The organism is Helicobacter cetorum MIT 99-5656, from assembly GCF_000259275.1.
Taxonomy (GTDB): domain Bacteria; phylum Campylobacterota; class Campylobacteria; order Campylobacterales; family Helicobacteraceae; genus Helicobacter; species Helicobacter cetorum.
The window spans coordinates 1,440,608-1,498,278 of sequence record NC_017735.1; the positions used below are offsets into that span (position 1 = coordinate 1,440,608).

Annotated in this window: 52 protein-coding genes, 1 tRNA gene and 1 pseudogene (2 of these 54 running past the window's edge); 20 read left to right on the forward strand and 34 right to left on the reverse strand. The window is 35.8% G+C overall.

Annotated features, from left to right (window positions below; translation table 11 throughout):
* From galU to HCD_RS06825, 8 genes are all read right to left on the reverse strand, one after another.
* Positions 1–579: the 5' portion of a UTP--glucose-1-phosphate uridylyltransferase GalU gene (gene galU / locus HCD_RS06790; RefSeq protein ID WP_014659833.1), read on the reverse strand. 243 nt of this gene lie to the left of the window's left edge; 579 of the gene's 822 nt are visible here — the first part of the coding sequence; it begins with the start codon at positions 577–579; its stop codon lies off the left edge, out of view.
* A complete protein-coding gene (locus HCD_RS06795) occupies positions 576–2,258 on the reverse strand; it encodes a lytic transglycosylase domain-containing protein (protein WP_014659834.1) in 1,683 nt (560 codons plus the stop codon). The genes galU and HCD_RS06795 overlap by 4 nt, the downstream gene beginning before the upstream one ends.
* Positions 2,259–2,270: 12 nt before the next feature.
* A complete protein-coding gene (locus HCD_RS06800; RefSeq protein ID WP_014659835.1) occupies positions 2,271–2,564 on the reverse strand; it encodes a YggT family protein in 294 nt (97 codons plus the stop codon).
* The gene (gene gltX / locus HCD_RS06805; RefSeq protein WP_014659836.1) at positions 2,561–3,880 is read right to left on the reverse strand and encodes a glutamate--tRNA ligase; all 1,320 of its coding nucleotides are present in this window, start codon (positions 3,878–3,880) and stop codon (positions 2,561–2,563) included. The genes HCD_RS06800 and gltX overlap by 4 nt, the downstream gene beginning before the upstream one ends.
* Positions 3,881–3,943: 63 nt before the next feature.
* On the reverse strand, positions 3,944–4,960 hold the full coding sequence (tilS, locus tag HCD_RS06810; protein WP_014659837.1) for a tRNA lysidine(34) synthetase TilS: 1,017 nt from the start codon (positions 4,958–4,960) through the stop codon (positions 3,944–3,946).
* Positions 4,961–4,975: 15 nt separating this feature from the next.
* Positions 4,976–6,295, reverse strand: coding sequence for a 30S ribosomal protein S12 methylthiotransferase RimO (gene rimO / locus HCD_RS06815; RefSeq protein ID WP_014659838.1), 1,320 nt, complete (start codon positions 6,293–6,295; stop codon positions 4,976–4,978).
* A gap of 1 nt (position 6,296) precedes the next feature.
* Positions 6,297–6,758, reverse strand: a complete 462-nt coding sequence (locus HCD_RS06820; RefSeq protein WP_014659839.1) for a phosphoribosyltransferase — start codon at positions 6,756–6,758, stop codon at positions 6,297–6,299.
* 8 nt (positions 6,759–6,766) lie between these two features.
* Complete coding sequence (locus HCD_RS06825) at positions 6,767–7,876, reverse strand: pyridoxal-phosphate-dependent aminotransferase family protein (protein WP_014659840.1); 1,110 nt, start codon at positions 7,874–7,876, stop codon at positions 6,767–6,769.
* 162 nt (positions 7,877–8,038) lie between these two features.
* Between HCD_RS06825 and HCD_RS06830 the strand changes: the two genes are divergently transcribed.
* The 6 genes from HCD_RS06830 (at position 8,039) to HCD_RS06855 (ending at position 13,336) form a co-directional block, all read left to right on the forward strand.
* Positions 8,039–8,515, forward strand: coding sequence for a phosphatidylglycerophosphatase A family protein (locus HCD_RS06830; RefSeq protein WP_014659841.1), 477 nt, complete (start codon positions 8,039–8,041; stop codon positions 8,513–8,515).
* 77 nt (positions 8,516–8,592) lie between these two features.
* Positions 8,593–9,654: a D-alanine--D-alanine ligase gene (locus HCD_RS06835; protein WP_014659842.1), complete on the forward strand. Its 1,062-nt coding sequence runs from the start codon at positions 8,593–8,595 to the stop codon at positions 9,652–9,654.
* Positions 9,654–10,379: a lipase EstV gene (gene estV, locus HCD_RS06840; RefSeq protein WP_014659843.1), complete on the forward strand. Its 726-nt coding sequence runs from the start codon at positions 9,654–9,656 to the stop codon at positions 10,377–10,379. Before HCD_RS06835 ends, estV begins: the two co-directional genes overlap by 1 nt.
* The gene (locus tag HCD_RS06845; RefSeq protein ID WP_014659844.1) at positions 10,366–11,847 is read left to right on the forward strand and encodes a Mur ligase family protein; all 1,482 of its coding nucleotides are present in this window, start codon (positions 10,366–10,368) and stop codon (positions 11,845–11,847) included. The genes estV and HCD_RS06845 overlap by 14 nt, the downstream gene beginning before the upstream one ends.
* 3 nt (positions 11,848–11,850) lie before the next feature.
* Positions 11,851–12,336: an HIT family protein gene (locus HCD_RS06850; protein ID WP_014659845.1), complete on the forward strand. Its 486-nt coding sequence runs from the start codon at positions 11,851–11,853 to the stop codon at positions 12,334–12,336.
* Between the two features lie 70 nt (positions 12,337–12,406).
* Positions 12,407–13,336, forward strand: coding sequence for a ribose-phosphate pyrophosphokinase (locus HCD_RS06855; protein WP_014659846.1), 930 nt, complete (start codon positions 12,407–12,409; stop codon positions 13,334–13,336).
* A gap of 21 nt (positions 13,337–13,357) precedes the next feature.
* On the opposite strand, the gene HCD_RS06860 is transcribed toward HCD_RS06855, so the two are convergent.
* Both HCD_RS06860 and HCD_RS08990 read right to left on the reverse strand, forming a co-directional pair.
* Positions 13,358–13,434: transfer RNA gene (locus HCD_RS06860), tRNA-Ile, on the reverse strand.
* Positions 13,396–14,541, reverse strand: coding sequence for an FtsW/RodA/SpoVE family cell cycle protein (locus tag HCD_RS08990; RefSeq protein WP_014659847.1), 1,146 nt, complete (start codon positions 14,539–14,541; stop codon positions 13,396–13,398). The genes HCD_RS06860 and HCD_RS08990 overlap by 39 nt, the downstream gene beginning before the upstream one ends.
* Positions 14,542–14,631: 90 nt before the next feature.
* Between HCD_RS08990 and HCD_RS06865 the strand changes: the two genes are divergently transcribed.
* The 6 genes from HCD_RS06865 to HCD_RS06890 are packed head-to-tail and all read left to right on the forward strand — an operon-like array spanning position 14,632 to position 20,676.
* On the forward strand, positions 14,632–15,612 hold the full coding sequence (locus HCD_RS06865; protein ID WP_014659848.1) for an RluA family pseudouridine synthase: 981 nt from the start codon (positions 14,632–14,634) through the stop codon (positions 15,610–15,612).
* On the forward strand, positions 15,575–16,822 hold the full coding sequence (locus HCD_RS06870; RefSeq protein ID WP_041594840.1) for a fibronectin type III domain-containing protein: 1,248 nt from the start codon (positions 15,575–15,577) through the stop codon (positions 16,820–16,822). The genes HCD_RS06865 and HCD_RS06870 overlap by 38 nt, the downstream gene beginning before the upstream one ends.
* Positions 16,823–16,832: 10 nt before the next feature.
* Positions 16,833–18,020 carry a tRNA (guanosine(46)-N7)-methyltransferase TrmB gene (trmB, locus tag HCD_RS06875; protein ID WP_014659850.1) on the forward strand — a complete coding sequence of 396 codons (1,188 nt, stop codon included), beginning with the start codon at positions 16,833–16,835 and terminating at the stop codon, positions 18,018–18,020.
* Positions 18,017–18,688, forward strand: a complete 672-nt coding sequence (locus HCD_RS06880) for an ABC transporter ATP-binding protein (RefSeq protein WP_014659851.1) — start codon at positions 18,017–18,019, stop codon at positions 18,686–18,688. Before trmB ends, HCD_RS06880 begins: the two co-directional genes overlap by 4 nt.
* Positions 18,675–19,481 (forward strand): FtsX-like permease family protein, encoded by an 807-nt coding sequence (locus tag HCD_RS06885; protein WP_014659852.1) that lies wholly within the window; start codon positions 18,675–18,677, stop codon positions 19,479–19,481. Before HCD_RS06880 ends, HCD_RS06885 begins: the two co-directional genes overlap by 14 nt.
* Positions 19,474–20,676, forward strand: a complete 1,203-nt coding sequence (locus HCD_RS06890; protein ID WP_014659853.1) for a murein hydrolase activator EnvC family protein — start codon at positions 19,474–19,476, stop codon at positions 20,674–20,676. The genes HCD_RS06885 and HCD_RS06890 overlap by 8 nt, the downstream gene beginning before the upstream one ends.
* 9 nt (positions 20,677–20,685) lie before the next feature.
* Here the strand turns inward: HCD_RS06890 and HCD_RS06895 are convergent, their stop codons facing one another.
* The 11 genes from HCD_RS06895 to HCD_RS06940 all read right to left on the reverse strand — a co-directional run bounded on the left by HCD_RS06895 (position 20,686) and on the right by HCD_RS06940 (position 30,649).
* Positions 20,686–22,002: an MATE family efflux transporter gene (locus HCD_RS06895; RefSeq protein ID WP_014659854.1), complete on the reverse strand. Its 1,317-nt coding sequence runs from the start codon at positions 22,000–22,002 to the stop codon at positions 20,686–20,688.
* Between the two features lie 5 nt (positions 22,003–22,007).
* The gene (locus tag HCD_RS06900) at positions 22,008–23,321 is read right to left on the reverse strand and encodes a Na+/H+ antiporter family protein (protein WP_014659855.1); all 1,314 of its coding nucleotides are present in this window, start codon (positions 23,319–23,321) and stop codon (positions 22,008–22,010) included.
* Between the two features lie 94 nt (positions 23,322–23,415).
* Positions 23,416–24,297 (reverse strand): carbon-nitrogen hydrolase, encoded by an 882-nt coding sequence (locus HCD_RS06905; protein WP_014659856.1) that lies wholly within the window; start codon positions 24,295–24,297, stop codon positions 23,416–23,418.
* 3 nt (positions 24,298–24,300) lie between these two features.
* Positions 24,301–24,441: a hypothetical protein gene (locus tag HCD_RS09435; protein ID WP_144005862.1), complete on the reverse strand. Its 141-nt coding sequence runs from the start codon at positions 24,439–24,441 to the stop codon at positions 24,301–24,303.
* A 2-nt stretch (positions 24,442–24,443) separates the two neighbouring features.
* On the reverse strand, positions 24,444–25,121 hold the full coding sequence (locus HCD_RS06910) for a tRNA threonylcarbamoyladenosine dehydratase (protein ID WP_014659857.1): 678 nt from the start codon (positions 25,119–25,121) through the stop codon (positions 24,444–24,446).
* Positions 25,122–25,172: 51 nt separating this feature from the next.
* Positions 25,173–25,418, reverse strand: a complete 246-nt coding sequence (locus HCD_RS06915; RefSeq protein WP_014659858.1) for a hypothetical protein — start codon at positions 25,416–25,418, stop codon at positions 25,173–25,175.
* The gene (gene fliS, locus HCD_RS06920) at positions 25,405–25,785 is read right to left on the reverse strand and encodes a flagellar export chaperone FliS (protein ID WP_014659859.1); all 381 of its coding nucleotides are present in this window, start codon (positions 25,783–25,785) and stop codon (positions 25,405–25,407) included. The genes HCD_RS06915 and fliS overlap by 14 nt, the downstream gene beginning before the upstream one ends.
* A 61-nt stretch (positions 25,786–25,846) precedes the next feature.
* Positions 25,847–27,904, reverse strand: coding sequence for a flagellar filament capping protein FliD (fliD, locus tag HCD_RS06925; protein ID WP_014659860.1), 2,058 nt, complete (start codon positions 27,902–27,904; stop codon positions 25,847–25,849).
* 30 nt (positions 27,905–27,934) lie between these two features.
* Positions 27,935–28,294, reverse strand: coding sequence for a FlaG family protein (locus HCD_RS06930; protein WP_014659861.1), 360 nt, complete (start codon positions 28,292–28,294; stop codon positions 27,935–27,937).
* A 203-nt stretch (positions 28,295–28,497) separates the two neighbouring features.
* Positions 28,498–30,009 carry a ribonuclease Y gene (gene rny, locus HCD_RS06935; protein WP_014659862.1) on the reverse strand — a complete coding sequence of 504 codons (1,512 nt, stop codon included), beginning with the start codon at positions 30,007–30,009 and terminating at the stop codon, positions 28,498–28,500.
* Entirely contained in the window at positions 29,987–30,649 is a 663-nt protein-coding gene (locus HCD_RS06940) for a 5-formyltetrahydrofolate cyclo-ligase (protein WP_050854966.1), read from the reverse strand. The genes rny and HCD_RS06940 overlap by 23 nt, the downstream gene beginning before the upstream one ends.
* A gap of 93 nt (positions 30,650–30,742) precedes the next feature.
* Here HCD_RS06940 and HCD_RS06945 point away from each other — a divergent pair, with 93 nt between their 5' ends.
* Complete coding sequence (locus HCD_RS06945) at positions 30,743–31,300, forward strand: hypothetical protein (RefSeq protein WP_014659864.1); 558 nt, start codon at positions 30,743–30,745, stop codon at positions 31,298–31,300.
* Positions 31,301–31,306: 6 nt separating this feature from the next.
* A complete protein-coding gene (gene ftsY, locus HCD_RS06950; RefSeq protein ID WP_014659865.1) occupies positions 31,307–32,194 on the forward strand; it encodes a signal recognition particle-docking protein FtsY in 888 nt (295 codons plus the stop codon).
* Between the two features lie 80 nt (positions 32,195–32,274).
* On the opposite strand, the pseudogene HCD_RS06955 reads toward ftsY, so the two are convergent.
* Positions 32,275–35,592 (reverse strand): annotated as a pseudogene (locus HCD_RS06955) (AAA family ATPase).
* A gap of 26 nt (positions 35,593–35,618) precedes the next feature.
* Positions 35,619–36,584 (reverse strand): GTP 3',8-cyclase MoaA, encoded by a 966-nt coding sequence (moaA, locus tag HCD_RS06960; protein ID WP_014659866.1) that lies wholly within the window; start codon positions 36,582–36,584, stop codon positions 35,619–35,621.
* 97 nt (positions 36,585–36,681) lie between these two features.
* On the opposite strand from moaA, the gene mobA reads away from it, so the two are divergent.
* Both mobA and flhB read left to right on the forward strand, forming a co-directional pair.
* On the forward strand, positions 36,682–37,287 hold the full coding sequence (gene mobA / locus HCD_RS06965; protein ID WP_014659867.1) for a molybdenum cofactor guanylyltransferase MobA: 606 nt from the start codon (positions 36,682–36,684) through the stop codon (positions 37,285–37,287).
* Positions 37,280–38,356: a flagellar biosynthesis protein FlhB gene (gene flhB, locus HCD_RS06970; RefSeq protein WP_014659868.1), complete on the forward strand. Its 1,077-nt coding sequence runs from the start codon at positions 37,280–37,282 to the stop codon at positions 38,354–38,356. Before mobA ends, flhB begins: the two co-directional genes overlap by 8 nt.
* 86 nt (positions 38,357–38,442) lie before the next feature.
* Here the strand turns inward: flhB and acnB are convergent, their stop codons facing one another.
* The gene (acnB, locus tag HCD_RS06975; protein WP_014659869.1) at positions 38,443–41,004 is read right to left on the reverse strand and encodes a bifunctional aconitate hydratase 2/2-methylisocitrate dehydratase; all 2,562 of its coding nucleotides are present in this window, start codon (positions 41,002–41,004) and stop codon (positions 38,443–38,445) included.
* Between the two features lie 128 nt (positions 41,005–41,132).
* Here acnB and HCD_RS06980 point away from each other — a divergent pair, with 128 nt between their 5' ends.
* Positions 41,133–41,822 (forward strand): MqnA/MqnD/SBP family protein, encoded by a 690-nt coding sequence (locus HCD_RS06980; RefSeq protein ID WP_014659870.1) that lies wholly within the window; start codon positions 41,133–41,135, stop codon positions 41,820–41,822.
* Positions 41,823–41,855: 33 nt separating this feature from the next.
* On the opposite strand, the gene HCD_RS06985 is transcribed toward HCD_RS06980, so the two are convergent.
* From HCD_RS06985 to HCD_RS07030, 10 genes are all read right to left on the reverse strand, one after another.
* On the reverse strand, positions 41,856–44,129 hold the full coding sequence (locus HCD_RS06985; protein ID WP_014659871.1) for an outer membrane protein: 2,274 nt from the start codon (positions 44,127–44,129) through the stop codon (positions 41,856–41,858).
* Between the two features lie 161 nt (positions 44,130–44,290).
* Positions 44,291–44,488 (reverse strand): hypothetical protein, encoded by a 198-nt coding sequence (locus tag HCD_RS06990; RefSeq protein ID WP_014659872.1) that lies wholly within the window; start codon positions 44,486–44,488, stop codon positions 44,291–44,293.
* Positions 44,489–44,624: 136 nt separating this feature from the next.
* Positions 44,625–45,359: a hypothetical protein gene (locus tag HCD_RS06995; RefSeq protein ID WP_014659873.1), complete on the reverse strand. Its 735-nt coding sequence runs from the start codon at positions 45,357–45,359 to the stop codon at positions 44,625–44,627.
* Between the two features lie 7 nt (positions 45,360–45,366).
* The gene (locus HCD_RS07000) at positions 45,367–46,668 is read right to left on the reverse strand and encodes an N-acetylmuramoyl-L-alanine amidase family protein (RefSeq protein ID WP_014659874.1); all 1,302 of its coding nucleotides are present in this window, start codon (positions 46,666–46,668) and stop codon (positions 45,367–45,369) included.
* 6 nt (positions 46,669–46,674) lie between these two features.
* Positions 46,675–47,766 carry a decanoate oxidase/trans-2-decenoyl-[acyl-carrier protein] isomerase FabX gene (gene fabX, locus HCD_RS07005; protein WP_014659875.1) on the reverse strand — a complete coding sequence of 364 codons (1,092 nt, stop codon included), beginning with the start codon at positions 47,764–47,766 and terminating at the stop codon, positions 46,675–46,677.
* A gap of 17 nt (positions 47,767–47,783) precedes the next feature.
* A complete protein-coding gene (gene tyrS / locus HCD_RS07010) occupies positions 47,784–48,992 on the reverse strand; it encodes a tyrosine--tRNA ligase (RefSeq protein WP_014659876.1) in 1,209 nt (402 codons plus the stop codon).
* A 35-nt stretch (positions 48,993–49,027) separates the two neighbouring features.
* Complete coding sequence (locus tag HCD_RS07015) at positions 49,028–51,343, reverse strand: RelA/SpoT family protein (protein ID WP_014659877.1); 2,316 nt, start codon at positions 51,341–51,343, stop codon at positions 49,028–49,030.
* The gene (locus HCD_RS07020; RefSeq protein WP_014659878.1) at positions 51,330–51,554 is read right to left on the reverse strand and encodes a DNA-directed RNA polymerase subunit omega; all 225 of its coding nucleotides are present in this window, start codon (positions 51,552–51,554) and stop codon (positions 51,330–51,332) included. Before HCD_RS07020 ends, HCD_RS07015 begins: the two co-directional genes overlap by 14 nt.
* A gap of 45 nt (positions 51,555–51,599) precedes the next feature.
* Entirely contained in the window at positions 51,600–52,322 is a 723-nt protein-coding gene (pyrH, locus tag HCD_RS07025) for a UMP kinase (RefSeq protein ID WP_014659879.1), read from the reverse strand.
* A 56-nt stretch (positions 52,323–52,378) separates the two neighbouring features.
* Positions 52,379–53,698 (reverse strand): adenosylmethionine--8-amino-7-oxononanoate transaminase, encoded by a 1,320-nt coding sequence (locus HCD_RS07030; RefSeq protein WP_014659880.1) that lies wholly within the window; start codon positions 53,696–53,698, stop codon positions 52,379–52,381.
* A gap of 129 nt (positions 53,699–53,827) precedes the next feature.
* Here HCD_RS07030 and HCD_RS07035 point away from each other — a divergent pair, with 129 nt between their 5' ends.
* From HCD_RS07035 to ftsZ, 3 genes are all read left to right on the forward strand, one after another.
* Positions 53,828–55,297 carry a peptidylprolyl isomerase gene (locus tag HCD_RS07035; RefSeq protein WP_014659881.1) on the forward strand — a complete coding sequence of 490 codons (1,470 nt, stop codon included), beginning with the start codon at positions 53,828–53,830 and terminating at the stop codon, positions 55,295–55,297.
* 14 nt (positions 55,298–55,311) lie between these two features.
* The gene (gene ftsA / locus HCD_RS07040) at positions 55,312–56,805 is read left to right on the forward strand and encodes a cell division protein FtsA (RefSeq protein ID WP_014659882.1); all 1,494 of its coding nucleotides are present in this window, start codon (positions 55,312–55,314) and stop codon (positions 56,803–56,805) included.
* A gap of 228 nt (positions 56,806–57,033) precedes the next feature.
* A protein-coding gene (gene ftsZ, locus HCD_RS07045) for a cell division protein FtsZ (RefSeq protein WP_014659883.1) crosses the window boundary here: on the forward strand, positions 57,034–57,671 show its 5' portion. 520 nt of this gene lie beyond the right edge of the window; the window shows 638 of its 1,158 coding nt (coding positions 1–638); it begins with the start codon at positions 57,034–57,036; its stop codon lies off the right edge, out of view.

The window sequence follows — 57,671 nt, forward strand, 5'->3', positions numbered from 1 at the left end:
ACTAGGTTTTTCAACCATATCTTTAATCTCATACACCCCATCTTCTAATAATTCGCCCTTAATCACGCCGTATTTTGAGACTTCTTCTAACGCCACTTCTTCAATGGCAACAATGGGGCATTGATATTTTTGATACAAGGTCGTCATTTGCTTTAAGACACTTGGATGTTCGTTGCTTGTGCATAAATCATCAGCCAAAATCACCGCAAAAGGCTCATTGCCTATAAGGGCTTCTCCGGTTAATATCGCATGCCCTAGACCCTTCATTTGTTTTTGTCGCACATAGGAAAAACAGCATTTTTCTATGATATTGCGGATGCTTTTTAAGGCGTTCTCTTTGCTTGTGCCTTGAATTTGATGCTCTATTTCATAACTCGTATCAAAATAATTTTCTAGGCTTCGCTTGTTTCTGCCTGTAACAATCGCCATGACTTCACAGCCTGCTTGCATAGCTTCTTCCACAGCATATTGCATTAAAGGTTTATCTACAATAGGCAACATCTCTTTAGGAATGGTTTTAGTAATCGGTAAAAAGCGTGTGCCATAGCCAGCGGCAGGGAAAAGACATTTTTTAATCATTTTTTATCCTTTAAGTTAAGAGTTTGTTGTAAAAATGCATCAACAGGAATAAAATTTCCAAAAATTTCTTGATAAATCAAGTAATTTGCCATGACCTTAAAGCCATACAAGCGAGTCTCGCTATAAGGCACAAGCTCCATACTAAGCCATGGCTCAAAGCGATTCTTCTCTTTAAATCGTTTGGAGCTTTCTAACCACCTTCGCAAAAACCCAGGCCCAGCATTATAAGCATAGGCTACAAAAAGGGGGTGGTTAAATTCTTTTTTCAAATGGTTTAAATAGTAATTGCCAAATTTAAGAGCGATATTTGGGTTAAACATGTCGTTTAAATCAATGTTTTCTAGACCTAGGTTTTTAGCAAAAGGCTCTACATTAAAGGGCATAATTTGCATAAGCCCTAAAGCAAAAGAGCGAGAGATTAAAGCAGGGAGCAAGAAACTTTCTTGCCTAGCAATCGCATAAGCCATCGCTTTTTCATCGTTATTTTGCCACGCAATAATGCCTTCATAGGGGGAAAGATAGTAATAGAGCCTGTCTTTATTGCGTTCTCTCAAAAGATAGGTGAGTTCTGGGGCACTTTTTTCATAATGCAGAGATTTAAGCGTGTTGTTAAAAGCCGCTTCATCTTGTAAGCTCAGGGCTTTTTCTTTAAAATTTTGCCACAAAAAGGGGTCGCTTGTGTTAAAGGGGGGATTTTTCTTGCTTAAATTTTGAATGCTTGAAATGATACGATAATTAGGTGCGATTTCCAGCTTGTGGCTCGCATAAATGCTGTAGAGATTTAAAGCATCGCTTTTTGAGAGACGCTCCAAAGTTTTTTTCTTTTTAGAAACCAAGTATTGCCAAAAAATAGCCCTGTCTCTCAAAAAAACATCATCTTTAGTAGCGGCTTCAGAGCGTTCAAAATACTTGAGTGCTTTAGAAGGTTTTTTTCGTAAAATTTCATTGATGCCTAAAATAAAAAAGGTTTGTGCGTTGCTATGAGTAGCGTTACTCTTAGCTAGAGCATCTTTGAAATGGTTTAATTTAGGGTCTAGGATAACTTGATAAATTAAGCGATTAAACGCTGGATAATTTTCATCTAAAAGGCGGTTTAACTCTTTAATAGAAATGGGCTCTTCAAAGATTTGAAGCTTTTTTTCATAGCTTAAGTGGTTAAATAATGCACTAAAAACCTGTGCATTAGCCTTAAACATAGAAACGCTAATGTTTCTACTTTGCAAAAGAGTTAGTTCTTCATAAAGAATGGGGTAGGATTCTTTGATTTTTTCCTGTAAAGGTTTGAGCGTTTTAAGAGAGATTTTATCAAAATCCTTGATTTTTGATTTTAAAGCTATGGCAATACAGCTTGCTTGGAGGGTGTTTATTTCTTCTAGTGCGTTTTCTAAAGTGATTTGTTTGCAATGAATATCTTCAGGCATTTTGACATTAGGGTTTTTCTCTAAATTTTCTAAGCCTTTTTCATGCATGGCCTTTTGTAAGGCACTATTTTTATTTTGGGTTAATTCATAGGCTTTTTTGGCGTTTTCTAAACTTGTCTTTTTATCGCTAATGTAACGCCATAAATAGTAGTCTCTAGCAATTCCAGCAGGCTTTTTTTCTAAATCTTTCAAGCTCAACTCTGTTTTAGAAAAACTAATGCCAAGCATACCAATAAAAAACAAGACAAGAAAACGCATAATATTATTTCTTTAGAGATTTTTTGCGAGCATAAAGAGCCATTGAATGAAAGTCAAATCTAGAAATTTCAAAACAATAATCACCACTAAGGGAGCAAAATCTAGTCCATTATACACGAGTTTGAATTTAGAACGCAAGAAATAAAACACCGGCTCACACAAGCGAGCAAGAATTTGCACGACAGGATTATTAGGGTTAGGTTGCACAAAGCTTAGAAGTGAATAAATAATGATTACCCACATATACAGCGTAATGAGTGAGCTTAGAATGACGGCTACAGCATTAATGAGAGTGGAAAATATCATGCTTTTAGCCTTAAGATTTCTTTATAATGGCTTTGAATATAAGGAAAAATCAAAGGCAATTCAATGCCATGTGAGTTTCCGGTTAAAAGAATGCGTAAGGGTTTGAAAAAGTCCTTACCCTTAAGCTCGCTTAAATTCATGCTATCTTTTTTGAAACTTTCAAAATCGCTGTAGGCTTGAAAATCCATGGTTTTAAGGGCGTTAAAAAGCACTAAGCAACGCTCTTTAAAGTCTTCGTTTTCATAAGTTCTAACAATATCTTTTGGCTCTAAAAACAACGAAATTTTTTCTTTTAATTCTAAAAGAGTGTCGCTCTCTTCTACAAATAATCTTAAAAGCCCTAAAAGACTAATATCCTTTATTTGAGTAAGCTCTAGTAATTTTTCATCATCTAAAAGTTTCAAATGCTCGTGGTTTAAATGCTTTAAGTATTTCAAATTAAAATGCGCCGGTGAGTTAGAAAGACTTTCTAAATTAAACCAAACAATTGCTTCTTCTAAAGTAAAAACTTCCTTAGGCACTTTGTTACCGATAGTGATGAGATAATTAACAATCGCAGTGGGTAAAAACCCCTGTTTTAAGAGCCATTTCACACTTGATGCTTCATCTCTCTTACTCATCTTTTTACCACTTATCTCATCTAAGATAATGGGTAAATGAGCGTAAGTAATAGGATTAGTTGAACCTAAAGCTTGTTGAATTAAAATTTGTTTAGGGGTATTACTCACATGGTCTTCGCCCCTAATAATAAAACTAATTTCATAGAGCAAATCATCGCACGCACAAGCGAAGTTATAAGTAGGACTCTTATCTTTTCTTAAAAGCACAAAAGAATCTAATTCATAAGGCTCAAATTTCACTTCTTTTTTAATCACATCATTAAAAGACATGGCATTTTGCGGAGCTTTTAAACGCACAACAGGGTTATTATGCTTACCTTTTTCCAAAGTCGCCCACTCATCTAAATACCTAAAAGGGCGTTTTTCATTCTTGGCTTTTTCTTTTTCTTTTTCCAAAAATTCCGTGCTTGCATAACACAAAAACGCCTTATTTTCTTTAAGCAATTTTTCTGCCATATCTCTATGATAATTTAAATTATGGCTTTGATAAATAAGCTTGTCAAAGCATATTCCCATAAGCTTTAAAATCTCTAAAATCTCTTGGTCTTTTCCTTCAATGTTTCGCTCTTTGTCTGTGTCTTCAATGCGGATTAAAAAGGGTTTGTTCTGCTGTTTAGCCACAATATAATTAAAAATGGCTGCTCTTAAATTCCCTATGTGCATATCTCCTGTAGGCGAAGGCGCAAAACGAAGCATAAAAACCCTTTATTAAATAAAATGATGTGTAATTATACTCTAAGAATACTTAATCAAACTTGTTTAAGTGTTTTCTAAACTCTCTTTAAAACCCATTAAAAAGTCATGCACGCCAAGGGTTTGTTTTAAAAACTCTGCATATAAAATGGGGCGTAAGCGTTTAGGAATGCTTAATTTTCTAGCCTTATCTTTAAAGTCTTTTGGCATGCTTAAAATTTTAGGCCCTTTATGGGCGATAAAAACAAGCTCATTATTACTTTCAATGATAAATTTTTGAGCGATTTCTAAGCTAAAAAAAGAGCGTTTGACTTCTTCTTTTTGAGAAAAACTGAGTAAATACCCCTTTTGTTTTAAGATTTTATCTAAGGTAAAAAGGGCATTTTGTGAGTGCTTGAAAAAAGTAATCGCATGAATTTGTGAAATTTGAGTAAGGGGGTAAAGCTGTTCTTTTTCTTTGTCCAAGAATTTAAAACTTTTGATGATACCCTTAGAATAATTTTGCATTAAAGAATTAGCGTAATTTTTTCTAAAAAAATTGCGTTTGAATTTTAAAGAAGTGTTAGTGCTATCTTCAAAAAAAATCAAATCTTTAGCAAGGGTTTTAATTTTGTCTTTAGGGGTGTAGAGTAAGGGGCGCGTAATGCTGTATTGCGCTCTTTTTTCATGCACTTGAAAGCTTAAAAGCGTATTAAGTCCAGCCCCCTTGCTTAGTTGCATTAAAAACCATTCTAGCCTATCATTTAGGTGGTGCGCTAAAATCAAATGTTTGTAGGAATGCTCTTTAATAAGCTTTTCAAAAAAATCATAACGCACTTTTCTGGCTTGCATTTCAAAATTATGCGTGATTTTAGAAGCGTAATGAATGTGGCATTTTTTATGGTGTGTTTGAGCTAATTTTTGAGCGTATTGAATAATCTCAAGGCGTTTTTCTTGCGTGTTATAATCCACTAAAGCGATGTCAAAATCAATATCTTCTTTGACTAAGAGATGAAACAAGAAACTAGAATCAATCCCGCCAGAAAAGCCTAGTAAATTCTTGCTCTCTCTTAAAGGTTCTAAATAGGTTTTAAAATCTTGCACTTTTTTAAGCTATTTTTAAAAGGAACTTAAAACCTTAGCCATTAAAATATTGTCTTTAAATTCACTAGGCATAATCGTATAATGCCCAGGTTTTAAAGGGGTATCTAGCTCGCTATCATTAATTAAGATTTCGCCATCTACTTCAGGCACCCATCTCAAATCCCTTGCTTTGTAAAAATACTCACCTTCCTTGCCTTCAACTAATGCCTTGATAGGTTTATTCAATAACGCCTTAAAGGAATTATGTTGGTGCTTTAAAGCGATTTTATTTAGGGCTTTAATGCGAGCGTTTATAATTTTTTTAGGCACTTGCTCTAAAGAATAGGCATGCGTATTTTCTTCAGCACTAAAAGCAAAGATATTTAATCTGTCAAATTTAAAATCATCTAAAAATGCGCTTAATTCTTCAAATTCGCTCTCAGTTTCTTCTGGGTGCCCTACAATAATGGTGCTTCTTATAAAGCTCTCTTTAACCTGTTTCATCGCGTTTAAAAGTTTTAGATGGTGTGCTTTATTAGAGTTACGACGCATTTTTTTAAGCATAGAATCGCTGATATGCTGTATAGGCATGTCAAAATAATTTTGAAAAATAGGCGAATTTGCAATCGTTTCAATAAGCTCTATGGTAGTGCTAGATGGATAGAGATATAAAATGCGTGCACTTTTTAAGGCTTGTTGCTTATCAATAGCTTGGATAAGCTCTATTAACCCATCTTTTTGCCCCTTATCATACAAAAATGAGCTAGAATCTTGAGCGATAAAGGTCATATCACTATAGCCTTTGAGAGCTAAATCTTCTACTTCTTTTAGAATGGAGTCTAATTCTCTGCTATGCAATTTCCCCTTAAAGCTAGGAATAGCACAAAAAGAGCATTTTTGATTACAGCCTTCAGAGATTTTAATGTAAGCATGCACGCTAGAGCCAGTGATAATGCGCGCGTTATAATGCTCGCTCAAAAACACTTGTTCGCTAAATTGATTTTGTTTTTTAGCAATCAAAACATCAATTTTGTCATAATCGCCCACACCGGTAAAAATATCCACTTCAGGAATCAACTCTTTGATTTCATCTTTATAGCGTTCGCTCAAACACCCACTTGCAATTAAAATGGCATCATCTTTTTTATCTTTAGCGGCATTTAAAATCGTTTGAATACTCTCTTGTTTAGCGCTTTCAATAAAGCCACAAGTATTAATCACAATCACATCAGCGTTTTTAGTATCATTAGTGAGCGTGTAGTTATAGAGCTTGCCTAACATCACTTCTGAATCCACTAGGTTTTTAGAACAACCTAATGAAATCAAACAAAGCTGTTTGTTTTCTTTTGTTTGCATGTTAAAGACTTTTTAAATTTCTTAAATCCACTTCCCAAAAGAAGTCAATCCACTCAGGAGCGTCTTTTAAAAACGCATTAGCCTTATACTTGGCACTTGGTTTTTGAAACAAACTCGCACTATAAAACTTTTTCTTAGGATGCTTATCTTGCAGGACTTTAAGCACCGCTTCTAAGGAATTACCGCTATCTACAATTTCATCTACCACTAAGATTTTATTTAAATGCTCTTTGATAGTAGGAATATTTTCAATTTTTAGGGCATTTTGTTGATTCGTGGTGTCATAAGAAATCGCATTAATGCCATAAACTTCTCTCAAATCCCAATACAAACTCAAAAAATGTGTTAAAGTCATGCCCCCTCGCATAACGCAGACAATGGCCTCTGGAATACCACAATTTTGTTCTATCTCTTTAGCTAATTTTAAGCTATCATTTAAAAAAGTCTCGTAAGAATAATGCATTTTAATCCTTAAATTTCATAGTATTGTTTTAAAAAGGTTGTGTTAGCTATGCCATTAAAAGCCCTTAAATTTAGGTCATTTAGGGCTAATTCTAGGGCGTTTAAAGCATAGCAAGTTTCATAAAGCGGAATGATTCCCATATGATTGATACGAATAAGCGTATCTTTATAAACATCTTGCCCACCAGCAAATTGCACCTTGTATTTTTCTTTTAAAATTTTTCGCAATTCTTTAGCATGCTCATTAAAAATCGTTGTCATGCTTAGGCTGGGATTTTTTGGAAAAATCTTTAAATCTAAAGCTTTTATAACCATTTGAGTAGCTAGGGCGACTTTTTTTGTCTCTTTATAAAGAATCTCAAAGCCCCCTAAATTTTTAACTAATTCAAAATAACGCTCTAAACCTAAGGTGTGTAAAATCGGAGCGGTATAACTGGTGGTATTATTTCTTTGGTTTTTTAATTCGCTCTTTAGATTGAAATAAAATCCTATATTACGCTCTTCTATGCGCTCAATGGCTTTTTGACTTAGAGCGATTAAACTCATGCCAGGGGGTAGCATGAACGCCTTTTGACTCCCCCCTATGAGCGCGTCAATATGCGTTATATCTAGTCGTTCAACCCCAAGAGCCGTAATGGCATCAACAATGATAAAAATATCTTTATTGTATTCTTTGATTTTTAAAGCGATGTTTTCAACATTATGGCGTAACCCCCCACTAGACTCGCATGCTTGAATGCAAAAAGTGTCAATCTTAGGATTAGCTTTAAGAGTGTCTAATACTTCATCTACTTTGGCTGGAGTGTCCCATTCATAAACTAATTCGTGAGCCTTTATAGAATGAGCTTTTGCAATTTTGCCAAACCTTTCGCCAAATTTACCAGCATTGACAAAAAGTAATTCTTGCTTGCATAATGAAAGCACACTCGCTTCCATCGCACCTGTTCCGCTACTATTTAGAAGTAAATTTTCTTCTAAACCTATCATTTTTTTTAAATTTTCTCGCACATTTTGAAAAATATTTTCAAAATCCTTGGTGCGATGGTGTGGCATTTTTTGAGAAAAGCTTGTGCGCATTTCTTCTCTAATTGCCACAGGACCTGGGGTAAAAAGCAACATTTTAAGTTTAACCTTCTATTGTGAGTAAATTAAAAAGCTATCATACTAAAGACCGCTTAAAAGAAGCCTTATTTTTGACCAAAATATTTGTTTTTAACCCTAATAAAATGGTAAAATACCCGCAATTTAAGGTAGTTTTAAAGAATATTTAAAGGTAAAATATTGAATAAGTATGGGTTTCGTGCGTGTTTTTTAACCCTTTTTTTTGTGGGCTATTCTAAAAAAGCTCCAGGAACTCTAGGAAGCTTGGTGGCTTTGTTTTTAGGTTTACCTATTTTAGTTTTTTCAGCTAACACTTTGTTTTTAAGTGCGATTTTCATAGGACTTGTTGCTATCACTCAAATAGATAAAGAAGAACAAGAAAGTAAAATTCATGACAGCTCCTACATTGTAATAGATGAATTAGTGGGCATGTGGCTTGCTATGGCTATAAGTGGCTTATCATTAGTGGGTGTTATTTTAAGTTTTATCTTTTTTAGAATTTATGATATTCTTAAACCTACACTCATCGGTAAAATAGACAAGGAGATTAAAGGGGGCTTAGGAGTTGTGGGAGATGATGCAATGGCTGGGGTGTTAGCTGGGTTAAGCGTGCTAGTCATCGTAAAAATTTTAGGATTTTTTAACATCAACCTTTAATTTTAAGGAATTTAAAAGCCTTTTTAGGTAATTCAAGCTACACTTTTATGGAGAATCATACTTACAAGGGAGTTTTTTTGGAATTTTGTATTTTATTTGGTGGGGCAAGTTTTGAGCATGAAATCAGCATAGTGAGTGCGATTGCACTTAAAGAAGTGTTAGGCAATAAGATTAAACATTTTATTTTTTTAGATGAAAATCATCATTTCTATCTTATTGAAGAAGCTAACATGCATTCCAAATATTTCGTCCGCATTAAAGAAAAAAAGCTATCTCCTTTAACTCTTACTCAAAAAGGCTTACTCAAAAATACCCTTTTAGGGAGTAAAGTTATAGAACTACCCTTAGTTATCAATCTTGTGCATGGAAATGATGGCGAAGATGGAAAACTAGCGAGCTTATTAGAGTTTTATCGCATCGCTTTTATAGGCCCTAGAATTGAAGCAAGCGTGTTGAGTTATAACAAGCATTTAACCAAGCTTTATGCAAAAAGTTTGGGTATAAAGACCTTAGATTATGTGCTTTTGAATGAAAACCACCACGCTAATGCCCTAGATTTTATCAAACCCAAAATCAGTTTTCCTTTGATTGTTAAACCTAGCAACGCTGGGAGTTCATTAGGAGTGAGTGTTGTTAGAGAAGAAAGCGAATTAGCTTACGCTCTAGATGGTGCGTTTGAATATTCTAAAGAAGTTCTAGTAGAACCTTTCATCAATGGGGTTAAAGAATATAATTTGGCGGGCTGTAAAGTTAAAGAAAAAAATCAAGAACATTTTTGTTTGTCCTATGTTGAAGAGCCTAGCAAACAGGATTTTTTGGATTTTGAGCAAAAATATTTGGATTTTTCACGCACCAAAGCCCCTAAGGCTACAATCTCTAATGCTTTAGGAGAGCGCTTAAAAGAGAGTTTTAAAAAGCTCTACAACGATTTGTTTAATGGCTCAATCATTCGTTGTGATTTTTTTGTCATAGATGATGAAGTGTATATCAACGAGATTAACCCCATTCCAGGTAGTTTGGCAAATTATTTGTTTGATGATTTTAAAAAGGTGCTAGAATGCTTAGCTCAGTCATTACCCAAAACCCCTAAAATCCATACCAACAACTCTTATTTATTGCAAATCCAAAAGAATAAGTAATGGCTAAGCGTAGTATCACTTACTTAGAAAGCAAGTTTGAGATTTCCTACACTTTTGTGGATAATCATAGTCCGTTAAACGCCTTGTTTTTGCATGGTTGGGGGAGTTCTAAAGAGATTATGCAAAAGGCGTTTCAACATTGCTTTTTGAATTACAATCATTTGTATGTGGATTTACCCGGTTTTAATCAAAGCCCTAATGATGAAAAAGTGTTAGGAAGCAAGGATTATGCTAATATCATTAACCTATTATTGAATAGCTTGAATAAAAAAGTATCTCTGGCCTTTGGGCATAGTTTTGGAGGGAAAGTGGCGTTGCTATGCGAAAACAAACGCCTTGTTTTATTGAGTAGTGCAGGCATCTTAGAGCCTAAGCCCTTAAAAGTGCGTTGTAAAATTGCTCTAACTAAAATCTTTAAAAAATTAGGACTGAATTTGGGGTTTTTGAAAAGCAAGGACGCTATAGGATTAAATCAAGTGATGTATGAAACTTTTAAAAAAGTGGTTTGCGAAGATTTCAGCGAACATTTTAAGCGCTGCAATAAAGAAGTTTTATTGTTTTGGGGAAAAGATGATAAAGCTACGCCCTTAAGCTCAGCTAAACGCATGCAAGCGTTGATTAAGGGGAGTCAGTTATTTGTTTTAGAAGGAGAGCATTTCTTTTTTGTAAAGCAAGCTAAAGAAATTGAAAATTTAATGGAGAATTATTATAGTGCAACATCTTAATTGGCTAGATTTAGCGTTTCGCTCCTTATTTGTAATGGGGCTTGGTTACTATGCTATGACCTTATTACAATGGTATCATTATAGCATTATGCGAGTCATCACAAAGCACCACAAAATGCGTTGGCATGGGATTTATTTCCTACTGCCTTTAGGGGCGTTTGCATGGGGGTATGCTTTTTATATACCGCTTGTTTTTTATCTCTTTTGTGGCGTAATCCAAATGCCTATGCTTATTGTTTGGGCAAGACACAATGACAAACCCTTGGTGTTTACCCCACGAGTGAAGCGCTTCTTTTTCTTTCTGTTGTTGTTTTTAACTTTGCATGAAATTTTGAGCGAAGTTTTTGTCTCTTTAGAAGGCGTTTTGCTTGTTGTGGCTTACTTGTGCTTATTACTCCTAGCTTTAAGCACATCTTTAGTGTTTGAAAGAGTTCTGTCTAAACAATACTTACAAATCGCTAAGGACAAAATCTCTTCTTTAAAAAATCTAAAAATTATTGCCATTACCGGAAGCTTTGGAAAAACTAGTGTGAAGAATTTCTTATATCAAATTTTACAATCCAAATATAATGTGCATGCAAGTCCTAGAAGCGTGAACACCCTTTTAGGCATTACCAATGATATTAACCAGAATTTAGACAGCATTAGTGAAATCTATATCGCTGAAGCAGGGGCAAGAAACAAAGGCGATATTGCTGAAATCACTCAATTAATTGAACCGCATGTTGGCGTGATTACAGAAGTGGGCGAACAGCATTTGGAATACTTTAAAACTTTAGAAAGTATTTGTGAGACTAAGGCGGAGTTGCTCTATTCAAAACGCCTAGAAAAGGCCTTTTGCTATTCCACACAAGAAATCAAGCCCTATGCTCCCAAAAATGGCTCGTTAATTGATTATTCTAACCTAGTAAAAAACATTCAATCCACGCTCAAAGGCACTTCATTTGAAATGCTTTTAGATGGCGTTTGGGAATATTTTGAAACTAAGGTTTTAGGAAAGTTTAACGCTTATAATATCGCTTTGGCTATTTTAGTCGCCAGACACTTGGGGCTAAATACAGAAAGGATTAAGCGGTTAGTTAGTGCTCTAAATCCAGTCGCTCATCGTTTGCAGCTTTTAGAAGTGAATCAAAAAATCATTATTGATGATGGCTTTAATGGGAATTTAAAGGGCATGTTAGAAGGCATTCGTTTAGCGAGTTTATATGAAGGGCGTAAAATCATTGTAACCCCCGGATTAGTAGAGAGCAATGTAGAAAGCAACGAAACTCTAGCTGATGAAATGGATAAGGTTTTTGATATTATCATCATTACCGGTGAATTAAACTCCAAAGTCATTGCTTCTAAAATCCAAAAAGCCCAAAAAATCTTACTCAAAGATAAGGCACAATTAGAAAATATCTTACAAGCCACTACGCTTAAAGGCGATTTGATTTTATTTGCTAATGATGCCCCTAATTACATTTAAACCATGCAATATTTATATGCCCCTTGGCGAGAACATTATTTGAGAGAAAAAGCTAAAAGTTGTGTGTTTTGTGAGATTTCTCAAAACCCCACAAAAGACCTGGAAAATAAGGTGCTTTATAGAGATAATGAGCTATTTATTGTGATGAATGCCTACCCTTATAATCCGGGGCATTTATTAATCATTCCGCATGCTCATAAGGCTAGTGTTGAAAATTTAGAGATTAAAACTTGGCTTAGTATGAATAGCCTTGTGCCTAAAGTTTTAAAAGCATTGTATAGTTATGGGGCTCAAGGGATTAATATAGGCTTGAATCTAGGTCAGAGTGCGGGAGCTGGGATACCAGAGCATTTACACATGCACTTAGTGCCTAGATTTTTAGGGGATAGCAATTTTATGAGTGTTGTAGCTCAAACTAGAGTGCATGGACTGAATTTTGATAAAATTTTTCTTGCATTAAAACCCCTATTAGAAAGGGAGCTTCATTGAAAATCAGTGTTTTAAGTCCTAGTGTGTTACAATTTATTTTAATTCGTTTTAGGGAGTCAAAGTGATGAAGATGCGTGGTTTTAAGATTTTTTCAGGGAGTGCTCACCCTGTATTTGGCAAAGAAGTGGCAAAACATTTAGGCATTCCTTTATCAAAAGCAGTGATAGGAAAGTTTAGTGATGGCGAAATCAATATCCAAATTAGTGAATCCGTGCGTGGGAAAGATGTGTTTATTATCCAGCCTACTTGTGTGCCTGTCAATGATAATTTAATGGAATTATTAGTCATGGTAGATGCCTTAAGGCGTAGCTCAGCTAATTCTATCACAGCAGTAGTGCCTTATTTTGGCTATGCTAGACAAGATAGAAAGGCAGCTCCAAGAGTGCCTATCACAGCTAAAATGGTCGCTAATTTGATGCAAAAAGTAGGGATTGAAAGAATTATCACAATGGATTTGCATGCCGGACAGATTCAGGGCTTTTTTGATGTGCCCGTAGATAATTTATATGGCTCTATTGTTTTTAGAGACTATATCCGCTCCAAAGCATTAAAAAACCCTGTAATTGCAAGCCCTGATGTAGGCGGAGTAACAAGGGCTAGATATTTTGCTAATCAAATGGGTATGGATTTAATCATTGTGGATAAACGCCGTGAAAAAGCTAATGAAAGCGAAGTGATGAATATTATAGGTTCAGCACAAGGGCGAGATGTGATTTTGGTAGATGATATGATTGATACTGCAGGCACGATGTGTAAAGCCGCTCTTGCGTTAAAAAATCAGGGGGCAACTTCTGTTATGGCTTTAGGCACGCATGCGGTGTTGAGTGGGTCGGCTTTAAAGCGTATTAGAGAAAGCACCTTAGATGAAGTGGTGGTGAGCAACTCCATTCCTTTGACTCAAAAATGCGATAAAATCACTACTCTGAGCGTAGCTCCGTTATTTGCTGAAGTGATTAGAAGGATTTATCATAATGAAAGCGTTCAATCGCTCTTCACTTAAAAGGGAGAGTGGGTTTTGAAATGGTGGATTCTGTAGGATTTGAACCTACGACCAATCGGTTATGAGCCGAGTGCTCTGACCAGCTGAGCTAAGAATCCAAATTTTCCAAAAGATGGTTTGCTATTGTATCCAAAAACATAGCGAAAAGCAAGCAAATTTTCTAGTATGCCAAGCATTATCATAAAAGTGATAAAGCTACTTCCGCCATAACTAAATAGGGGCAAGGGAATACCTACCACTGGGGCTAATCCTAAGGTCATAGCGATATTCACACTTGAATAAGTAAAGATTAAAATAGAGATTCCAAGGGCTACAATTTTTAAAAACCAATCGCTATTGCTCTCAAACATATAAAAAAATAAATGTAAAGTTAAGCCTATATAAATAGCAAAAAGTAACATTGCTCCTAAAAACCCAAAACGCTCCACATAGTAGGCAAAAATAAAATCGCTTGTTGCGATAGGTAGGAATTTGAATTTTGTTTGAGTGGAATCTTCTTTAGATTTTCCTAAAAATCCGCCCGAGCCTATGGCAATAATGGATTGCTTGACATGGTAATTAGGCTTTTCAGAAAGGAAGTCTGCGATACGCTTTTTTTGATAATCATGCAAAAAATGATAAGCAATAGGCGAAGCCACTACAAGAGCGATTAAAAGGGGGAGCCACACCCTAAGCCTTAAGCCCACAATCAATAAAATACCAAAACCCATCATCAGCACAATAAGGGCTGTGCCTAAGTCTGGCTGTTTGAGAATTAAAACAGCGGGTAAGCAAATGTAAAAACTGAGTTTCAAAAACATGCCCCAATCATAACCCTTAAAAGGGGGTGGGTTTAAATGGATTAAATGAGCTAGCAATAAAAGAATAGCGATTTTTACAGGCTCACTGGGCTGTAAAGTGATAGAAGTAAAAGGGATAGAGAGCCATCGCTTTGCCCCAAGCTTGCTAGAACCAATAAAATCTACTAACACTAATAAAATAATGCATGCCCAATAAAATACAAAAAGTAATCTATCTAGCTTTCTAAAGGGGATAAAAAACACTATCCCAAAGAGCATAAACCCTAACATATAGTATAAGCCTTGCTTCAAGCTCAAGGCTACGCTACTCTCAAAAATCAACAAAAAAGAAACAACAAGTAAAGGGACTATAAACACAAAGGGCAAAAAATCAAAATGCGTCCAAATCCTTTTATCTAATGCCATGAGTGGTTAAATTTTGCCTTTCTTAAACATATTGTTTTGTAAGTGTGATTCAAGTAAAATCTAATTTTACCTTAAAATAGAGTGGATTGAATGACAAAAGCATGGGTTGTGCCTACAAATACCAGACGCATTGACGAATTTTTAGCCAAAGAATTGCAAATATCTAAAAATCAAGTTTTGAGTTTGATAAAAGAAGGGCTTGTGTTTTGTCAAGAAAAAGGGGTAAAAAAAGGGGGGTTAGCCTTAAAAGAAGGGGATAAAATCGTGCTTTTAGCCCCAAAAATCACACCAAAACCCTTAAAGAGAGAGATTGAGCTAGACATAGAAGTGGTTTATGAAGATGAAGATTTATTGGTGTTAAATAAGCCCCCTAACTTAGTAGTCCATAAAGCACCAAGTGTGAAAGAACCTACTTTAGTAGATTGGCTACAAGCTCAAAATTACCAGCTTTCTAATCTGGGTTCAAAAGAACGCTATGGAATCGTGCATAGATTAGATAAAGACACAAGCGGAGCCATTGTAATAGCCAAAAATAATTTCACCCATGCTCATTTAAGCGAGCAACTCAAAAGAAAAATTATGGGTCGTTACTATATTGCTTTGCTTTCAACACCCTTAAAACGCAAGGAAGAAAAGATTTGTGTAGAATGTTACTTAACTAGAAATCCTAATAACCGCCTGAAAATGATGGCAACACAAAAAGAACAAGGGCGTTATTCTAAAAGTGAATTTGTGAATTTACTCACAGCTCAAAATGACCTTAGCTTAATAGGAGCAAAGTTATACACCGGACGCACACACCAAATCAGAGTGCATTTAGAATACCTTAATAGGCACATTGTAGGCGATAGTGTTTATGGGCTTAACCACACGCTTTTTAAAGAAACTACAAGAATGATGCTCCACGCCTATTTGATAGAGTTTGAACACCCTAGAAGCAAGCAAAAATACCGCTTTAAAGTTTCCCTATTAAAGGATATGTTAGAATACCTAGAAAGATTTTTTGAAAAGGAAAGTTTAAATGAAGTCTTGGATGAAGAGAAAATACTTCACGCTTTTGATACAAAGTAGTGTGGTATTTGCAATTTTCATAGGGTGTTCTTCTACCAAGAATCATACTTTTTCAGCCCTGAACCACAAAGAGAGCATAGACACTCAGCTACCGGTAGTGCGTTCTATTAAAACGATTAATGATGTGAGTTCTGTGGGTTTTGAATGGGCTAGTATCACCAAAGCTTATGAAATTGATGGGTTTATTTTATACCGCTTAAGAAAGGATGCTAAACCTAAAAAAATAGCCACCATTAAAAACCCTTACGCCACCCACTATTATGATGAGGGTTTAGAAACTGAAAGTTCTTATACTTATCAACTAGCCACTTATAAAGGTGATAAAATCTCTAATCTCTCAGAACCAGTTCATGTAAAAACTTCTTTTATCAATCCTGTAGAAAGCGTGTTTGCAAGCCAAGCATATCCCAAAGGTGTGAAAGTTTTTTGGAGTCCGCATCCTAATCCTAGCGTTTCAAAATACATTATTCAAAGGCAAGATAAAAACGGCAAGTTTTCTAACATAGGAATTGTGAGAAATCGCTTGTTTGTAGAATTTTTTGATGAACATTTAGAAGATGGACAAAAATACCGCTACCAAGTTATTGCAGAAAATTTTATGGGCGATAAGTCTAAACCCAGCATGGTAGTGGAAGGAAAGACCAAGAATTTACCCCCAGAAATTACTAATATTAGAGTGAGTCAAAACCTAACACGACAAATTGAATTGAGCTGGGATAAATCGCCCCAAACTGATGTTGTGGCTTATCGCATTTATGCATCTAACGCTCGCAAGGATAAATACAAACTCATCGCCCAAACCACAAACACCTCTTATGTGGATAAAATAGAAAGAGACAATATCACACGCTTTTATAAAGTTGTCGCCATAGATAAAACGCATATTGAAGGGGTATTACCCAAAGAACCAGCTATCGGTGAAACTGCCGATAGACCTAAAGCCCCTGTCATTATTAAGGGGCTTATTCAAGACTCTTCAGCTCTCATTCAATGGGAAAATAATCCAAACTCCAAGATAGTTGCTTATGCGGTATATCGTTTTGAAGGCAATTCTAAAACCCCTTTGCGTTTTGGAAACATCACGCAAAATCAATTCGTAGATAAAGACATGAATATAGGCACAGCCTATCGCTATCAAGTCGTTAGTGTAACTAAAGATGGTTTAGAATCGCACCCTAGCAAAGAAGTGCGCCTGTTTATGGAACGCTAAAAGAGTTCAAATGCCCCATTTTTTAGCGCAATTAAATCCAAAGTCTTTAGAGTACCCCCTAATAAGTGGGGATTTTTGTTTTTATAGAGAGTTTTCAAGCTTAAAGCACCCTACTAAGAGCTATGTGTATGCGAGCTTTAAAAACCAAGTTTTTTTGTTGCAAAAAATCAAGCGATTGCATGACTACTTGATTAAAGGTGAAAAGGCAACGCCCCTAAATAGAGAAGATTTAAAAAAAGCCCTTAGGACTTATTCGCAATTTTTTGAAATAAAATCGCATAATTTGAAAGAAAATTCTAGGCATGCAAGCGGAAAAAAAGCCCTTAATTTAGAAAATTTTAAAGCTTTTATCCAAGCATCTCAAACCCCTATTATCGTAGAAATCGGTTTTGGAAGCGGAAGGCATTTATTAGAATTAGCTAAGAATAATCCCACTAAAACATGCTTAGGCATAGAGATTTATACCCCTTCTATGGCTCAAGTCTTAAAACAAATTGAATTGCTAAATTTAAAGAATTTGCATGTGCTACAAGGCGATGGGCGTTTGGTTTTAGAAAGCATGCCAAATCAAAAATGTGAGAAAATTTTTGTGCATTTTCCTGTGCCATGGAACACTAAAAAACATCGTAGGGTTTTGAGCGAAAAATTTTTGAGCGAAGCTTTGAGGGTTTTGAAGCCTAAGGGTTTTTTAGAATTACGCACCGATGATGCTATCTATTTTGAAGACAGCCTAAAATTAGCTTTAAAAAATTTTAGAAGCGAAATAGTGGTTAAAAAAAACGCTAAAATTTCTGTTATCAGCAAGTATGAAGCCCGCTGGAATAGACTTGAAAAAGATATTTATGATTTAAGAATTTATTCTTTAGAACAAAACGAGCATAAATCCCAAACAAACCCCTTTGAATTTGATTTTTCTTATGAAGAAACTTATCAAGAGAAAATGGAGAGCATTTTAAAAGCTCCAAAGATAATTAAGGACGGATATTTTGTGCATGTTTGTAATATTTATGAGAATGGTGGTGATTTTTTAGTGGAATTGAGTTTGGGTGATTTTGACTGGCCTATGCGTTTGTTTGTCATGCTCTCTAACACAGAAAGAAAAATATTCTATCTCAATAGAACCCCCTTAAAGACTTTAGCTAATTACAAGGCTCACATTTTGCTTAAAAATATTCTAAGTTTTAAGGAAGCAATATGAGTGTGATTATTTCAGCGAGTAATTTATGTTTACAATATGAGCGGAACGAACCTGTTATCAAGCATGCTAATTTACGCATCAAACGCAAGGATTTTGTTTTTATTTCAGGGCCTAGTGGGAGTGGTAAAAGCACGCTTTTGCGTTCGTTTTATGGGGATTTGAAGCTTTCTAGTGGGGATTTAGAAGTTTGTAATATTAATATGAATAATGCTTCAAAAACGACGATTTTAGATTTACGCAAGAATATCGGCGTGGTTTTTCAAGACTATAAATTAATCCAAAATTATACGATTGAAGAAAATATTAGATTGCCTATGATTATTTGTGGCATTAAAAGAGAAGAGTCTAACATGCAATTAGAAAAACTTTTAGGGCATATTGATTTACGCCACAAGGCTAATCGCTACCCCAGAGAACTCAGTGGGGGCGAGCAACAGCGAGTGGCAATGGCTAGGGCTATGGCAAACTGCCCTGAACTCATCTTGGCTGATGAGCCTACAGGAAATTTAGACCCTTATTCTAGCGACAAAATTTGGAGCTTATTAAGGGGTATGAACACCCAGCTTAATGCCACAGTTGTGGTGGTTACACATAAATTTCCTAAAAACTTCAGTGCCTATCACAGAAAATTTTATATAGAAGATGGGGAAGTTTATGAATACTCTTAAAAAACATTTAGCCTTTATCATTCCGCTTGTAGCCTTGCTATTTGGTTTGGAGTGCGTTCTGCTTATCAATGGGGCTATCGCACAGAAAGAGAAAAAGTTGATTGAAGATTATTCAGTCGTGTTAGCCAGCACACAAAAATTAGAATTGGAATTATTACGCCAAAATTTTAGTGAAGTAGTGGCTTTGAAAGACATTGACCCTAATTATTCTTTAGAGCCCCTTAAAAAAACATTAGGCACAGATGGGCTTAAAGAATTGAAAAAGAATTTGCCCTTTTTTTATTCTCTGCAATTTTCTACCTTTCCTAGTCAAGAGCGTTTAGAAAACATTAAAGAAAAACTACTCAAAATTCCAGGCATTCAAAAGGTTGAGGTCTTTGCTAAAACTCATATGCAAGTGTATGAATTATTGAGTTTTATTAAGGTAGCGGTGTATGTGTTTGCATTAGTGGTTCTTGTCTTATCTTTGTTGCTTATGTTTAAGCAAATTCGCCTATGGATTTATCAATACCATGAGCAATTAGAAATCATGGACTTACTAGGAGCTTCGGTATCTTTTAGGAATGCGTTTTTATATAAAATGGTTTTTACAGACTCACTCATCGCTAGTTGTTTAACCCCCATACTCATGTTGTATCTCACTTCACAAAAAAGTTTTGAAAAAACTATGGATACTTTAGGTATTATAGGGGGAGCTTTTGTTTTGGATAATTTTTTATGGGGACTGCTCTTGAGTCTTGTGGTTTCGTTTGTTTCGGTTTTACTGGTAGCTTGGAGGACTAGATATGTATAAATTAGGGGTATTTTTGTTAGCCACATTACTATTAGCTAACACACCAAAAGTGAGTGATATTACTAAGGATATTCAAAATAAAGAAACTCGCTTGAAAAAAACCCATGAAGAAAAATTGCAATTAAATAGCCGTTTAAATTCTTTAGCAGAAGCTATCCATTCTAAAGAGCGCCAAAAGGTTGAAATTGAACGCCAAATTGCTACCTTAAAAAAGAGTCTTGAAAAAAATCGCCATGAGAGTTTAGCCCAAGAAAAAATCCTTACTAACTACCGCAATTCTTTAGAAAAATTACAACAGCAAAGATTGCATTTACAAGGGGGGGTTCTTGATGTGCTCTTACAAAACTTACTCTTTTCGCAAGCCTTAGAAGGGCAACATTTAGCTTCTTCTAACGATGTTATTTTGCAAGTTGCATTTGAAAAATTGCACAAAAATACCCTGTTAAAAATGTCTCAACTTAGTCAAAAGGAAAAAGAATTTAGCTTGCAAGTTTCAAAAATACAAACTAACATTCAAAAAATCTCATCTGTTATAGACACACAAAAATCTAAAGAACTAGCCTTACGCTCTTTGCAAGCACAACAAAACAAACTCATTCTTGGCATGCAAAAAGACTACTTAGCCTATAACCAACGCTTAGCCCTTTTGGATAAAGAACGCCAAAATTTAAACGCCTTATTGAAACATTTAAACATTGTTAAACAAACCAAAGAGCATGAAGAACGAGATAAATCTAGCAAACCCTCTCAAGCTTTAGAGGTTAAGCAGATTGCTAGTTCTTATCAAAACATCAACACGATTAGTTACAATGGTCCTAAGACCATCGCCCCCTTGAATGATTATGAAGTGGTGCAAAAATTTGGCCCCTATGTTGACCCCGTCTATAACCTAAAGATTTTTAGCGAGTCCATCACGCTTGTGTCAAAAACCCCTAACGCTTTAGTGCGTAATGTGCTAGACGGAAAAATTGTGTTTGCCAAAGAAATCAACATGCTTAAAAAGGTGGTTGTTATTGAGCATAAGAATGGTATCCGCACGATTTATTCTCAGCTAGATAAAATCGCCCCCACTATTAAAAGCGGCATGCGGATTCAGAAAGGCTATGTTTTAGGGCGTATTGAACAACGCCTAAGCTTTGAAGTAACCATGAAAGAAAAGCACATCAATCCCCTAGAGCTTATTGTGCGTAATTAAGGGTTTATTTCAAACTCTCTTGCCCACTCTCTTCCATATACCCTTAGAAAAGACCTTATAATAAATGCATGCACGCAAACAAGTTTCTAGCATAATCACTCCAAAAATATACGCCACTTCAAAACGATATGCTACAAGAAAATAAATCGGCATTATCCTTAAGCCCCAAAGACTGAACGCATTAATGTAGAGTGAGACTTTAGCCATACCAGCCCCCCTAAACACCCCTTCAAGCACAAAATACCCGATTAAGGGGGCTTGAGAAAGCCCTACGGCAATTAAATAGTAGCGGGCTACTTCTAGCACTTCTTCATCTTGTGAAAAAATGCTTGCAAACTCTTTAGCAAAAAACGCTAGAACAAGCCCTACAACACCCATTAAACCCATAGAGATTTTGAGAATTAAATAAGCATAGTCTGTGGCAAGCTTTGCCCTATTAGCCCCCAAATTTTGCCCCACCAAAACCATTGCAGCTATCATAAATCCAAATCCGGGCATAAACGAAAAAGTTTCAATTCTAATGCCTATTTGCATGCCAGCTAAAACCTTATCCCCATAACTAGCCACAAATTTTGCTAATAGCATTAAAGAAAACAGCGTTAATAACCGCTCAAAGCCAGCTGGCCAGCCCACCCTAAACATCGCCTTTAAAAAAGAAAAATCAAGACAGATTTTAAATTTCAAAGGATTTTTTTTAATCTGTAGCCACATTCCAAGCGCGAGTAACTCTAAGTAAGACACCACAACATTTGCTAAAGCAGAGCCACTAATCCCCATTTCTCTAAAACCAAAATCCCCAAAAATCAAGGCCTGATTTAAAAACACGCACACCATAACCATGACTAGCTTCACTATAAAAGGCGTTAGAGTGTCTAAAAAGCTTGCTAATGCTGAAACCAAAACATTTTTTAAAAAAATACCCGGCAACGCGAGAATTAAAATTTCTAAATACGCTTGCGTGAGTTCTTTGGATGGCCCTTGTAATTGCATCCATGTTAAAAAAGGCTCAACCAAAAAATAAGAGATTAAAAGCACACCCAAACACAGCAAAAACGCCCCTATAAAAATACTTGAAAAGGCGTTACTAATTTGTGTGAAATCCCTTGCCCCCACAAGCCTAGAGAGCAGAGCGTTTGTGCCAGTATATAAAATAGAATTGACACCATAAAAAAGAGTTAGAAATTGTAAGCCCACCCCTAGAGCCACAATGTGATGGTGCGATAACTTTCCCACAAAAAACGCCGAAAGTGCCACAACAAACACATCTAAAAAGGCATTCACTCCAGAAGGTAAGGCTAGAGAAAAGATTTTCTTATATTGATACAATAAACTCAGTCTAATAATAACGCTCCAAGAACCCCAAACACGATTAAAGCAAGGTTATACACCAAAAAGGTCGGCACACATGTGTCATAAATATGATTGTGCTGATTGTCTGCATTCAACCCACAAGTAGGTCCCATGGTGCTATCACTAGCAGGTGAACCTGCATCACCTAGTGCCGCCGCTGTGCCTATGAGTAAAATCGTAGCTTCTATGCCAAAACCTAATTTCGCACATAAAGGAACATAAAAAACAGCGATGATAGGAATGGTGCCAAAAGAAGTCCCTATCCCCATAGTGATAAAAAGCCCTGCTACAAGCATTAAAAAGGCTCCCAAAAGCTTTCCTTGAACTAAGCTTGTAATAGAATTGACTAGACCTTCTATCGCATGCACTTTTTGTAAAACTTCTCCAAACCCACTAGCCACCAACATCACAAAAGCGATAAACGCCATCATCTTCACGCTATCGTCCATCAAAGCATCTGTGTCTTTCCACTTAATGCCACGCCCTAGTAGCATAATGGCTAAAGCCAAAAACGCCCCTAAAGCCATAGAATCGCTCACTAACTGAATGACAAAGGCAACTGCGACACCTATAAAAGTCAAATAATCATGGTAATTTAATTTTAATTGTGAATAATCTTGCGTGTGAAGAGACTTCTCTATGTATTTTCTAGGCTTTCTATAGAGAACTAGAACCGCCAAGAATAGCCCAAAAACCATGGCTAATCCCGCAATCCACATCACTCCTGTAATTTGAGCTAGGCTAGTGTTTATACCATTTTGTTTTAATTGCTCCAAAATGGTCGTTTGAAAAATCAAGCCAAAGCCCACAGGAAGAGTTAAATAAGGGGCTTGCAAGCCAAAAGTCAAAGCACAAGCCACAGCCCTTCTGTCTAACTCTAGCCTGTTCATTAAATGGAGCAATGGCGGAATCAAAATAGGAATAAATGCAATATGCACCGGCACTAAATTTTGCGAAAAACATGCAACAAAAGCGATTAGAAAACAAAAAACCGCCCGCCTGTAATCCATCAAAGCAATGAGCTTGTTTAAAGCAATTTTAATGAGATTGCTCTTAGCAATGGCTACGGCTAATGCCCCTAAAAGAATGTAGCTTAATGCGATGTTTAAATTACCTTTCATGCCATTTATCATCACATTAAAACTTTCTGTTAGCCCAAGTCCCCCTATAAGCCCCGCTAATAAAGTCGCACTAATCATAGAAAGCATGACATTTAGCCTTAAAAGGCTAAGCACACACATACTGATGATAGCGATAAAGGCAGGGTTGCTCCACACAGAGCTATTTTCTAGCATTTCTTGCTCCTTGTTATCTAAACTAAAGCACAAAAATGATAGAGTCTTTGTGCTTTTTTAGCACAAGAAATCATGCTCATCTTACTTATCCCTTCTAGTCTGTGTAACGCTTCAATAAGTCATTATAAAAATCAATGCGTCTGTCTCTTAAAAACGGCCACATTCTCCGTACTTCTTCGGTGCGTTCTAAATCAATTTCAGCATAAAGAATTTCTTCTTTATCGCTTGCTTTAGCTAAAAACTCCCCTTGAGACCCTACAATAAAACTAGAACCAAAAAAAGTAATGCCCCCCTTAATCACACCGCTAGGGTCTAATTCTACCCCCACTCTATTGGTTGCAATCAAAGGCAAACCATTGGCAATCGCATGCCCTCTTTGAATGGTCTCCCATGCATTTTGCTGACGCTTTTTCTCTTCGTTAGTATCTTCTTCTAAAAACCCTATCGCACTAGGATAGATTAAGATTTCTGCCCCTTTTAGAGCCATAATCCTAGCCCCTTCTGGATACCACTGGTCCCAACACACCATAAGCCCTAATTTTCCTATGCTTGTAGTGATAGGTTCAAACCCTAAATCCCCTTGCGTGAAATAAAACTTTTCATAAAACCCAGGGTCATCAGGAATGTGCATCTTGCGATAAGTTCCAGCCACTGAGCCATCTTTTTCAAACACAACAGCCGTGTTATGATACAGCCCTTTAGCACGCTTTTCAAACAAGGAAGTTACAAGCACCACATTAAACTTTTGAGCCAAATCGCTAAAAAAAGCCTTGTCTTCTTCAAAATACTCGCCCAGACCAAAAAACTTAGGGTCAACATTCTGACAAAAATAACTATAGGGGTGTAATTCCTGTAGCACCACTAAATTCGTGTTAGGGTGTTTTTCTATCGCTTGTTCAAGCAAATGTTTAGTGTGCTGAATGGTTTTTTCTCTAGAGCCCAAATAGGCATGCTGAAGAATACTTGCGTATATCATTTTTTACTCTTCCTCATAATCAGAGCTATAGTCTTCATAATCATCGTCATCATAGACATTCTTATAACTTTCATACTCTTCATCTTCTTCTTCAAAGCCTTCTAGCTCTTCAAACTCTTCTAATTCTTCTTCATAATCACGCATTCTTACTTCCTTTTATCTTTAATCATATCACAGACTACTTCACTCGCTATCTGTAGCCCAAAACTCGCCGTAACTGCATTAAAACTCCCAAGCTCTATACAATGGGGAGTCTCAGGGCTAAACACAACTTTAAAGTTTCCCTTAAAATGGCGTTTTTTTAAAAAATCTCTAAACTTCCGCCCAAATTTATCGCCATGGCTTTTCCACACGCTTCCCACTTGAATGTATTTAGGATTCAAGCGTTTAGCACTTCCCATAGAACTAATAAACTTTCCATAAGCTAAGTTCTGACATTTTATCGCTAAACTGGCTTTAATGGGCAAATCATCCATACAATCTAAAACATAATCGTATGCCATGCAATCAAATGAAGCTAGAAACTCTTCATTTACACGCAAGTTTAGAGCTTCTATGCCCTTATACAAATCTTGTAACACCAATACCTTAGACTCCCCCACTCTTTCTGAGCCTATTTGGCGGTTTTGATTAGTAACATCAAACACATCTTTGTCTATAATAGTGATTTGGCTCACCCCCACACGATACAAAGCGTCTAATGCAAAGCCCCCAACACCCCCTACCCCACAAATAAGCACTCTTTGTGTGCGAATTTTTTCAAAATCCTTTTTAAACAACCACCTTGTGCGAGTGAATCTATCAATCGGTTCTAAAACAGACAACTTTTAGCCTTTAGTTAAATTAGGCTTTATTGTAGCGTAGTTTAAAAAAACCTAAGACAAAAATTTTTGAATTTTTTTGGCTTTAGCCATTTGTAGTTGCAAGGTGTCTCTCTCTTTTTTCAATAACTCAATGCTTTGGGCTATCATTTCCTTAAGGCTCAAAAGCGTGTCTAAATCTAAGTGCTGGAGTTGCTCCAAAGAAAGGCGTTCTATTAATAGAAAAGCTTGTTGAGAGTCTTGCTTTAAAAGGGCGATTTTAAAAGAATCTAATAAGATTTCAGGCTCAAGCGAGTTCATCAGAATGGATTTCTCTCCATGCTTCTAATAACCCCTTGGCCACATTTAACACCAAATCAATCTTACTTGCATCATTTTCAACATTTGCTTGAGTCAAAACCTTAATTTGATGGGTGTATAACCCTGTAAGATACACCGCAACTTCCCCACCCCTTTCATAATCTAAGATATTCAACAACTCCGTGAAAATATCTGTAACTTTGTTAATATAATAAATTTTCTTTTCAATATCTTCGCTCTCAATGTAGCGTTTCGCTTGTGAAGCAAATTTCAAAATCCCTTCATAAAGCATTTCAATGAGTTTCGCCGGAGACTCCACACTCACTCTATTGTGCTGGTAAGCTTGGTAAGCATTAGCATATCGCATGATATTTGTCCTTTATCCTTTAAAATTTTAATTTTTCTTTAATTCTCTCTTAACTCTGCCTTTAATTCTTTTTGGCAGCCGCTTGGTCAATCATCATTTGCACAGAATTGAATTTTTGATTCGCCTTAGAAATTTGGCTGTCATAAGCTGCAAAACGCTCCGCCATGATGTCATAACGAGTTTTTAAAAGCTCTTGAGCGTTTTCTTTGTCTTTAGCTAAGCTTTTAGCATCTCTATCTAAGGAATCTTCATAAATCTTCAATTTAGCATTCCCCCCATCTATGAGATTAGCCACCACTTGATTAAACTTGGAAAAAATGCCTTCTTGATGGACTTCTCTACCCCCCATATCCTTACTATCACTCCCATAGAAAAAATCTTGAGTCGCTTTAGGGTCAGAGTTTAAAGCACTCGCTAATTTGGCTTCATCTAAATTCATTGTGCCTTTATCGTCTAAACTAAGCCCATACTTCATCAAGCTTTCCACCCCACTATCAGTATGCACACTATAAGAAAACACATTATTAAGCGATGAGCGAATCGTACGAATATCGCCCACACCATTAAAAATCCCAGCGATTTTTGTATCAGGGTCATAACGAGTGTCTTCATCTAGCTTAGGAATAAGCTCATTATAGGCTTTTACAAACTCAGTAATGCTGTCTATTATGGCTTGATTATCCCTACTCACGCTAATAATGGCAGGTTTATTAGGCTCTGTGGTTTGTTGCAAGGTGATATTAACCCCACTAATCACATCATTAACCTCATTAGTAGGGCGTGTGATACTCACACCATTATAAGTAAATTCTGAATCACTCGCTCTTTGTAAAATTTTCGATATAAAAAGCTTGTCCTGTGAAGCTTCATAAGTTTGTGTAATGCCAGCACTCAAACCTAAATCTTTCAAATGAGTTTTGCCTAAGATATCATTGCCCTTGATAGTTAGCACCCCACTTGCAGCATTAATCACAAGCTTACCTTCTGAATCTTTAAAAGCACTCAAGCCTTCCTTAGAATTAATGGCTTGAATAATAGCGTCTGTATTTTGCTCGCTAGTGTTATCTTCACTCGTTAGAGTGGCTAAATCTAGTGCTTGGTCATTCAAGCTAATAACACCTTCTAGCTTGCCCTCTTTTATCGTGCGTGTGCCTTTAAGCAAGTCATTTTCTTGGGTTTTAGTTTGTAAAAACCCTAGCTCTTTAGCCTTGCTCCCTTTAATCTCAATCACTCCCCCACGCCTATCATTAATCATTAAAGAATCCCCACCATGAAGAATATCTACAGAAATATCCCCATTAGCGATTAAATCTTTAAAATTAGGGTCATTTTGCAAAGCAAGTTGTAAAGCCTTTTGAATCGCAACATTCTTTTGCTTAATAGAAGAGCTTTCAGGAATTTCTAGCACAATAGGAACTTCATGCATTTTTCCATCAGCACCTTTCACATTCAAACTCACATCACTTTTTCCAGCTTCATCAACCCCCAAAGAAAGGGCATTTGTGTTATTGAGTGTTGATTGAATATGCGAGCCAAAATAGACACGATTATCTTCGCCGGTATTTTTGGTGTTTAACATGAGCTGGTAAGGATTATTCCCGCCTGTTTTCATCACAATACCCATCACTGCACCATTTGTAGCGTCTGTAATACTTTGAGCCACATCACCCAAAGTCATCCCTGCCTTAATATCAATAGCGTAATCCTTGTTTTGCGTATAGAACTTGAGCGTGGTATCTACTTGGCTAAAGACATCATCTCTTGAAGAAAACTTCGCCCCTAATTCATTAATATCACCCTGTGCTAAATTTTGCACATCTATTTTAATATCCTGGATAGGCACGCCAGCACCCACGCTCGCACTCAACGCACCTCCTGTAACATTGCTTTTCCTACCGATATAGGTGGAGTAGTCCGAAAGCGTTTTGATAGGGCTTTTAAGAGCTGAAAGAAGCGTTTTAATCTCTACAAGGGCTTTTTGCTTTTCAACATTTTGCTCCATTTTCTTATCTAATGGTGCGATTAAAGTTTTTTCATCGGCACTCTTAAGCTTATCAATCACATCGTAATTCAAAACCTTACTGCCAAGCCCTAACGAGCTTAATGAACCTATTGCCATACCATCACCTTTAAACTTTCAAAATTTTGACTAGCCCTTCTTGTCAAAAATAATCCCTATCACATCACGCATTCTTTGCATAAGCTCCACGGCTTCTTTAGAAGGAATCTCTCTTAGCACCTTGCCTCCATTAGCGTCTTTAACTGAAACCACCAAGCCCTTAATCTCATCGTTGTAGCTAAAATCAATATCCGTTCCAATACGCTTCATCTCTTCATTCAAACGCTCACTCAATAACTCCAGCTTAGGCTTGTATTGCTCAGGTTCTATAGCCATTTTAGACTCATCTAAAGCACTCGCACGATTGACTTGACCCACATGCGTTGTTTGAATTCTCGCCTGAGAGACACCAGAAACCCCGCGAACATCTCCTTGAATTTCACTTATCATTGTATAAGAACCTCCAAATCTCTTAATACTCACAAATTATTTAAATTTTGTTTTATAGTATAAATATTCTACGCTAAATATCGGCAAAAGATTATTTTTTTGTTAAGCAAAACTAAAACACACCACGACTCAAGGAAGGATTTACCCCCCCCTTGTGCGTTTATTTTTGGCATTGATTATTGATTATGACAGAGCAATAACACTTATTGTCTAAGCGTAGCCGTAGTCTTAAAACGATTTTCTCGCACCACTTGCACGCCTACTTCGCCCACATACTGAGTATTCTCTTCTATCTTTTTGGCAATTTTCCTAGCGATAATAGGAACTTGATTATCCCTGACCTGACTGGATTTTACAATCACTCTTAATTCTCGCCCACTCTCCATTGCATACGCCTTTTCAACCCCCTCAAACTCTAGGGCAATTTCTTCTAAAATTTGCATGCGTTTAGCGTATTCTTCATCGCTCTTTCTTCTTGCACCAGGGCGTCCTGCAGAAAGAGCGTCTGCAGCACACACACTCGCACACTCTATGCTCATTATCTCTTCATGCCCATGGTGAGCATAAATCGCATTAATCACTACAGGGTCTTCTTTATTACGCTTACACACCTCAACCCCCAAACTCACATGGTCTCTCCCAAGCTCTTGTGTGAGCGCCTTACCTATATCATGCAAAATACCTGCCCGTCTAGCAAGTTTTTTATCCCCCCCTAGCTGCTCTGCAATCAACCCTGCCAGAAAGGCGACTTCTTTAGAATGCTGTAAGGCATTTTGCCCAAAGCTAGAGCGATAACGCATTTTGCCTAGTAAGATTTTAAGCTCATCCTCCATAGCTCCAAGCTCTAGTTCTAACACCACACCATGCCCTTCAGAAAGCAAGTTTTTCTCCATGTTGTGCGAAACTCTTTCATACACTTCTTCAATGCGATGGGGCTGGATACGCCCATCTTCTACTAAAATCTTAAGCGTCTCACTCGCCACTTCACGCCGATAAATATTAAAGCTAGAAAGATATACTTCGCTATAATCTTCGCTAAATTCTATATCCACCCCACTAATCTTTTTAAAAGTCTCAATATTTTTCCCATCTTTTCCTATCACACGACCGATATATTCTGTGCAAGGCAAGACAATGCGACTAATCAAATTCTCTGTAGCATAATTACCAGCAAAGCGAGCTGTTGCTTCTGCTAAAATCTCATACGATTTTTTCTTGCTCTCTTCTTTGGCTTCCTTTTCATAACGCCTAATCAAAGCGCTTTTTTGTGCCTCTAGCTCTTCTTCTAGTTGCTCTAATACCATGTCTTTGACTTCATCTTTGGTATAAGCCATATAATTTAACATCACATCTAACGCTTTTGCTTGAGTCTCTTTACAAGCCCTAACTTGCTCTTTAGTTTTTTCTTTTTCTTTTTCTAAAAGTTTTCGCTCTTTTTCAAGCTCTTTCTTTTCTTTTTCTAAATAGCGTCTCTCATCTCTTGCAAATTCTTTGTATTGCGCTTCCACATGCCTTAAATGAGCTTCTTTCTTGTCAAAATTAGTTTTGAGCTGAAGATTTTTATTTTCATATTGTTGCTTCAATTGAAATTCTAGGTTTTTCATACGCATTTCTTCAGCTTCCACAAAAGATTTGGCTTGAAATTCCATTAATTTAGCCTTAGCTGATGCACTCTTTAAAAGGGCTTGCCCTTTAGCATGATAAATCCTTTTCATCACATAATACACGACTAAGGCGCTGATTAAACATGCAACAACGACTTCTAATGAAACATAAATTAATCCGCTGTGACCCATAATGTTCCTTTTTGCAATTCTTCATAACGATACGAGCATTCACATAAAGATTCGCTTCAATATCATAGGCGTTTGTAAGAACGCCATCAGCCATCGCTAATTCCCTACTCACAAACACCACCAAAGGGCGTTTTCGTTGCTTTTTGAGTAGTTCTGGCAAGCTTCTATCATACATACCCAGTCCAAAACCCACACGCCTAAAGCTTTTGTCCATTCCTAGAATAGGCACAACCACACAATCTAACTCTTGCTTATACAAATAAGAGAGTCTTGGCTCATCAAACAATCCCAAACGCCTTAAGGGCAACCTAAAAGGTGCAATACTAAAACGCTCTTTGGAAATGTTAGCACCCTTTTTTAAGCTTTGGGGCAACCACACACGCTTACGCCTTTGTCTTAACCTAATAATCAAGGGCAATATATCAAGCTCATGCTCTAAAGGGCTATACAACAAAATATTTTTATAACTCTTAAGTTTTAGAAACAAAAGCCTACAAGCTAGTTTGTCTCTAGTTGCTCTAGCCTTTTTCAAGCGTTCTTTACAAAAATCTCTAAAAATCGCTTTAATGGTTATATTCCTTAGATTTTAAACTTAGATTATAATACAATTTTAAGTTCTTAGTTACAATTTTATATTAAGGATACATCTATAATGAGAATTAAGGTTCTTTTTTTGCGTTTTGTCATGTTCATTTCTGTAATTGTGCTGGGGTTTAGTGCTTGCGAAAATTCTAAAAAAGACACTACAAGCACTAAACAAGATACCTTTTTTGAAAAAACTTACACAGCTACGGATTTAAACGACCAAGAATACACCATTACAGGAGATTTACAAGCCCTAAAAATAAGCCCTAATCCTAGCACCCCCACCTTGCTTATTTTGAGCGATTTAAATGATTCGCTCAAAGATTATATCCCAGCCTTTAACCTTCTAAAAAAAACTTTTAAAGAGCGTTTAAGACTGATTGTTTTACTCAACAAACCCTACTTAGCAACTGAAATCAAAGACTTTATCTCACATTCTCAAGCCAATTTCATCGTTTTAAACCCTAAAGACACAGCCCTTTTTAGAGAGTTAAACACAAAAAATAACCATTTACAAACTTCTTTTAACATGCTCTTATACAGCAAGCATAAACTAATTCATATCTATCAGGGCGTTGTGCCAGCAGAAATGCTTCAATTTGATATTTCCAACTTAAAGGACTAGAATTTAATGTTTCATTTTTTCAAAAAAATTGCCAACAAAATTAAGGGTGAAGAGAATAAGTCCGCAAAAAAAAGGCGTGAAAGTATTCTCAAAGATGAGCTAGAAGAAGTTCTTATTAGCTTTGACATTCAATACGACTTAATAGAGAGCTTATTAAAACATCTAAGCGACTCAATTACGCCTAGGCAATTAGAAGTCGCCCTACTACGCTTTGTGCGTGGGGAAAGCTACTATGATAAAACCCGCCTTCAAACTATTAGCACAAAACCCTTAGTGCATCTCATTGTAGGGGTTAATGGTGCGGGCAAAACCACTAGCATCGCTAAATTAGCCAAGCTCTCTTTAAAACAACATAAAAAAGTGCTTTTAGGGGCGGGCGATACTTTCAGAGCTGCTGCCGTCAAACAGCTCCAATTATGGGGCGAAAGGCTCAATATTCAAGTCATTAGTGCTAAAGAAGGAAGCGACCCAAGCTCTCTAGCCTATAACACCATAGAAAGTGCGATAGCTAAAAACATTGATGAAGTCTTTATAGACACCGCTGGAAGATTACACAACCAAACCAATCTCAAAAACGAGCTTTCTAAAATCGCGCGCACTTGTTCTAAAGTCTTAAAAGACGCTCCTTTTTACAAATTTCTCATTTTAGATGGCACACAAGGAAGTTCAGGACTCACTCAAGCTAAGATTTTTCATGAAACTCTAGCCTTAGATGGCGTGATTATGACTAAGCTTGATGGCACTTCTAAAGGCGGAGCGATTTTAAGCGTGCTGTATGAGTTGAAATTACCTATCCTTTATTTAGGCATGGGCGAAAAAGAAGATGATTTAATCCCCTTTGATGAAGAACGCTTTATAGAAGACTTAGTTGATGCAGTGTTTATGGAGTCATAAATTGGCTTGAATAATATTTGTGGGGTGTTAGAATCAGATTTTATGCATCCATTTTTAATCGCTCTAGTCGTGCTTGGTTTTTAATATGAATCCAAATTGCATGCTATCCATTCAAACAAATATAGAAAATTGATTTCTGTTTGTTTGCTTACTACATCTTGGTTGTTAAGTGAGTATGGATAATGTTTGTTATTGAGCTTATGGCTTACGATATAAAGCTTACCCTTAAAAGCTATCGCTAATTCTCTATTTTTATTTTTTAATGAATACTTTTGCTGGTCTTCATCACTAAACAAATCTTCAATTTGTTTGAAATTTTCATTGCATTGTGAGAGTTGTAAAATTTTGACAGGATACCCTAACTCTTTATTAGCTTGTTTAAATAGTTCACTATTGGGCGGTTGTTTATTGCTGTCATCATCTATCAAACAAATGGGGTTATTATCTAATTCGCAAAGTTTTTTAATGGTTTCTTTCATTTCTCTTAGCCTATCTTCGTCTTCGCCCTTAATCTCTCGTTTAAGCCCTGAAATCGGCAAGAAAGTAATGTTTCTTAGCTTTTCTTTAAACTTGCTAGGTTCGGTATTTGTTAATTCTTTTTCAAGCTCATTATCATCAAGTTTATTAAAATATATTTTAAAAGCAGTGAGATAGCAATAATCTGTAATCCCTTCCGCAAAGATAATTTGATGTTTTCTGGGGTTATGAAAAACATGTTGACCTACCCCCAAAGAGCGTTTGATTTTATCTAGGGCATCGGAGTTTCTACCAATAATATCCTTGTCAACATCTTTTTCTTTTGGCTTTTTTTCTAAGGAATAGTTAAATTCATTATAAATTACTGAGCCGTTTTTTTGCTTTTCTACAATTCTTATTTCATCTAAATGGTTAGTATCCACTAAAAAGGGGTCATGAGTAGCTAGAACAAAGGTAACCCCATGCCTATAGGCATAATCTTTTAAAAATTCCCTAAATTCTTGTCTAGCCGGCACGCTTAGATGAGTGGCTGGTTCGTCTATGACATAGATATTGTTATTATTAAAACTATGTCTTGCCTTCACATTATAGAGAAAACCAAACATAAAATTAAACGCCCATTTAAAACCCATGCTTTGTTGTTCTAAGATAATAGGTTCTTTCTCTTTTGATTTTCTGCAGTCATAAATTTCAAATTTAATTTCATATACATTGCACTGTCCTAAATTATCATTTCCGGAAAGCTCAGGATTATATTGAACACAAATTTTCAATTTGTAATTATCTTGGTTGTCATCTTGAGCAATTGCTAAAAGCTTATTAAAATCTTTTGTGATTAAAGAGTCAATTTGCAATTGCATGTTATATTCCAAAATTTCTGCAAAACTTCCCTCAACAAAAAAGACACTTTCATCTTCATTGTTTTTAAAAGATTGAATCCATAATTTATCATTTCTATACACACTCTCTACTTGAATTGAAAAAGGATTTTCTGATTGCTTAATCTCTTTCAATAATTCTTTTTTTATTTCTTGTTTAAAATATTTTTTAGGAATATTAAATATTTTTTTAAAATTATGATAAATTTCTAAATCACCATTTTTATTATTAAATTTTATCTGTAATTCTTGTCTATTTTTTAAGAATTCTTGATTTAAATCTAAAATCTGCCAAATCCCATAAGGACTAAGGTCTATTTTCCTAAATAGTGAATTTTGAAAAAACCAATCTTCTTGTTGCAAGTTGTAACTAGAAATAATACTTTTGGTAACACTATTGATATTGAATATAACTCCAAGGTTACTATCTGTAATTTTTTGGTCTACATATGCTTTCACATCTGGAACAAGTTTATTGGGTAAATCATTACTTAAAGGAAAGTTTATTTTGTTTCTTAAACCTCTAAACGCTGTATAGGGGTTGCACTCCCTACAATATTCTATGACTTCTAAAACACTCTTGCTTTGCTTGATTTCTTCCTTGCTTGTCTCAAACCTGTCCTTAATTTCATTAAAACTTTTAGGAAACAAATTAGCGTTACTTTTACTATCTAAAACTTTTATTGTCTCCCATAGAGATTCTTTTGCTGGTTCAAACATTCTGCTATACATTCTAATTTCTGAATTTAGTAACAAATCTATTTTATTCAAATAAGTCTGACACATCACATATTTTATATCTATATTGTCATTATTGGTAGTATGGCTTGCGATATATTTTTTGCAAATTTGATAGATATTGCTTATCAAAGCATCCATCTCAAATTCCGGTTTTTTTTGGTTATTACAATAATTTTCAATTTCTTGTATCAACAACTCTTTTTGTTATTCAAAAGTCTCTCTAGTTTCATCAAGTTTTATTAAAGAATTTTTGATATTCTTTTTACGACTAATCAGATTTGATTGGAACTCCTTAAATTGTTCCTTAAATGTTTCATTGATAGGGTATTGATTTTCTATTGCTTGTTTAATTCCATCAATAAGTTTTTCACACTTTTCTTTTTGATAATCATCTTTTAATTCTAAAACTTTGCTCTCAAATATTTTGTCAAAATTATTCCCAAATACTTCAATATTTAAAGTTTTAATAATATCCTTGAGTTCTTTTTTGATTTCATTGGGGTGCTTTTTTGAATTATCAAATATTTTTTGCAATTTCACACTTATTTCTTGCAACTTATTTTGTTTGGATTCTTGAAGTAGATAAAACTTACTTGCATCATACTTTCTATTAGGAGTATTACACTCTATAATTTCATCTATACTCAAACAAAACTTCTCAATAAAACTCTCACTGCCACTTAAATTTTTAACCAGTTCTTTGAAAAGTAAATTCTTGGTTTCTCTAGCATATGTGGTAACAAACTCACTTAATTTTAATTTTTCTTTGTAAAAATCTATAAATGGTTCTAGCTGGCCGTAAGAAACAATAAGGTCTATAAAATTTTTAATAAAAGCACAAATCCTTAAATAATCACTATCGTTAGTATGAATAAGATCATTAGCAAAAGGGTATTGCATCCCTAAGGCTTTTATATGCTTTTCAAAAGGATAACTGATGAGTTCTTTTGACAACTCCTTTGACTCCCAATCATTTTCCTTAAGCTGAATTTTCAAATCCACACGAGAAAAATCTGTAATTTTGTTATCAACACTTGTTTCTTCTTCTAGGCTTAAAATAGTGTCTTTGAGTGTATAGGGTTTGAAATAGTCTTTTTCACTACAAAGTTTAATATCTGCATCATTAAAGGTTTTCAAAGCTTCCAAAACCCTGCTCTTGCCCACATTATTTTCCCCCACTAAAATCACTAGTCCGCCTTGCTTATCGCCACTAAAATGTGCGTTTAAGAGTAGTTTGGTAGGCGAGTCTTCGCCTAAAGGTTCAAAATTACAAAGTTGTAAAAACCGCGTTTTTAATTCCATTTCATGCCCTATACTTTTAACGCCCCTTATCCCCCCGTATAATAAAACGCCCTTGCAGAAGTTTCGCTATTTTCATCATTCCACATGTTTTTTTCGGGTTTATTGATTACGGATTGTTTTAAAAGCTTTTTCATGCCTATTCTATCCCTATTTTTAATCGCATCTCTAACATCTACGGCGTCTTGGTAATATAGGCATGGACAAATCTTGCCATCAGAAGCCAAGCGGATACGATTACAAGATTTGCAAAAATCATCGTTATGCGGAGCGATAATGCCAAATTGATAGCCATTTTCTAGTGTATAGATTTTAGAAGGCCCCATGGGGTTTTTTTCCATACCAACAATTTTGTATTTTTGACCAATCAAATCTAAAATTTCTTGCTCTTTCAAGCCTTTAACAAAGCTTTTAGCATGCGAATTTTCCATAAATTCAATGTAGCGGATTTGTATATTTCTATTCTTTGCATACTCTAAAAGCTCTAAAATTTCATCATCATTAACGCCTTTCATAGCCACGGCGTTGAGCTTGAGTTTCAAGCCTACTCTCAAGGACTCTTCAATGCCTTCTAACACATTTTTAAGAGCGTCTTTTTTAGAGATTTTAATAATCCTATCGCTTTTTAAAGAATCTAGCGAGATATTCACTCGTGATAACCCGGCATTTTTCAAATCCTTAGCCATTTTTTTGAGTAAAAAGCCATTAGTCGTCAAAACTAATGCCACTTCCTTGTTATAGGCATGCAATTTAGCGATAAATTCATCTAAGCCCTTGCGTAATAGTGGCTCTCCACCGGTAATTCTGATTTTTCTAATGCCTTCATCAATCGCAATTTTAAGAAATTCTAAAACATTATCTAAAGGCAATAATTCTTCATCATCAAAAAAATCTAATGGTGTATCTGGCATGCAGTATTGACACCTAAAATTACATTGCTTGGTTACAGACACTCTAATATAGTCAATAACTCTATCAAAACTATCTATTAGCATTCACTCCCTTTATCCCCCTATTCAATTCTCATATTTAAGCTTTTAGTGTAACATAATAAACAACAACTTAATCAAGCTTTAAAAATGGATAAACTATTTGAAACTACCTTTTATCAATCATATTCCTTGTGTCCTACTTGCTGGGGGAAAAAGCTCTCGTTTTGTTGTGAATAACACCCAAACAAACAAGGCTCTTATGCCCTTTGAGTCTTGTTCTAGCCTTTTAGAATACCAATACACACGCCTTTTAACGCATTTTAAAAAAGTGTTTATTAGCGTTAAAAAGCCTTTTAAGCTAAATGCCCCCTATCTTTTAGAAACAGAGAGCGAAATTGTTTCGCCCCTTTTTGGTCTTTATAACGCTTTTTTAACATTGCAAACCCCTTATATTTTTTTCATCACTATAGACGCACCCTTAGTGTCCTTTGAGAGTATTAAGACTCTTTGTGAAGTGCAAAACTTTAGCGTGGTATATGCTAAAAGCCCCACTAAAGAGCATTATCTAATTTCTTTGTGGCATAAAAATGTTCTTGATACTCTTACTAATGCTATTAAAACCCAAAACTATCGCCTTAGCACCCTTATAAAGAATACCCATTCAATCGCTATAGATTTTGATAACGAAGAAGAATTTCTAAATCTCAACACCCTAAAAGACTATGAATTAGCCTTAAAAATCCTAAAAGAGAGAAAGCATGGCTGAAGAAGAAAAAACCGAACTCCCAAGTGCGAAAAAAATCCAAAAAGCCAGAGAAGAAGGCAATGTGCCTAAAAGCATGGAAGTGGTGGGATTTTTAGGGTTATTGGTGGGGCTATTAAGCATTTTTATCTTTTTTATGTGGTGGGTAGATGGCTTTGGCGAGATGTATCGTAATATGCTTAAAGATTTTTCTTTAGATTTTAGCAAAGAAGATGCTTACAAGCTTTTTTATCAGATTGCTAAAGACGCTTTTTTATTGCTCTTACCTATTTTAATTATCTTAGTCATTGTGGCGTTTTTATCTAATGTCTTGCAATTTGGCTTGCTCTTTGCCCCTAAAACCATTCAGCCCAAATTTTCAAAAATCAACCCCATTAATGGCGTTAAAAACCTTTTTTCTTTAAAAAAACTCATTGATGGAGCTATGATTACTCTAAAAGTTTTTTTAGCTTTTTTTCTAGGATTTTTTATCTTTTCTTTATTCTTAGGGGAATTAAACCATACAGCCCTTTTGAATTTAAACAGCCAATTATTATGGTTTAGAAACAAGGCGTTATTACTCATTTTTTCGCTTTTATTTTTGTTTTTTGTTATGGCTTTTATTGATTTGATTTTGAAACGCCGTCAATACACACAATCCTTAAAAATGACTAAACAAGAAGTCAAAGACGAATACAAACAACAAGAAGGAAACCCTGAAATCAAAGCCAAAATCCGCCAAATGATGATGAAAAATGCTGCTAATAAAATGATGCAAGAAATTCCTAAAGCTAATGTGGTTGTAACCAACCCCACCCATTATGCCATCGCTCTAAAATTTGATGAAGAACACCCCGTGCCTGTAGTGGTGGCTAAGGGAACTGACCACTTAGCCATTAGGATTAAAGGCATTGCTAGAGAATATGGCATAGAAATTATAGAAAATAAAAAACTCGCTAGAGAGCTTTATAGAGATGTGAAATTAAATACCGCCATTCCTGAAGCATTGTTTGAAGCGGTAGCGATTGTCTTTGCCCAAGTAGCTAAACTAGAACAAGAACGCAAAAAACAAAGGATTTTTAAATCCTTTTAAAAGCACAAATATTTTTCTTATAAATTTTTTTACTAAAAAGAGAGAGCAAGCTCGCCTTTTTAGCCCCTCTCCTAATCAAAACTAAACTAGAGCTTGAAATTCTCCATTAAGTTAAAGTTCATATAGCGATAAACCCTATCTTTTTGATTCTCTAGTTTTTCATTCACTAAATTAGCGTATTCTTCTTTAGTGGGGATTTTTCCTAATAAGGCACACACAGCCCCAAGCTCCGCACTACCTAAATACACTCTAGCGCCCTTACCCATACGATTATCAAAGTTTCGTGTAGAAGTAGAAAAGACCACCGCATTATCTCTTACTCTTGCTTGATTACCCATACACAAGCTACAGCCCGGAACTTCAGTCCTTGCTCCTGCAGCGCCAAAAATTGCATAATAGCCCTCTTTAATCAACTCTTTTTCGTCCATTTTAGTCGGTGGCACTACCCAAAGGCGTGCTTGACTAGCAGGAGCGTTTTTAACAATTTCGCCAAAGGCTCTAAAATGCCCAATATTAGTCATACAAGAGCCAATAAACACTTCATCAATGTTATGCGGTCTTTTACCGGTTGTGTCAGCTAAAATTTCACTTAAAGTAGCTACATCATCAGGGTCATTAGGACAAGCTAAAATAGGCTCTGTAATTTCAGCCATATCAATCTCAATGATAGCAGCATATTTTGCATCATCATCTGGCTCTAACAACACCGGATTAGCTATCCAAGCTTGCATAGCTTCCTTACGCTTTCTTAAAGTCTCCTTATCTTCATAATCGCTTGCTATCATTTCTTCAATAAGCTTGATATTAGATTGCAAATACTCAATCATAGGCTCTTTATTCAAACGCACCACACAAGCTGCAGCACTTCTTTCTGCACTCGCATCGCTTAATTCAAAAGCTTGCTCCATTTTAATGTCTGGCAAACCTTCAATCTCTAAGATACGCCCATTAAAGATATTGATTTTACCCTTTTTCTCAACCGTGAGTAACCCTTGTTTAATCGCATAGTAAGGAATCGCATTAACCAAGTCTCTTAGGGTAATTTCAGGTCTTCTCTCACCCTTAAAACGCACCAAAACCGATTCTGGCATATTTAATGGCATCGTGCCTGTAACAGCCGCAAAAGCGACTAGACCACTCCCTGCAGGAAAACTAATGCCTAAAGGAAAACGCGTGTGGCTATCCCCCCCTGTGCCTAAAGTATCGGGTAATCCCATGCGGTTCAGCCATGTGTGAATCACGCCATCGCCCGGATGCAATGCCACACCACCCCTTTCAGTGATAAAGCTAGGTAAAGTCGCATGCAAACTCACATCGCTAGGCTTTGGATAAGCAGCGGTATGACAAAAACTCTGTAATACAAAAGGAGCGTCAAACTTCAAACTCGCTAGTTCTTTAATCTCATCTCTTGTCATTGCCCCTGTAGTGTCTTGACTACCCACAGTAGTAACCTTTGGCTCACAATAGGTGCCGGGCAATACCCCCTCTACCCCACAAGCACGACCCACAATTTTTTGTGCTAAGGTGTAGCCTTTAGCATTACTTTTTGGAGTAGCTGGCTTTTTAAACACCTCTGATTCATCTAGTCCCAAGAATTTGCGCGCTTTATTGGTCAAACCCCTACCGATAATTAAAGGAATGCGTCCTCCAGCTCTCACTTCATCTAACAAAGTTTCAGGCTCTAATTTAAAGGTGCTAACTACCTTATCATCAAGCGTGATTTCGCCCTTATAAGGATAGATTTTGATAATGTCGCCTTCTTTCATTTCTTTGACATCAGCAATAATGGGTAACGCCCCACTATCTTCACAAGTCGCAAAGAAAATCGGAGCGATTACGCCCCCAATCACAAACCCCCCACTCTTTTTATTAGGCACAAAAGGAATATCCTTTCCAAAATGCCACATGATAGAATTAGTCGCACTTTTTCTAGAGCTTCCTGTGCCAACCACATCGCCCACATACGCCACAGGAACGCCCTTAGTCTTAATCGCTTCTATACGCTTTTGATAATTCTCAATCCTATTTTTTAACATCGCTTTTGCATGCAAAGGAATATCACTTCGTGTGAAAGCATCACTAGCGGGGCTTAAATCATCTGTATTAGTTTCACCATCAATTTTAAACACGCACGCCTCAATACATTCACTCAAAGGCTCTTTATTCAAAAACCACTCCGCATTCGCCCAGGACTCTAGCACTTCTTTAGCTAGAGCATTAGTCTTACTCAATTCAGCGATTTTATCAAACGCTCCATAAACTAAAAGTGTGGATTTTAAAGCTTTTGCACTTTCTTTAGCAATATTTTCATCTGAACTTTCTAAGCCTACAATTAAAGGCTCTACATTGTAGCCCCCAAGCATTGTGCCTAAAAGAGTGGTTGCTTCTAGGGCACTAATATGCGAACATTCTAATTTTTTTTGAGATAATTTAGCTAAAAATTCCGCCTTAACTTTCGCTCCTTCATCTACACCTGGGCTTACTCTGTGAATGAGCAATTCTTTAGCAAAAACTGCATTCTCTGTATCATCGGACATCAAAAGTTCAACAACTTTTTCTACCTGCTTCGCATTCAAAGGTAATGGGGGAATACCTTCTTCTTCTCTTTCTAAAACGCACTTTTTATAGTTCTCTAAAAAATCTTTCATATTCTCTCCTGAATTTCATATCCATCAATTATATTATCATAACCAGCCCATGATAACAAAACTATTTCTAATTTTAGTTATGCCATTAAGTTACTTTAGCTACTATAAGAGATAAAAAAGGAAATTTGGTGCGTTTTGGCAAAATTGATTATTTAAACATGCTCCCTTTTGATGTGTTTATCAAATCCTATCCTACCCCTTGTTTTTTCAAACAATTTTTACGGCTTAAAAAAACCTACCCTTCTAAACTCAATACAAGCTTGTTGTTTAGGCGTATTGATGCAGGCTTTATTTCTTCTATTGCTGGCTTTAAATTCGCTCTCAATTCTTGTTCTCTAGGCATAGTCGCTCACAAGGAAGTTTTAAGTGTGCTACTCTTAGCTAAAGAAAATGCCTTTGACAAAGAGTCCGCATCTTCAAACGCCTTAGCTAAAGTGCTAGGATTAAAAGGCGAAGTGCTTATTGGCGATAAAGCGTTGCAATTTTATTATCAAAACAAACACCAAGATAATGCTTTCATAGATTTAGCGTCTAAGTGGTATGAAAAAAAACGCTTGCCTTTTGTTTTTGGGCGTTTGTGCTATCATAAAAACAAAGATTTTTACAAGCGATTATCTTTAGCTTTCAAACACAAAAAAGTTAAAATCCCTCACTATCTTCTTAATGAAGCGAGCCTAAAAACCAAGCTAAAACGCCAAGAAATTCTAAATTATTTAAAAAAAATTTACTATTCTTTAGGCAAGAAAGAGCAACTAAGCCTAAGAACATTCTATCGTGAATTATTGTTCAAACGCATTCAAAAACCCAAGCGTTTTTAACATGCTCTAAAGAATTTTAATCAACCCCCTCCCCTAAAACCCATATAAATACCCTACATAATAAACAAACTCTCTTTTATAATTCACTTTAAGATTAGCTGTGTCAATATATCTTTGACTAAGCATAGGAATCTTAACGCCTAATTCAATATCATGGTGTCTAGCAATATTAGTTCTTAATCCAAAATCAAAGAGAAATTGAAAATGGGTAGCTTTAATTTTATCTTTCATACTACTAGAATAAGTTCTAGTAGATAACCATGAATTACCAGCAATTTGAAACCCACCAAAGATTCCATAACTAGCTAGTTTGTTTTCAAAAACATTCACTAGAATATCTAAGCCCACTCCATAACTGAGCATGTTCATATTTTCTTTATGCATATTTCTTTGATTTAAGATACCATAGTTATAATCTAAGAAAGCATAGTATCTTAAGCCAAATTGTCCGTATTTCTTTTTACTCTTTTTATCTCCTTTAATATAGTAGTTAAACATTTGTTTATAGCCACCCTTGATTCCAAAGCCTAGCATATAACCTTGTTGTTTGCTTTCTATAACTTTATCATTATTAGTGAATGTAGTTGTAGGAGAGCTTAAATAATTCATTTGATTAAACATGTTTGCTAAGGTGCTTAGACTAGCTAAGGCTATGGGTTTAGAAGATTGTAAAGTATTATAGGTAGCTTGGTGTTGTTGAGAGAGAGTGGGTAGAGCTAAGAAGTGAGTCCAACTATTAAAGGTATTTTGACTGACTTGGTCTTTTGTGGGTAAAGTTTTGTTGATGTTAGAAAGGATTTGCTTGATTTGGTTTTTATCGGGGTAGCTCCCCTTTCCTGCTTCATAGTATTTATTTTCTTTCCACATTGTATTGTAGAAATTACCAAAGCTTTGAATGGCTTTGCCTATTTCTTTAGGATTATGAGAGTTAAGAGCGTTAGCCATGTTGCCTACATTGTCCCACCAAGACATAATATTATTATAAAGGTCTTTGATACTCATCTTTGTTGGGTATGTTTCCACCGTATTTCCATTAGCACCTCCCCAATATTCTCCCCTTACAATCACACCACTTGGTTCTTCCATTCCCTTTTTATTTTTGGTTATGTTAAATGAAATATCAGCTGAAATAGGATTATGCATCAAATTAAATGAGCCATTATTTATCCAAGCACTAAATTGTATACTTGTATTTTTGGAAGTTTGTGTGTCATAGAGTGAAATATCGGTTAAAAATTTATCAATAATACTAAGAGCTTGTTGCTTATCGTTTTCTTTTATGGAGTCGTTTGAAAAATTTAAAGTGCTGATTTGTTTTTTTAACTCTGTCATTAGGGGCTGATACACACTTGCATTTCCTGTGGAACTATTAGCAAAAAATTTATTTCCTAATGTGCCAAGTGTATTATAAGTCGTTATAAGGCTAGGGTCTATCGCTTTAATCAAGGTTCTTAGTCTTGCGGGCTGTGTGCTATCATTAAAACAAGATATTTTGTTGCCACTACTATAAAGATTGCAACCATTATAAACATTTTCAAAAAAATAGTTGTAGTATGTTTGTTTAAAGTTGTTAAACGCTGAACCCAGTGCGTAAGCGTAATTCACATCTTTTTTATTTTCAGATATGCCTTGTAGCATTTGAAAGAGCATAAGAGATTGGATACCAAAACTAGGGGTTAAATAGGCATGTGAATAACTATCACTTGTAGCACCACTACCAATTGTAAAATTACTGCTACTAGTATAGCCAACATATCCATTTTGTAAAATTTCACTATCAGTAATTTTGTTATTAGCACCGATAGTGTTACCTTGTATGGCTGAAATAATTTTGCTTAAATCTTGTTGGATAGATGAGCTATTGAATGCTTGATTAGAGTTTAAAGCATTTAAAATGCTTTCCACATTTGTTTTAATCGTTAGCAAGGTTGTATTATCGCTACCACCTTTGATACAACTATCACCATTGTTATCACAACTTGGTTGCATTATTATGTCTAACTCTTGCAAATAACCCTCCAAATACCCTTTAATAGATGAGAGTCTTAAACTATCAAGGCTTTTAAGCACTTCTATAGTAGTGGTAGGGCTAGAATGAGTGGCGTAGTTATTTGTTATAAGTGTTGGTTGTTCCTTAGAATATATTTGAATAAGATTAGTAGTTGGATTATTTTTTATAAGTTGTAACAATTCATTGGCTTGAATCATCACTAAACCTAAGCTCATAATCCCCACACCATTTTGAGTGATTCCTGCATTTAATTGCAAGCTTTTAGCGAGATTTTCTATTTGAGAGTTTTTAAACAAGCTAGGGTCTTGTTGTAAAGCTTGTAAAACATTGATAGCTTGTTCTTGAATGTTTAGTTGAGCGAGTTGTGTTTTTTGTTGCGCTGTGGCTTTACCACCTAAAGCTTTTATTTGGTTTTGTAAATTTGTGATTTGACTAGAAACATTATTATAGAGACTATCTAATTGTTGGGTAGTGAGTAACCCCCCCCCCCAGAAATTGCGTTAGGGTTGTAGTTAGGATTAATCATAGAAGAGTTTTCTTTCATTTGTGCCATTTGATAACTTGCCCCTAGAAACCAAGAACTTTCTTCAGCCATTAAAGAACTAACTAGAGACAAACTCAAAACACTAAAAAATTTTATTGTGTTATTAGACATAGAATTTCCTTTTTTAAATGATTTTACAAATAAAATAAAAGCGAGTTTGGATTATAGCGAAATAAAAGTTAAATAAGAATTAAAAGATTTTTGAAGTTTGTTAAAAGTTTAAAAAGATAGAGAAAATTCTTATTTATTAGCGGTATTCAAGACGCTTTAAGGTAATATGCACATACTCTAAAAGCCAGCCAAGCAATCCTAAGAGATAAAAACCTAATCGCATGCCATAATATTCTTTTGTTTGCATAAGGGTGCTAGAGCATAACATAATGATACCAAGCCCTATAATTAAAACAAGCGTGTTAGCGTATTCATACAACCCAAAAAGGCGTTTATGATAGGATAAAACTAACACAAACAAAGTAAGAGCGAGAGCAAAAAGTAAAAAATCCACATAATCAGATACATCTAAAAATCTAAAACTCTGCAAAGAAGAAGCAAAAATCCATACAATGCAAATATTAATGGAAGGCAAGAAAGATTGCTTCATAGTAGCCCCTAAAAAACGCCACAATAAAGTCCCCAAAAGCACAAAATAAAAACCATAAAGCACCATTAAAGAATTTTCAATGGGAAAATTCCAAGCATAAATAGAAAGCCATAGTATCCCCATACAAGCACATTTTTGACGCGACAGAGTGAAAGGCTTAAGAATAAGCATGAACAGATACACCAAAGAAACCCCTATTAACCCCAAGTAATCTAGCCCAATAATAAAATCATAGACATGATTTTCAAACAAGAAAAATAATTGCGAAAAGTCATCGCTAAAATGAGAGAACAACAAAGTTTCCACATTAAACAAAAACAGCAAAAAAAACAAAGAAGAAAAAACGACTTTATGCGTGTATATCTTTTGATAAAAATTCATCTATGGCCTAATCATTCTTGCTAAAGAAGCTATCAATACCATCAGCAATTCCCTTAGCCAAGATTTTTTGATATGGTTTGCTCTGAATGCGTTTAGATTCTGTCGCATGAGAATTATAACCAATTTCTATCAAAACCGAAGGCATTAAAGCCCCAGCTAAGACCCAAAAAGGCCCTTCTCTCACCCCCCCATCTACGACATCAGGGTAAGCTTTGCGAATATTTTGAAGCATACCATATTGCACATCAATAGCTAGTTTGTTAGACACAATCAATCGTTGCGTATTCAACGAATTTAAAAATAAACTTTTAGAAAAATAGTCCATTAAGTTCACATCGTTTTGATTTTCTTGCTCAGCTACTTTTCTAGCTCTCTCACTTCTTGCTGTGGATAAAAAATAAGTCTCTATGCCGTGGGCATTAGAAGTGGAGTGTTTAGGAATAGAATTAGCATGCACTGAGATAAATAAGTTCGCCCCTTTTTTATTAGCAAATTCTGTGCGAGCTACCAAATCAATATAAACATCTTTATCTCTTGTCAATAAAACACTATAGCCCCGTTTTTTAAGCTCTTTATTCAAAAACTTCACCACTTCTAAAACGATGTCTTTTTCACAAACCAAATTCACACTCATCGCCCCACAATCTTTTCCCCCATGCCCAGCATCTAAAACAATTTTTTTAGTTTTTTTGTGCTTTGTTTTGACAGAAGTATCATTTTTTTCCACTAGAGAGATTTGGTTCTTATTCTCACTTTTTATCTCTTTCTTAGGAATCTCTTTCTTAGGAATCTCTTTCTTAGGAATCTCTTTCTTAGGAATCTCTTTCTTAGGGCTTCTTTCATTCAACTTAGAATGCGGATGCTTTATTAACACTTTATCCTTATGGTTTGTCTCTTTTTTGATAGGTTTAGAGATATGTTTTTGTGTTGTTTTATTCCCCACTAAGGGCGTTTTCACGATAGAAACATAGAGCTTGTCCTTAAAAAGTTTCACTTCATAAGTTGTCTTAGAGGTATAGCCAACGACTACACGCACTAGATTAGGATTAAATTGTGCTATGGTGATAAAAGATTCTTTAGAAAACTGATAGTGTTTTTTAGGAATGGTTAAAATGGCTTCTAATTCTAAATAGCTTCTAAAATTTTTGAGCGAAACTTCTTTAAAGAAACTCTTAATCTCTTGATTAAAAGTAATCCTAACACTACTTGAGCCAAAAGGCACAATATCTACAATCTTTAGCTTAAGGGGTGTAGCACAAACCAGTTGGAATAAAAAAAGATATGCAAAAACCCCTAATTTCACAAGCACTACAAATTAACCCTCTGTAAGCTCTTGAATGAGTTCATGCACGCTAATAATTTTATCCACTCTATAGCCATTAGCCCCCGTAAAATAAAGCCCCTCTTCTCTATTGCCTAAATAGCTACGCCCCAAACCATCAGCAATACAATACCCCACCTTTTTAGCTTCTTCGCCTCTATTACAGGGCGTTACACAATTGCTCACGCATGCGATTTTGGGAGCATTGCCCTCTTCAATACGCTTGATAACCCCAGTGTTAATAGCCCTCGCTGGATAGCCCACAGGAGATTTCACTAGCAAAATATCCTCTTTCTTCAATGTAGGTAAAATCTCAGCATACACTTTAGCGTCGCATTCCTTAGTGCCTAAAAAACGAGTGGCCATTTGCACCCCACTCGCTCCAAGACTTAGCATGGTGTCTATATCTTTTCTATCCCAAACCCCACCAGCAGCAATAATAGGAATATCCCCCCATTCTTTAGAAGCTTCCACGATTTTAGGCACTAAATTTTCTAGCTGAAACTCTTCTTTGAAACAATCTTCATATTTAAAGCCCTGGTGTCCCCCACTCAATGGACCTTCTACAATCAACGCATCAGGCACTCTTTTATACCTATCACTCCATCTTTTGCAAATAATCCTTAACGCTTTAGCTGAAGAAATAATAGGCACTAAAGCCACATCGCTAAAATCCTTAGCAAATTCAGGCATATTTGTAGGCAAACCAGCCCCTGTAACAATGATATTAGCCCCAGCTTCACAGGCATCTCTTACCACACGACCATAATCATTGATAGCATGCAAAATATTAGCCCCTAAAGGGTTACTCCCACAAATTTTTCGTGCGTTCGCAAAAATCTCATTCAAAGCTTTTTTAGAATAAAAATTCAAAGCTTCGAAGGGCTTTTTTGCAACAATTCTCTCTACAAAACGCATGTTTTTATAATAGCCAGTTCCTACCGCTGAAATAATTCCTAAAGCTCCTTCTTTTGCAACATTTCCAGCCAGTTCATCCCAGCTAATTCCCACGCCCATTCCCCCTTGAAAAATAGGGAATTTTATGGTGTGTTTACCGATTTTTAGCGGTTTGAGTGTTGATACCATCGCTCTTTTCCTTAATGTTAGTTAATATTGAGTTTCATAAACTTTTTCTTACCAAGTTGTATAACATAAATTCCTTTAACAAAACGATAAGTTTCATCTTTAATCACTTCTTGATTAATCCTTACCCCCCCACCTTGCATATCACGCCTTGCTTGTGAAGTGGATGGGCAAAAGCCGATATTTTTTAGCACTTCCAAGATTCCGACACCCTCATTAAAATCACTCTCTTGTAAATTTTCTGGCAAAAGGTTTGCACTAAAAACTTTAGCAAATTGCTCTTTAGCCATATTTGCTTGATTTGTATCATAATAGCGAGCTACAATTTCACAAGCGAGATTTTCCTTAATGACTTTAGGGTGTAAGGTTTCATCTAAAACACCTTTTTTCAAGCCTTCAATTTCTTCTAAGGTCTTGGTGCTTAAAAGGGTGTAGTATTTCCACATGAGTTCATCACTCACACTCATCAGCTTTCCAAACATGGCGTTGGGTTCTTCAGTAATCCCTACATAATTACCCAAGCTTTTACTCATTTTTTGCACCCCATCAAGCCCTTCTAATAAGGGCATAGTGATTACAGATTGCTCTTTATTCAAGCCATAAGCCCGCTGCAAAAACCGCCCCACGAGTAAATTAAACTTTTGGTCATTGCCTCCAAGCTCAATATCTGCTTCTAAGGCCACTGAGTCATAACCCTGTAATAAAGGATACAAAAACTCCACCATACTAATAGGGCGATTCTCTTTATAGCGTTTGGTAAAATCATCTCTTTCTAGCATTCTAGCGACTGAAAACTTAGCACACAGCTCTATAATACCCCTTGTGCCTAAAGCATCAAGCCATGTGGAATTAAAGCATACTTCAGTATGCTCTTTGTCTAAAATCTTATAAATTTGCTCTTCGTAGGTTCTAGCGTTTTCTAAAACTTGCTCTTGGCTTAAGGGTTTTCTTGTCTCACTTTTACCGGTCGGGTCGCCTATCATAGCGGTAAAATCCCCAATTAAAAACTTCACTTTAGCCCCATATTGCTGTAATGATGCTAGCTTTTGAATTAATACCGTATGCCCTAAGTGCAAATCTGGAGCCGTAGGGTCAAACCCCGCTTTAACAATAAAACGCTCATTTTTTTCATAATACCTTCTAACGAGCTTTTCAATATTTTCTAGACCAATGATTTCATTAGTACCCCTAGAAATTTCTCTCAAGGCTACGCTAACTTTTTGTTCCATTTCTATTCCTATAGAATTAATTAAATCTTATTATACTATAGCTCGTAAGCATCACCCAAACTAGACAATTCCACAATCCTATCTTGATATTTACGGCTGATTAAGGCTCTAATCCAATCCGCCTTATCCGTTGGGACTTCAAAACTCACTTCACAATGACTAGAATATTTGTCTTTATACCCCAAGTAAGAAACGCCCACAATATTGCATTCATTCTTAGTTAAAAAAGCTAATAGGTTTGCTAAAACCGCCTTTCTCTCTCCTAAGTAAAACATCATTTTATAAATGGTTCTGTCTCGTTTATGCCACTCTATGTAAATCATAGGCACTCTAGCATCCACTTCTACAATGGCTTCCTTACAAAACTTATGATGCACAATCGCCTTTGGCTCTTTTAAATCTGTTACAATAGCAATGATTTCATCGCCATATTTAGGATGGCAACAATCATTCAATAGCACCTGTTTGATTTCTAAAGCATTGCTTGTGCAAATAGTAAAATTTTCTAATTCCTTACACTGCCATTGCCGACTTGGGGTCAAAAAATTTAAAATGTTTGTTTTAAACCCTAAATACCTTAAACCACGAGTCCATAAACTCACTTCTTGATATTCCAAAAGAACATCTTCTTGTAAAGACAACACCTTGCTTTCAATTTCTTCAGTGAGTTTGGCTAAAAATTCAAAGCTTTTCATGCCTTCTGCTAAAGTCATCTCCACCCCAAAATCTAGCAATCTTTCTTCAAATGTTTTATAATCTTTTAAATCCAAATCTTCAAAAACAGGGCGTTCAAAAAAAGTCGTTAAAATATTTATCATGCTCTTAACATCAATTTCTTTCAAACGATTTTTTCTTTGGATTCGCAAATGGTTTTTAGCCTTAGAAGTTTTGAGCTGGTCAATCCAAATAAAACGGGGCGTTATTTTATCACCCTTAATGATTTTAACCACATCGCCACTTCTCAATTCCTGATTTAACAAGGCTTTTTTATTATTGATATAAGCGTTCGTAGCCCTATCGCCCAAATCACTATGCACCATGTAAGCAAAATCTAAAGCAATCGCTCCCACTGGTAAAGTATAAGTGTCTCCATTAGGCGAAAAAACGACAATATCTTCACGATACAAATCATTCTTAGCAAGTTCGTAAAATTCCTTAGGGTTATTTTTCAAATCGCTGTCATGGTATTTAAAATTTTGTAGCCATCTCATGCTTTCATTGTCTATGCCACCAGATTTATACTTCCAGTGGGCTGAATTACCATACTCCGCCCCCATATGCATATCAAAAGTGCGGATTTGCACTTCATAGATAGAAGATTCATCAAAAATAGTTGTATGTATAGTCTCATAACCATTTTCCTTAGGCAAAGCAATATAATCTTTGAAACGAGAGACTATGGGTTTAAAATTCAAATGAATAATCCCTAGCACCTTGTAGCAATCAATAGGATTTTTCAATAAAATCCTAATAGCTAGCAAGTCCAAAATTTCATCAATATTGACCGCCCCTTTTCGTTGCATCTTAAGATGAATGGAATAAGGGCGTTTCACTCTTGTTACAAGTTTAAAATCCGAATGGCTAAACCCGCTATCTAAAAGTTTTTTTTCTAACTTGCTTGCAAAGGCGTTGAGCTTTAATAATAAAGATTGCTTGTTCTTATATAAATAGTCCTTAATATTCTTATACTCTTCAGGGTAAATATAATAAAAGCTCTTATCTTCTAATTCATTTTTAATTGAAGACATTCCTAATCGGCTTGCTATGGGAGCATACACCGCTAGAGTCTCTTTAGAAATACGCACTTGCTTATCATTGGGCAAAGCATCTAAAGTAAGCATGTTATGCAATCTATCGCTTATTTTTACCACTAACGCTCTTGGGTCTTGTATGGCACTAATGAGAATCTTTCTAAAAGTGAGTGCAGAAACTACCATTCTAGGATTTTGAGCATTCACTCCAAGCTCTTCTTTTCTAATTTCAGTGATTTTAGTGAGTGCATCCACTAAATTAGCCACATCTTGCCCAAACTCTTGCACAATGTATTCAATCTTGCAGGGCGTATCTTCTACCACATCATGCAAAAGCGCTGCACATACCATAGCTTCATCGCCCCCACAAAACGCCACAATGCTCGCCACACAGATAGGATGGACAATATAAGGCTCACCGCTCTTTCTGTATTGTCCCTTATGGCTCTTTGTTGCTAAAGCCAGGGCGTTTTCAATTTTTGGAGTAAAATCCATTAAAGTTCTTAAAACTTCAACGCCACCCTTTGGGGTTTTAACTTTTTTTATAACATCAAGAATGCGTAAGAAGCCGATATCAACGGACTTATCAATTTCGTTCATCTATCCTATCTATATCAATTTTCCCTTCAGCGATTTCTCTAATAGCAATATCCACTAATTTATGACGCTTGGGGTCCATATTCACCAAAGTTTTTGCTCCAGAACTCAATTGCTTCACACGAGCAAAAACAAGGTTATCTAGCACATAGCGGTCGTTTCCAATATTTTTTAAAGCTTGAGCTACCAAACTTTCAGTTCTTTCTTTTTTCAATATCTCAGTCCTTTATTTTGATAGGGTTAGTCTCAAATAAAGGCGTTATTTTACCATAGAAAATACGCCTTGTTGGTGCTTAATCACTTGTAATAGATTATCTCTCTTAAACATATTGCACACCACGATAGGAAGCTTATTATCTTTAGCTAAAGAAATGGCGGTATCATCCATCACTTCAATATTACCTATCAAAGCATCGTTATAGCTTAAGGTGTCTAATTTCTTAGCGTCTTCAAACTTGTTAGGGTCTTTATCATAAATGCCATCCACCTTGGTAGCTTTAATAATTAAATCAGCTCCAATTTCAATCGCTCTTAAAGTGGCAGCGGTATCAGTGGTGAAAAAAGGATTCCCTGTGCCAGCTCCAAAAATCACAATCCTACCCTTTTCTAAATGCCTGATAGCCTTTCTATAGATGTAGCTTTCACAAATCTCTTTAATCTCAATCGCACTTTGCACTCTCACATCCAACCCAATATGCTCTAAAGCTTCTTGCATGGCTACTGCATTAATCACGGTGGCTAACATTCCCATATAATCCCCACTAGTGCGTCTGATAATTCCCCCTTGAGCCGCACTAACCCCCCTAATGATATTGCCCCCACCTATCACAATACCCACTTCAATACCATTTTCTACTAACGCCTTAATTTCTTTAGCGATATAATCTAAGATATTCGTATCAATTCCAAAATGATTTTCCCCCGCTAAGGCTTCGCCAGAAAATTTCACTAAAACACGCTTATTTTTTGATTTTGTTTGCATAATCCCTTCTTAAAGTAATTGTTATTTTAAAATCTGTAATTGTAGCTTAACCTTGCTTAAAAACACTTGCTACTTTTTAATTCCATAATGATTTCTACCAAACTCATAACCGCTTTTTCAATTTCTTTGTGCGTGATGATGTAAGGGGGCATAAGATAAATCGTATTATTCAAGGGGCGTAATAACAAGCCTTTTGTTAATGCTTTTTTAAAAATGCTCAAACTCAAACGCTCTGTAGTTTGAAGAGATACTTCAAAGGCAAAAACCATACCCAAATGCCTTAAATTATACACCACTTGTTGCTTTATCAAATCCTTTAATGCCTCTTCTAGAGTGCTGAAAATAAATTCGCTTAAAGCTTGGTTTTTTTCAATAATATTTTCTTTTTCAAAAATATCTAGTGTAGCATTTGCACACGCACACGCTAGGGCATTTCCTGTATAGCTATGCGAATGTAAAAACGCTTTATTTTCTTCATAGGGAGCATAAAATTTATTATAAATTTCATCATGGGTTAGTAGCACACTTAAAGGCAAATACCCCCCACTAATCCCCTTAGACAAACATAAAAAATCAGGTTTAATTTTACATTGCTCATAAGCAAACATGGTCCCTGTGCGTCCAAACCCTGTAGCGATTTCATCAAAAATAATATGAATCTTTTTTTCCTTACATAATAGAACGGCTTGTTCCAGATACTTTGTGCTGTAAATATGCATATTTCCTGCACACTGTAAGAGTGGCTCTACGATAAAAGCACAAATTTCTTTAGCATGCTTACCTAACAAATGCTTTAAAGCATTCAAAGAATCTTGTATCTCGTTGTCATTTTTAGGCACAGGTGTAGTAAGATTATTGAGTAACAAAGGGGTATAAGTATCTTTATAAAGTTTCACATCACCCACACTCAATGCTCCCAAAGTCTCGCCATGATAAGAATTAGAGAGCGATAAAAAAAGCTTTTTTTGATGCGTTTTATTCTCTAAAAAATGAGCGTGGTAGCTCATTTTTAAAGCGATTTCAATACAAGATGAGCCATTATCTGCATAAAAGCATTTATCTAATTGCGTGAGTTTGCATAATCTTTGAGAAAGCGTAATGATAGGCTTGTGGCTAAAAGATGCAAGCAAAACATGCTCTAAGCTATCAATTTGATTTTTAAGTTGCTCGCTAATATAAGCGTTATTGTGTCCAAAGAGATTCACCCACCATGAGCTGATTAAATCCATGTAAGCGTTGTTGTTAAAATCATAGAGATAAATTCCTTTAGCCTTTTTAATAGGGATAATAGGAAAATTTTGATGCTCTTGCATTTGTGAACAAGGATGCCAAATATGTTTTAAATCTAAAGTGGCTAGATTTTCTTGAAAATTCATGTTAAAAACTCTTTGTAATAAGGATAATTTTAATAACCTTTGGTTAGAATAGGGCTATTTGATTTTACTATAAGGTTGATTAAACCTAACCTTAAAAGTTTCAATTTTTAAAAAGGGATTAGAGTTCTTATGATTGAATGGATGCAAAAGCATAAAAAATATTTAGTGATTACAATATGGATAAGCACTGTTGCTTTTATTGCCGCGGGTATGATAGGCTGGGGACAATATAGTTTTTCTTTCCATAGTGATAGTGTTGCCAAAGTGGGTAGAATTGAGATTTCTCAAAATGAATTAGCTCAAGAATACCGCCGCCTTAAAGATGCTTATGCTGAGTCTATTCCTAATTTTAAAGAGCTAACAGAAGAGCAAATCAAAGCCATGCATTTAGAAAATAGTGCGTTGAATATGCTCATCAATCAAGCGTTGTTAAGAAATCTTGCTTTGGATTTAGGGCTTGGAGCTAGCAAGCAAGAAATTGCTAAAGAGATTAAAAAAGCAAGTGTTTTTCAAAAAGATGGTGTTTTTGATGAAACCCTGTATAAAAATATCTTAAAAGAAAATCATTATCGCCCCAAACTCTTTGAAGAAAGCGTTGAAAAGTCTTTAATCTTGCAAAAAATTAGCGCTTTATTTCCTAAAACTACCACTCCCTTAGAACAATCTGGTTTATCACTTTGGGCAAAATTACAAGACAAAGTGGAAATTCTTATTTTAAATCCTAAAGATGTCAAAATCTCTCTCAATGAAGATGAGATGAAAAAATATTACGAAGCCCACAAAAAGGACTTCAAAAAGCCCACCAGTTTTGAAAGCCGCTCTTTGTATCTAGATGCCAACTTAGAAAAGCCTAGCTTAAAGGACTTAGAAGAGTATTACAATAAAAACAAGGCATCTTATTTGGATAAAGATGGAAAACTACAGGATTTCAAAGACATTCAAGAACAAGTTAAACATGATTTAAGCATGCAAAACACAAATGAAAAGGCTTTAAGAAGCTATGTTGCGTTAAAAAAAGGGCATACAGAGAACTATACCACACAAAATTTTGAAGAAAATAACTCCCCCTACACCACAGAAATCACACAAAAACTCAAAACTCTTAAATCTCTTGAAATCCTAAAACCTGAGCCTTTTAAAGATGGTTTTATAGTCGTGCAACTCATTTCTAAATCTAAAGATGCATTGCAAAGTTTTGATGAAGCTAAACAGGCTCTTGTATCTCACTTAAGCCATGAGAAAACTCTTAAAGCCTTACAAAGTTTAGCCAAAGAAAAGCTTAAGGATTTTAAAGGAAAAAATGTGGGTTATATAAGCCCTAACTTTAATGGTGCTATCAATGAACTTAACCAAGAAGAAAGTGCTAAGCTTGTTAACACCCTTTTTAACCGTCAAGAAAAAAATGGTTTTGTAACTATAGGCAATAAAGTCGTAGTCTATCAAATCACAGAACAAAACTTTGAACATCAGCTCAATACAGAAGAAAAACAATATGTGGAGCGTTTAGTTAATAATATTAAAACAAATTCTTTTGATAGTGCTTTAGTAGAAGAGTTAAAAAAACGCTACAAGATAACTAAGCATATTCAATCAATGTAAGGAAAAATACTACAATGGAGAATAAAGAGATTATTATAGGGGTTGATATTGGCTCTAGGAAGATTTGTGCCATAGTGGCTGAGCTAAAAGATGGGATTTTACGCATTATTGGCACTGCCCATGAGGTCTCTAAAGAAATTAATTCAAAAGCCATTAGAAGGGGACGCATTTATAGTCTTGCCCATGCATCTAATGCTATCAAAGAAGTGATTACTAGTGCTAAAAAAATGGCAGGTCTAAACACCCATGAAAGTCAAAGTGATTCTGTTTTACCCTTTGAAGAATCGTATAACCCTATCAAAAAAACTAAAGCTATTGTCTCTTTTTCTGGGGCCTACACAGAAAGCATTAGAGATATTGCTGGCGTAGCAAGCACAAGGGAAAATGTTGTTACCATAGATGAAATCAATCGTGCCATCAACAATGCATGTGCAAAGGCAGGTTTAGACAATGACAAACATATTTTACATGCTCTCCCATACCGCTTCACTTTGGATAAACAAGAAGTGAATGACCCCTTAGGCATGAGTGGGTCTCGCCTAGAAGTTTTTGTTCATATTGTCTATACAGATAAAAATAACATTGAAAATTTAGAAAAAATTATGATTCAATCTGGGGCAGAGATTGAAAATATCGTGCTTAATTCTTATGCGGCTTCTATTGCTACTTTATCTGATGATGAAAAAGGATTAGGAGCAGCTTGTGTTGATATAGGCGGAGAAACCTGTAATCTTATGATATATAGTGGCAATTCTATGCGTTATAGCCATTGTTTTTCAGCAGGTTCTCACCACCTAAGCACTGACTTGTCGCTCATGCTCAACACCCCCTTTCCCTATGCTGAGGAAGTTAAGATTAAGTATGGAGACCTTTCTTTTGAGAGCGAAGAAGAATCACAATCTCAAAATATCCAAATTCCTACAACCGGTTCAGATGGCAATGAAAACCATGTCGTGCCTCTTAGTGAAATCCAATCTATTATGAGAGAAAGGGCTTTAGAAACTTTTGAAATTATCCATAGGAGCATTCAAATTAGCGGACTAGAAAAGCATTTGGGTGGGGGTGTTGTTTTAACAGGCGGAATGGCCTTAATGAAAGGTATCAAGGAATTAGCTAAAACTTATTTCGCTAATTACTATTGCCCTGTGCGTTTGGCTACCCCTATGGAAAAATACAATATCATGGGTATGTTTGAAGACTTGAAAGACCCCCGCTTTTCGGTAGCTGTTGGGTTAATTTTATACAAAGCAGGGGGGCATACCAATTATGAGCGAGATTCCAAAGGTATTATCCGCTATCATGAAAGTAATGATTGCATCAGAAAAGTTCATCAATCAAATCCTACCTCCTATTTTACCTCATCGCATACAGAAATGAATTTAACCGATTTAAAAACCCCAAATACCTCTTTTAATGCACCTAAAGATGATGACTTCTTGCCTATAAAATCCGTCGAGCAAAAAGGTTTTTTTAAAAACTTCCTTGATAAAATTTCTAAAATTTTTTAAGCAAACAAGGATATAACAACTTTTTGCACGATAATGAGAGTTCATATATAACCATCAAGGACTGTGTATATGACACTGATTATCTTTACAAATAGACAAATATTGTTTTATACCATACCCAAAAGAACACCCAGCTTTTATTCCGAAAGCTAGAAAACATGGTATAATCCTTGACTATTTATAAAAATTTAAGATTTATAAGGCAAATTGTATCTAAGGAACATAGCTATGATTCATGAATCAGAGGTTGAAAACCACAATATCGGTCAAGCAAACATTGAAGAAGTAGGCGATTTGGTCTACAAAGGGGCTAAGATTGTTGTCATCGGTGTTGGAGGTGGAGGATCTAACATGATTAAACATCTTGTTGAGTATGGTGTACATCAAGATGTTACCCCTATTGCGGCTAACACCGATGGTCAACATCTCAAAAGTAATCCCGCCCAGACTAAAATCCTTCTAGGGAGAGAAATTACCGGCGGTTTGGGTGCTGGGGGGATTCCTGATGTAGGTAGGGCAGCCGCTGAAGAGAGTGCCGATGAAATTAGAGAGCTGATTAAAGATGCAAAGTTAGTAATTGTCTCTACAGGACTTGGTGGAGGGACTGGAACTGGGGCTACTCCTATTATCGTGAAAATCGCAAAAGAAGTGGGGGCTTTAACGGTGGCTGTAGTTACCAAACCTTTTAAACATGAGGCTCCCAAAAAGAGAAAAAGAGCTGAAGAGGGATTAAAGGAACTAGAGCAATCTAGTGATTCTATTCTTGTTATACCAAACGACAAAATACTTTTAACCATGAAAAAAGCAGCTAGTACTAGCGAATGCTATAAACAAGTTGATGATGTTTTAGTTAGAGCAGTTAATGG

What these genes read in the sequence shown, in the direction of transcription:
- HCD_RS06795 (WP_014659834.1), bottom strand. Translation starts at nt 2,258, where the DNA reads ATGCGTTTTCTTGTCTTGTTTTTTATTGGTATGCTTGGCATTAGTTTT.
- HCD_RS06800 (WP_014659835.1), bottom strand. Translation starts at nt 2,564, where the DNA reads ATGATATTTTCCACTCTCATTAATGCTGTAGCCGTCATTCTAAGCTCA.
- gltX (WP_014659836.1), bottom strand. Translation starts at nt 3,880, where the DNA reads ATGCTTCGTTTTGCGCCTTCGCCTACAGGAGATATGCACATAGGGAAT.
- rimO (WP_014659838.1), bottom strand. Translation starts at nt 6,295, where the DNA reads ATGCAAACAAAAGAAAACAAACAGCTTTGTTTGATTTCATTAGGTTGT.
- HCD_RS06820 (WP_014659839.1), bottom strand. Translation starts at nt 6,758, where the DNA reads ATGCATTATTCTTACGAGACTTTTTTAAATGATAGCTTAAAATTAGCT.
- HCD_RS06825 (WP_014659840.1), bottom strand. Translation starts at nt 7,876, where the DNA reads ATGTTGCTTTTTACCCCAGGTCCTGTGGCAATTAGAGAAGAAATGCGC.
- estV (WP_014659843.1), top strand. Translation starts at nt 9,654, where the DNA reads ATGGCTAAGCGTAGTATCACTTACTTAGAAAGCAAGTTTGAGATTTCC.
- HCD_RS06850 (WP_014659845.1), top strand. Translation starts at nt 11,851, where the DNA reads ATGCAATATTTATATGCCCCTTGGCGAGAACATTATTTGAGAGAAAAA.
- HCD_RS06855 (WP_014659846.1), top strand. Translation starts at nt 12,407, where the DNA reads ATGCGTGGTTTTAAGATTTTTTCAGGGAGTGCTCACCCTGTATTTGGC.
- HCD_RS08990 (WP_014659847.1), bottom strand. Translation starts at nt 14,541, where the DNA reads ATGGCATTAGATAAAAGGATTTGGACGCATTTTGATTTTTTGCCCTTT.
- HCD_RS06865 (WP_014659848.1), top strand. Translation starts at nt 14,632, where the DNA reads ATGACAAAAGCATGGGTTGTGCCTACAAATACCAGACGCATTGACGAA.
- HCD_RS06870 (WP_041594840.1), top strand. Translation starts at nt 15,575, where the DNA reads ATGAAGAGAAAATACTTCACGCTTTTGATACAAAGTAGTGTGGTATTT.
- trmB (WP_014659850.1), top strand. Translation starts at nt 16,833, where the DNA reads ATGCCCCATTTTTTAGCGCAATTAAATCCAAAGTCTTTAGAGTACCCC.
- HCD_RS06880 (WP_014659851.1), top strand. Translation starts at nt 18,017, where the DNA reads ATGAGTGTGATTATTTCAGCGAGTAATTTATGTTTACAATATGAGCGG.
- HCD_RS06885 (WP_014659852.1), top strand. Translation starts at nt 18,675, where the DNA reads ATGAATACTCTTAAAAAACATTTAGCCTTTATCATTCCGCTTGTAGCC.
- HCD_RS06890 (WP_014659853.1), top strand. Translation starts at nt 19,474, where the DNA reads ATGTATAAATTAGGGGTATTTTTGTTAGCCACATTACTATTAGCTAAC.
- HCD_RS06900 (WP_014659855.1), bottom strand. Translation starts at nt 23,321, where the DNA reads ATGCTAGAAAATAGCTCTGTGTGGAGCAACCCTGCCTTTATCGCTATC.
- HCD_RS06905 (WP_014659856.1), bottom strand. Translation starts at nt 24,297, where the DNA reads ATGATATACGCAAGTATTCTTCAGCATGCCTATTTGGGCTCTAGAGAA.
- HCD_RS09435 (WP_144005862.1), bottom strand. Translation starts at nt 24,441, where the DNA reads ATGCGTGATTATGAAGAAGAATTAGAAGAGTTTGAAGAGCTAGAAGGC.
- HCD_RS06915 (WP_014659858.1), bottom strand. Translation starts at nt 25,418, where the DNA reads ATGAACTCGCTTGAGCCTGAAATCTTATTAGATTCTTTTAAAATCGCC.
- fliS (WP_014659859.1), bottom strand. Translation starts at nt 25,785, where the DNA reads ATGCGATATGCTAATGCTTACCAAGCTTACCAGCACAATAGAGTGAGT.
- fliD (WP_014659860.1), bottom strand. Translation starts at nt 27,904, where the DNA reads ATGGCAATAGGTTCATTAAGCTCGTTAGGGCTTGGCAGTAAGGTTTTG.
- HCD_RS06930 (WP_014659861.1), bottom strand. Translation starts at nt 28,294, where the DNA reads ATGATAAGTGAAATTCAAGGAGATGTTCGCGGGGTTTCTGGTGTCTCT.
- rny (WP_014659862.1), bottom strand. Translation starts at nt 30,009, where the DNA reads ATGAAAAGGATTTATCATGCTAAAGGGCAAGCCCTTTTAAAGAGTGCA.
- HCD_RS06945 (WP_014659864.1), top strand. Translation starts at nt 30,743, where the DNA reads ATGAGAATTAAGGTTCTTTTTTTGCGTTTTGTCATGTTCATTTCTGTA.
- ftsY (WP_014659865.1), top strand. Translation starts at nt 31,307, where the DNA reads ATGTTTCATTTTTTCAAAAAAATTGCCAACAAAATTAAGGGTGAAGAG.
- moaA (WP_014659866.1), bottom strand. Translation starts at nt 36,584, where the DNA reads ATGCTAATAGATAGTTTTGATAGAGTTATTGACTATATTAGAGTGTCT.
- flhB (WP_014659868.1), top strand. Translation starts at nt 37,280, where the DNA reads ATGGCTGAAGAAGAAAAAACCGAACTCCCAAGTGCGAAAAAAATCCAA.
- acnB (WP_014659869.1), bottom strand. Translation starts at nt 41,004, where the DNA reads ATGAAAGATTTTTTAGAGAACTATAAAAAGTGCGTTTTAGAAAGAGAA.
- HCD_RS06990 (WP_014659872.1), bottom strand. Translation starts at nt 44,488, where the DNA reads ATGTCTAATAACACAATAAAATTTTTTAGTGTTTTGAGTTTGTCTCTA.
- HCD_RS06995 (WP_014659873.1), bottom strand. Translation starts at nt 45,359, where the DNA reads ATGAATTTTTATCAAAAGATATACACGCATAAAGTCGTTTTTTCTTCT.
- fabX (WP_014659875.1), bottom strand. Translation starts at nt 47,766, where the DNA reads ATGGTATCAACACTCAAACCGCTAAAAATCGGTAAACACACCATAAAA.
- tyrS (WP_014659876.1), bottom strand. Translation starts at nt 48,992, where the DNA reads ATGGAACAAAAAGTTAGCGTAGCCTTGAGAGAAATTTCTAGGGGTACT.
- HCD_RS07015 (WP_014659877.1), bottom strand. Translation starts at nt 51,343, where the DNA reads ATGAACGAAATTGATAAGTCCGTTGATATCGGCTTCTTACGCATTCTT.
- pyrH (WP_014659879.1), bottom strand. Translation starts at nt 52,322, where the DNA reads ATGCAAACAAAATCAAAAAATAAGCGTGTTTTAGTGAAATTTTCTGGC.
- HCD_RS07030 (WP_014659880.1), bottom strand. Translation starts at nt 53,698, where the DNA reads ATGAATTTTCAAGAAAATCTAGCCACTTTAGATTTAAAACATATTTGG.
- HCD_RS07035 (WP_014659881.1), top strand. Translation starts at nt 53,828, where the DNA reads ATGATTGAATGGATGCAAAAGCATAAAAAATATTTAGTGATTACAATA.
- ftsA (WP_014659882.1), top strand. Translation starts at nt 55,312, where the DNA reads ATGGAGAATAAAGAGATTATTATAGGGGTTGATATTGGCTCTAGGAAG.